General features: G+C 53.5%; 43 protein-coding genes (1 of these 43 only partly in view). 23 read left to right on the top strand and 20 right to left on the bottom strand.

From position 1 onward, the window contains the following. The first annotated feature begins 186 nt into the window (after positions 1-186). Entirely contained in the window at positions 187-504 is a 318-nt protein-coding gene (gene rplU, locus HMPREF9141_RS09090) for a 50S ribosomal protein L21 (protein WP_040554753.1), read from the top strand. A gap of 16 nt (positions 505-520) precedes the next feature. Further along, positions 521-811 (top strand): 50S ribosomal protein L27, encoded by a 291-nt coding sequence (gene rpmA / locus HMPREF9141_RS09085; protein ID WP_007368418.1) that lies wholly within the window; start codon positions 521-523, stop codon positions 809-811. A gap of 388 nt (positions 812-1,199) precedes the next feature. On the opposite strand, the gene HMPREF9141_RS09080 is transcribed toward rpmA, so the two are convergent. The 3 genes from HMPREF9141_RS09080 to HMPREF9141_RS09070 all read right to left on the bottom strand — a co-directional run bounded on the left by HMPREF9141_RS09080 (position 1,200) and on the right by HMPREF9141_RS09070 (position 4,167). Further along, a complete protein-coding gene (locus HMPREF9141_RS09080) occupies positions 1,200-2,342 on the bottom strand; it encodes a cytochrome d ubiquinol oxidase subunit II (protein ID WP_007368417.1) in 1,143 nt (380 codons plus the stop codon). Next, on the bottom strand, positions 2,339-3,874 hold the full coding sequence (locus tag HMPREF9141_RS09075) for a cytochrome ubiquinol oxidase subunit I (RefSeq protein WP_007368416.1): 1,536 nt from the start codon (positions 3,872-3,874) through the stop codon (positions 2,339-2,341). Before HMPREF9141_RS09075 ends, HMPREF9141_RS09080 begins: the two co-directional genes overlap by 4 nt. Positions 3,875-3,951: 77 nt before the next feature. Beyond that, positions 3,952-4,167 (bottom strand): DUF4492 domain-containing protein, encoded by a 216-nt coding sequence (locus HMPREF9141_RS09070; protein ID WP_007368415.1) that lies wholly within the window; start codon positions 4,165-4,167, stop codon positions 3,952-3,954. A 194-nt stretch (positions 4,168-4,361) separates the two neighbouring features. On the opposite strand from HMPREF9141_RS09070, the gene HMPREF9141_RS09065 reads away from it, so the two are divergent. The 4 genes from HMPREF9141_RS09065 (at position 4,362) to HMPREF9141_RS09050 (ending at position 9,671) form a co-directional block, all read left to right on the top strand. Next, a complete protein-coding gene (locus HMPREF9141_RS09065) occupies positions 4,362-5,867 on the top strand; it encodes a TolC family protein (protein WP_040554751.1) in 1,506 nt (501 codons plus the stop codon). Between the two features lie 78 nt (positions 5,868-5,945). After that, positions 5,946-6,929, top strand: coding sequence for an HlyD family secretion protein (locus HMPREF9141_RS09060; RefSeq protein ID WP_007368413.1), 984 nt, complete (start codon positions 5,946-5,948; stop codon positions 6,927-6,929). A 190-nt stretch (positions 6,930-7,119) separates the two neighbouring features. Continuing rightward, positions 7,120-8,301 (top strand): ABC transporter permease, encoded by a 1,182-nt coding sequence (locus HMPREF9141_RS09055; RefSeq protein ID WP_007368411.1) that lies wholly within the window; start codon positions 7,120-7,122, stop codon positions 8,299-8,301. 77 nt (positions 8,302-8,378) lie between these two features. Continuing rightward, positions 8,379-9,671: an ABC transporter permease gene (locus HMPREF9141_RS09050; RefSeq protein ID WP_007368410.1), complete on the top strand. Its 1,293-nt coding sequence runs from the start codon at positions 8,379-8,381 to the stop codon at positions 9,669-9,671. Between the two features lie 21 nt (positions 9,672-9,692). On the opposite strand, the gene HMPREF9141_RS13425 is transcribed toward HMPREF9141_RS09050, so the two are convergent. The 7 genes from HMPREF9141_RS13425 to dnaN all read right to left on the bottom strand — a co-directional run bounded on the left by HMPREF9141_RS13425 (position 9,693) and on the right by dnaN (position 18,104). After that, a complete protein-coding gene (locus HMPREF9141_RS13425) occupies positions 9,693-9,914 on the bottom strand; it encodes a hypothetical protein (protein ID WP_007368409.1) in 222 nt (73 codons plus the stop codon). 386 nt (positions 9,915-10,300) lie between these two features. Further along, a complete protein-coding gene (locus HMPREF9141_RS09045; RefSeq protein WP_040555029.1) occupies positions 10,301-11,983 on the bottom strand; it encodes a tetratricopeptide repeat protein in 1,683 nt (560 codons plus the stop codon). A gap of 28 nt (positions 11,984-12,011) precedes the next feature. Beyond that, positions 12,012-13,679: a DNA repair protein RecN gene (gene recN / locus HMPREF9141_RS09040; protein WP_007368406.1), complete on the bottom strand. Its 1,668-nt coding sequence runs from the start codon at positions 13,677-13,679 to the stop codon at positions 12,012-12,014. A gap of 56 nt (positions 13,680-13,735) precedes the next feature. Then, positions 13,736-14,662, bottom strand: coding sequence for a type IX secretion system protein PorD (porD, locus tag HMPREF9141_RS09035; RefSeq protein WP_083809445.1), 927 nt, complete (start codon positions 14,660-14,662; stop codon positions 13,736-13,738). Further along, the gene (coaBC, locus tag HMPREF9141_RS09030) at positions 14,598-15,809 is read right to left on the bottom strand and encodes a bifunctional phosphopantothenoylcysteine decarboxylase/phosphopantothenate--cysteine ligase CoaBC (RefSeq protein WP_007368404.1); all 1,212 of its coding nucleotides are present in this window, start codon (positions 15,807-15,809) and stop codon (positions 14,598-14,600) included. The genes porD and coaBC overlap by 65 nt, the downstream gene beginning before the upstream one ends. 23 nt (positions 15,810-15,832) lie before the next feature. After that, positions 15,833-16,687, bottom strand: coding sequence for a 3'-5' exonuclease (locus HMPREF9141_RS09025; RefSeq protein WP_007368403.1), 855 nt, complete (start codon positions 16,685-16,687; stop codon positions 15,833-15,835). A 292-nt stretch (positions 16,688-16,979) separates the two neighbouring features. Next, on the bottom strand, positions 16,980-18,104 hold the full coding sequence (gene dnaN / locus HMPREF9141_RS09020; RefSeq protein WP_007368402.1) for a DNA polymerase III subunit beta: 1,125 nt from the start codon (positions 18,102-18,104) through the stop codon (positions 16,980-16,982). Positions 18,105-18,316: 212 nt separating this feature from the next. Here dnaN and HMPREF9141_RS09015 point away from each other — a divergent pair, with 212 nt between their 5' ends. Both HMPREF9141_RS09015 and HMPREF9141_RS09010 read left to right on the top strand, forming a co-directional pair. Next, complete coding sequence (locus tag HMPREF9141_RS09015; RefSeq protein WP_007368401.1) at positions 18,317-18,721, top strand: DUF3127 domain-containing protein; 405 nt, start codon at positions 18,317-18,319, stop codon at positions 18,719-18,721. A gap of 1,023 nt (positions 18,722-19,744) precedes the next feature. Further along, on the top strand, positions 19,745-20,503 hold the full coding sequence (locus HMPREF9141_RS09010) for an SDR family oxidoreductase (protein ID WP_007368398.1): 759 nt from the start codon (positions 19,745-19,747) through the stop codon (positions 20,501-20,503). 860 nt (positions 20,504-21,363) lie between these two features. On the opposite strand, the gene HMPREF9141_RS08995 is transcribed toward HMPREF9141_RS09010, so the two are convergent. Together HMPREF9141_RS08995 and HMPREF9141_RS13905 are read right to left on the bottom strand one after the other, a co-directional pair. Then, positions 21,364-23,157 (bottom strand): C10 family peptidase, encoded by a 1,794-nt coding sequence (locus HMPREF9141_RS08995; protein ID WP_257009611.1) that lies wholly within the window; start codon positions 23,155-23,157, stop codon positions 21,364-21,366. After that, positions 23,057-24,541: a CARDB domain-containing protein gene (locus HMPREF9141_RS13905; protein WP_050788048.1), complete on the bottom strand. Its 1,485-nt coding sequence runs from the start codon at positions 24,539-24,541 to the stop codon at positions 23,057-23,059. Before HMPREF9141_RS13905 ends, HMPREF9141_RS08995 begins: the two co-directional genes overlap by 101 nt. A 340-nt stretch (positions 24,542-24,881) precedes the next feature. Between HMPREF9141_RS13905 and HMPREF9141_RS08990 the strand changes: the two genes are divergently transcribed. The 5 genes from HMPREF9141_RS08990 (at position 24,882) to ccsA (ending at position 32,058) form a co-directional block, all read left to right on the top strand. Then, positions 24,882-26,294 (top strand): hypothetical protein, encoded by a 1,413-nt coding sequence (locus HMPREF9141_RS08990; protein WP_007368395.1) that lies wholly within the window; start codon positions 24,882-24,884, stop codon positions 26,292-26,294. An 805-nt stretch (positions 26,295-27,099) separates the two neighbouring features. Next, positions 27,100-27,729, top strand: a complete 630-nt coding sequence (gene nrfH / locus HMPREF9141_RS08985; RefSeq protein WP_007368391.1) for a cytochrome c nitrite reductase small subunit — start codon at positions 27,100-27,102, stop codon at positions 27,727-27,729. A 197-nt stretch (positions 27,730-27,926) separates the two neighbouring features. Further along, complete coding sequence (nrfA, locus tag HMPREF9141_RS08980) at positions 27,927-29,423, top strand: ammonia-forming cytochrome c nitrite reductase (protein ID WP_007368390.1); 1,497 nt, start codon at positions 27,927-27,929, stop codon at positions 29,421-29,423. A 515-nt stretch (positions 29,424-29,938) separates the two neighbouring features. After that, a complete protein-coding gene (locus HMPREF9141_RS08975) occupies positions 29,939-31,273 on the top strand; it encodes a cytochrome c biogenesis ResB family protein (RefSeq protein WP_007368389.1) in 1,335 nt (444 codons plus the stop codon). Continuing rightward, entirely contained in the window at positions 31,270-32,058 is a 789-nt protein-coding gene (gene ccsA / locus HMPREF9141_RS08970; RefSeq protein WP_007368388.1) for a cytochrome c biogenesis protein CcsA, read from the top strand. The genes HMPREF9141_RS08975 and ccsA overlap by 4 nt, the downstream gene beginning before the upstream one ends. Positions 32,059-33,017: 959 nt before the next feature. Here the strand turns inward: ccsA and HMPREF9141_RS08960 are convergent. After that, complete coding sequence (locus tag HMPREF9141_RS08960; RefSeq protein ID WP_040555026.1) at positions 33,018-34,886, bottom strand: DNA topoisomerase 3; 1,869 nt, start codon at positions 34,884-34,886, stop codon at positions 33,018-33,020. Positions 34,887-35,142: 256 nt separating this feature from the next. Here HMPREF9141_RS08960 and HMPREF9141_RS08955 point away from each other — a divergent pair, with 256 nt between their 5' ends. From HMPREF9141_RS08955 to HMPREF9141_RS08920, 8 genes are all read left to right on the top strand, one after another. Continuing rightward, positions 35,143-35,874, top strand: coding sequence for a (Fe-S)-binding protein (locus tag HMPREF9141_RS08955; protein WP_007368385.1), 732 nt, complete (start codon positions 35,143-35,145; stop codon positions 35,872-35,874). Positions 35,875-35,912: 38 nt separating this feature from the next. Then, the gene (locus HMPREF9141_RS08950) at positions 35,913-37,301 is read left to right on the top strand and encodes a lactate utilization protein B (RefSeq protein WP_007368384.1); all 1,389 of its coding nucleotides are present in this window, start codon (positions 35,913-35,915) and stop codon (positions 37,299-37,301) included. 116 nt (positions 37,302-37,417) lie between these two features. Then, positions 37,418-37,993, top strand: coding sequence for a LutC/YkgG family protein (locus HMPREF9141_RS08945; protein ID WP_007368383.1), 576 nt, complete (start codon positions 37,418-37,420; stop codon positions 37,991-37,993). 125 nt (positions 37,994-38,118) lie between these two features. After that, entirely contained in the window at positions 38,119-39,426 is a 1,308-nt protein-coding gene (gene eno, locus HMPREF9141_RS08940; protein ID WP_007368382.1) for a phosphopyruvate hydratase, read from the top strand. An 846-nt stretch (positions 39,427-40,272) separates the two neighbouring features. Continuing rightward, the gene (locus HMPREF9141_RS08935) at positions 40,273-43,602 is read left to right on the top strand and encodes a glycosyltransferase family 117 protein (RefSeq protein ID WP_007368380.1); all 3,330 of its coding nucleotides are present in this window, start codon (positions 40,273-40,275) and stop codon (positions 43,600-43,602) included. A 169-nt stretch (positions 43,603-43,771) separates the two neighbouring features. Next, the gene (locus HMPREF9141_RS08930) at positions 43,772-44,407 is read left to right on the top strand and encodes a polysaccharide deacetylase family protein (RefSeq protein ID WP_007368379.1); all 636 of its coding nucleotides are present in this window, start codon (positions 43,772-43,774) and stop codon (positions 44,405-44,407) included. A 162-nt stretch (positions 44,408-44,569) separates the two neighbouring features. After that, on the top strand, positions 44,570-45,703 hold the full coding sequence (locus HMPREF9141_RS08925; RefSeq protein WP_007368378.1) for an epoxyqueuosine reductase: 1,134 nt from the start codon (positions 44,570-44,572) through the stop codon (positions 45,701-45,703). Between the two features lie 219 nt (positions 45,704-45,922). Beyond that, a complete protein-coding gene (locus HMPREF9141_RS08920) occupies positions 45,923-46,246 on the top strand; it encodes a cupin domain-containing protein (protein WP_007368377.1) in 324 nt (107 codons plus the stop codon). A gap of 27 nt (positions 46,247-46,273) precedes the next feature. Here HMPREF9141_RS08920 and HMPREF9141_RS08915 read toward each other — a convergent pair whose 3' ends face one another. Further along, on the bottom strand, positions 46,274-46,594 hold the full coding sequence (locus tag HMPREF9141_RS08915; protein WP_156792448.1) for a hypothetical protein: 321 nt from the start codon (positions 46,592-46,594) through the stop codon (positions 46,274-46,276). A gap of 277 nt (positions 46,595-46,871) precedes the next feature. Here HMPREF9141_RS08915 and HMPREF9141_RS08910 point away from each other — a divergent pair, with 277 nt between their 5' ends. Together HMPREF9141_RS08910 and HMPREF9141_RS08905 are read left to right on the top strand one after the other, a co-directional pair. After that, positions 46,872-47,474, top strand: coding sequence for a hypothetical protein (locus HMPREF9141_RS08910; RefSeq protein ID WP_040554744.1), 603 nt, complete (start codon positions 46,872-46,874; stop codon positions 47,472-47,474). A gap of 8 nt (positions 47,475-47,482) precedes the next feature. After that, positions 47,483-48,055: a GNAT family N-acetyltransferase gene (locus tag HMPREF9141_RS08905; protein ID WP_007368374.1), complete on the top strand. Its 573-nt coding sequence runs from the start codon at positions 47,483-47,485 to the stop codon at positions 48,053-48,055. A 277-nt stretch (positions 48,056-48,332) separates the two neighbouring features. Here HMPREF9141_RS08905 and HMPREF9141_RS08900 read toward each other — a convergent pair whose 3' ends face one another. The 6 genes from HMPREF9141_RS08900 to HMPREF9141_RS13065 all read right to left on the bottom strand — a co-directional run. Beyond that, the gene (locus HMPREF9141_RS08900) at positions 48,333-49,460 is read right to left on the bottom strand and encodes a UDP-N-acetyl glucosamine 2-epimerase (RefSeq protein WP_007368373.1); all 1,128 of its coding nucleotides are present in this window, start codon (positions 49,458-49,460) and stop codon (positions 48,333-48,335) included. Further along, positions 49,460-50,413, bottom strand: a complete 954-nt coding sequence (locus HMPREF9141_RS08895; protein ID WP_040555022.1) for an SPFH domain-containing protein — start codon at positions 50,411-50,413, stop codon at positions 49,460-49,462. The genes HMPREF9141_RS08900 and HMPREF9141_RS08895 overlap by 1 nt, the downstream gene beginning before the upstream one ends. A 94-nt stretch (positions 50,414-50,507) precedes the next feature. Further along, complete coding sequence (locus HMPREF9141_RS08890) at positions 50,508-50,957, bottom strand: NfeD family protein (protein ID WP_007368371.1); 450 nt, start codon at positions 50,955-50,957, stop codon at positions 50,508-50,510. Between the two features lie 961 nt (positions 50,958-51,918). Further along, positions 51,919-52,821, bottom strand: a complete 903-nt coding sequence (locus HMPREF9141_RS08885; protein WP_007368369.1) for a M48 family metallopeptidase — start codon at positions 52,819-52,821, stop codon at positions 51,919-51,921. 178 nt (positions 52,822-52,999) lie between these two features. Next, positions 53,000-54,313 (bottom strand): MFS transporter, encoded by a 1,314-nt coding sequence (locus HMPREF9141_RS08880; RefSeq protein ID WP_007368368.1) that lies wholly within the window; start codon positions 54,311-54,313, stop codon positions 53,000-53,002. A gap of 41 nt (positions 54,314-54,354) precedes the next feature. Further along, positions 54,355-57,671, bottom strand: partial view of a DUF4922 domain-containing protein gene (locus HMPREF9141_RS13065; protein WP_007368367.1) — the 3' portion only. 424 nt of this gene lie beyond the right edge of the window; only the last 3,317 of its 3,741 coding nucleotides appear in the window; its start codon lies off the right edge, out of view; the stop codon is at positions 54,355-54,357.

The following is a 57,671-nucleotide window of genomic DNA, read 5'->3' as shown; positions in this document are numbered from 1 at the left end:
TTCCGGCCAGGGCCTCTGCCGTAAGGTTCTAATTATTGTTAATTAAAACGGAAATACCCGTCCTGTTCATGACGTATGCCATTAATTTTTAGTACCTTTGCACCCGATTATGCCGTTATGGGCTCAGAACAAGTGCTGGAAAGATGCTCAGCCGCCCGGCGGTACAAACCCGTTTACAATAATAAAATGTACGCAATTGTAGAAATTAACGGTCAGCAGTTCAAGGCTGAAGAAGGCAAGAAGCTCTTCGTCAACCACATCAAGGATGCGGAAGAAGGCAAGGCTGTTGAGTTTGACAAGGTTCTGCTGGTCGACAACAACGGAACAGTCACTGTAGGCGCACCGACAGTTGAGGGCGCAAAGGTAGTAGCTGAGATTGTAGCTCCTCTCGTAAAGGGCGACAAGGTCATCGTCTTCAAGATGAAGCGTCGCAAGGACTACAGGAAGAAGAACGGTCACCGCACCCACTTCACTCAGGTAGAAATCAAATCAATTAACGCTTAAAAAGGAGGACTTAAGAATGGCACATAAGAAAGGTGTAGGTAGTTCTAAGAACGGTCGCGAATCAGCTTCGAAGCGTTTAGGTGTTAAGATCTGGGGTGGCCAGAAGATCGCAGCGGGCAACATCATCGTTCGCCAGCGCGGCAACAGGCATTTCCCGGGCGAGAATGTAGCACAGGGCAAAGACGACACATTGTATGCACTTGCGGACGGTGTTGTCTACTTCCACAAGGGCAAGTACAACAAGAGTACGGTCTCTGTCCTTTCGGAGGAAGTCTACGCTGCCAAGACCGTAAAGCCTGAGGCTTAAGCGAAGCAAACAAACAAAACTATTCCAAACAACATAATCCCGGTTTCCGACAAGGAGACCGGGATTTATGCGTCATGGGTAAAGCCTTTTCCTCAAACAAGGAGAACCAGATAAACCGGCTGTCCGGACAGAAGCCACCTGCCACCTGCCAGAAGACAGAAAGCATACGGTTGGAACCGTCAACCAAGGTTTAAAAAGGCGGAAAACAGCCGGCCGAAACATCAGACGACACGGCAGGCGGCTTTACAGACACACCGGGAATCGGATTCCCGGTGCTTGGGAACAGCATTCCCAAAGCCTGGGAACCGGATTCCCAACCGGTCGGGAATCCTGTTCCCAACCGATTGGACATACACAGGTCTGTAGGCAGAGCGGCTTCCGCTACCTTTCAATAGGCATGGTCGTCCTCTGCAATTTCCTTTCTGTCGATTGCTTTCTTGTCGATAGCACGCCACGCATAGACGATGTATGCCAGGACGAACGGAACAAGGAAGCTGACATAAAACATGGCCTTGAGCGTGAACTCGCTCGACGAACTGTTCCGGATCGTCAACGAACTCTGGAGGTCGGCCGTAGAAGGATAGTAAGCGGTATTGTTCCAACCTGCAATAAGAAAGAGCACGAGTACCACGAATACCACGCCGATGCCTGCAGGCCAGATGCCGCGGACATAACCGGGCTTGAGGACGGTCCTGACGATTCCGAAAAGCAGCAGTACGATGCCTGCAAGCAGGATCACAGCCAGAGGCCACATCGCCAGAAGATTATTCAGATACTTCATCGATTCCATGAAGACTACGCCCTTCTCATTGACGGCATAGCCTTCACCCAGCAAGGTGACGATGAGGAACGGCAGGAAGAAAAACAGGAACAGAATGGTATTGACGAGCAATTGCCTGCGGATACGCTTTCGGATGACTTCATCGTCTACATTATTATTGATATAGAGCGTGCCGAGGATCCGGGCGAGGAACACCACGGAGATGCCGAAGATGACAACCCACGGATTGAGCAACACGTCCAGACCGCGCGAGCCGTTTGCCCAGTGAGAGATGACCGGCTGCAGGGCATCGGTGATGTTCCCCTTCTCGACGATGAAATTGGATCCCGTAAAGAAGGTGGCAACGGCCCCGCCCAGAAGCAAGGGGCCGAGAATGCCGTTGAGGATCAGGCAGACCTGGAAAGTGCGTACCCCGAAGAGGTTGCCGGCCTTGTTCTGGAACTCATAACTGACGGCCTGGATAATGAATGTGAACAGTATCAGCAGCCACACCCAGTAGGCACTGCCGAAGCTCGTACTGTAGAACAACGGGAAAGAAGCGAAGAAAGCACCGCCGAATGTGACGAGCGTCGTGAACGTGAACTCCCACTTGCGTCCGGTGGAATTGACGAGCATCCGACGCTCCTCGGGTGTCTTGCCCAACTGAAAGATCATGGAGTTCGCTCCCTGCACGAAAAGCAGGAAAACCAGCAAAGCCCCTAACAAAGAGATGATAAACCACCAGTAATGTTGCAGAAAATCGTATGTCATAGTTCCGGTCCTTTCTTAATTTGCTTACACATGATACTTACCTCGACTGCCAGCATTGCCGTGAAGAGGAAGAGGAAGAGGAAGAAGGTGAAGGCGATGCCGCCGCTGGAGAGGTCGCTCACCGCTGCCCACGTCGGAAGCATGTCCTGGATCGTCCATGGCTGGCGGCCGAATTCAGCAACGAGCCAGCCGCTCTCACTGGCAATGTACGCCAACGGAATCAGGGCAATGCCCAGCATCTGCAGCCAGCGCGGACGTGTGATGTCCTTCCTGTAGACGACGAACAGCAGGACGGCGAACACGAGGATGAACAGTGCGCCCAGTCCCACCATGATGCGGAAAGCCCAGAAGTTCACGGGGATGAACGGAACCAGCTGGTCGGCATCCTTGATGTAACCGTAACCGAAGTACTTCATGTCACGCTCAAGGACTTTCCGGTTGGCCTCTTTGTCCTTGCCTGCACGGAAGTCCTTGAGCGCCTGAATCGCCTTACGTCCCCGTTCCTGCTTTTCTTTCAGGGAAGGTTCCTGCGTGCCGTCCGCCTTCGGATAGCCCTTGATAATGTCTCTCACACCCGGAACGAAACCGTCGGGATCGTGCGTGGCAAGGAGAGAGAGCATATTGGGTACGGCTATCCGCATGGGAGGTTCGGCATCCGTCATGTAGTCAGGCTGTCCAAACGGATTGACAAGAGCAATACCGGTAAGTCCCTGGCTGTTCCCGCCTTCGTAGAGGGCCTCCATGGCGGCCAGCTTCATGGGCTGGGTCTGTGCCACCATATAGGCAGAGTTGTCGCCCGTGAAGGCCGCCAGAAAGGAAGCCGCAAGCCCGACGATGGAACCTATCTTTATGCTTTGCGTGGCAAGTTCGGCATGCCGCCTGCGGAGCAGGTACCAGCAACCGACACCGACAGTGAACGCCGCTCCCAAGACCCAGGCCGACGTAACCGTATGCATGAACTTGTCGATCGCGAACGGACTCAGTGCCACGTCGAAGAAAGAGGTCATCTCGTTGCGCATCGTCTCCGGATTGAAAGTACAGCCGACGGGGTACTGCATCCACGCATTCGCGACGAGAATCCACCAGGCGGAAATCGTCGCTCCCAGACCCGTAAGCCACGTGGAGGCAAGATGGAAACCGGCGGAGACCTTGTTCCAGCCGAAGAACATCACGGCGACAAAGGTAGACTCCATGAAGAACGCCAGGATTCCCTCGATGGCAAGCGGTGCGCCGAAGATGTCACCGACAAACCAGGAATAGTTGCTCCAGTTCGTTCCGAACTCGAACTCGAGGATGATGCCCGTGGCGACGCCCATGGCGAAATTGATGCCGAACAGCCGCTGCCAGAAGCGTGCCGCCGTCCGCCAGAAATCCTTCCGGGTACGATAATAACAAGTCTCCATGATGCCCATGATGACTGCCAGTCCCAACGTCAATGGGACGAATAACCAGTGATAGATGGCGGTCAGCGCGAACTGCGCGCGCGACCAGTCAACGGTCCCTGGGTCAATGGTCAAAAGTAGGTTTTCCATTGTCTGTTGTTTATTAAAATGTTAAGAATTGAATGTCCTTTCTTCGGAAGAGCGTGCAGGCTTACCGCTGCCGCCGCCTATCGCTTCATCAGCTGCTGTTCCACAAATGCTCCCTCTTTTCCCGGTTCTGCTTTCTGTTTCAGAAAGTTCGGGAAGAAGAACACCTTCAGCACAAGGAAGATGACAATCAGCTTGATGATTATCACCGCCCAGAGCGTCCTGCCCAAAGTCATGTGCCGGAATCCATCATAATAGAGGTCAAAAGCACGATAAATAAACCCTTTCTTGTTCACAGTATGGAATAGTTCTCTTACTTGTACTTTATACAGACTACGTTTGCAAAGGTAAACAAATATTTCTAAAGTTGTTCTATATTTCCCTAAAAATAGACGTAATTTTGATTTTTAAAGATTATCAACGTGCTTTTAATTGATATTCCCTATAAAAAAGAGTACTTTTGCAGGAAAACTTTATCGTCATTCAGGCAATGAACAAACTATTCAACATATTGATGCTGTTCTGTCTCTCCCAAGGCGTTCAGGCACAGGAGGTATATTCCCTGCAACGGTGCAGGGAACTGGCCCTGCAGAACAACCGGCAGCTGAAAGTATCGAGAATGTCCGCCGATGTCGCCGAGAACACACGCAAGGCAGCAAAGACGAAGTACCTGCCACGGGTCGATGCGCTGGCCGGCTACCAGCATTTCTCACGTGAAATATCGCTTCTCAGCGACAAGCAGAAGCGTGCGTTCGGCCATCTCGGTACGAATACCGTGGGGCAGACAGGCAGCCAGATGGAGCAGAATCTCGCCTCCCTGGTGCAGCAGGGGATCCTCAGTCCGCAGACAGCCCAGCAGCTCGGGCAGGTTCTCGGGAACATAACAACCCCTCTCATCCAGGCGGGAAACAACATCGGGCAGCGCATTAACGATGCGTTCCGGTCGAACACGAAGAATGTCTATGGCGGAGCCATTGTCGTCAACCAGCCTATTTACATGGGAGGAGCCATCAAAGCGGCCAACGACATGGCAGCCATCGGCGAACAGGTCGTGCAGAACAACATCGAACTCAAACGGCAGCTGATTCTCTATGGAGTGGACAATGCGTACTGGCTGGCTATCTCGCTGAAAAAGAAAGAGGCACTGGCGATCCGCTACCACGATCTGGCACAGAAACTGGACGATGATGTGAAGAAGATGATCCGTGCCGGAGTGGCGACACGTGCCGACGGGCTAAAAGTGGACGTGGCTGTCAATACGGCCGACCTGCAGATCGCCCGCATCCAGAGCGGAGTCTCATTGGCGAAGATGGCTCTGTGCGAGCTGTGCGGTCTGGAGCTGGACGGCAATATCAGACTCTCGGACGAAGGAGACGCCGACATTCCGCCCGCCCCGTCTGCCCAGTATGACAGCCGGGAGAGCACGGCCTCGGCCCATGCGGACTCCATCGAGAGCCGTCCCGAACTCCGTCTGCTTCAGAATGCAATCGACCTCAGCAGGCAGAACACCAAGCTCGTCCGCTCGCTCTACCTTCCCCACATACTGCTCACGGGCGGCTATTCCCTGTCGAATCCCAATCTCTTCAACGGATTCCAGAAGCGTTTCACCGATCTCTGGAACATCGGCGTGACCGTACAGGTTCCGATATGGACGTGGGGAGAGAACAGATACAAGGTACGTGCCAGCAGGACCACCACGAGCATTGCACGGCTCGAACTGGAAGACGCCCGAAAAAAGATCGATCTGGAAATAGAGCAGAACCGTCTCCGTCTCAAGGACACCAACAAGCAGCTGGCCACGGCCCACAAGAACATGGAGGCTGCCGAAGAGAATCTCCGCTGCGCGAACATCGGCTTCAAGGAAGGAGTGATGACCGTTACCGATGTCATGACGGCGCAGACGGCCTGGCACACGGCAAAGACGGCCATCATCGATGCGGAGATAAACGTCAGACTGGCACAGACCGGATTACAGAAGGCACTCGGAAACCTCTGAGAATCAAGTTCCGGTCTTCACGCCTTGCTTTCCATGACCGGTCCGAAATACAGATCTTAAAATTCAAAACAAAGAAATATGTCAGCAAAATCACAACATAACAATATCCTGTTAGCCGTCTTAGGCTTTGTCTCCGTCGTCGTCCTCGTGGCTGTCATCGGCTACTTCACGATTGACCGTACAAAGGAAGTCATACAGGGAGAGGTCGAAGTAAGCGAATACCGCGTGGCGTGCAAGCTCCCCGGCCGAATAACGGACATCAAGGTAAAGGAGGGAGACTTCGTCCACAAGGGGGACATCGTCGCCACGCTGGCCATTCCGGAAGCGAGCGCACAGGAGAAAGTGGCAGAAGCGACCGCCGGTGCGACCGACGCACTGAGCGCACTGGCCGAAGCACCGACACGCCACGAGACCGTAGAGAGCGCCTACCAGCTCTATCAGCAGGCCATCGCCGCCAACGGCATCGCCGAGAAGACATACGGCCGCATGCAGCGGCTGTATGAAGAGGGGGTGATGACCGCACAGAAACGGGACGAGGCGATGGCCGCCTACGAAGCCACCAAGGCCGGCGTTGAAGCTGCCAAAGCGCAATGGGAACTTGCCCGGAACGGTGCGCGCCAGGAGACCAAGGAGGCTGCGAAGAAGCAGGCGCAGGCAGCCCGTTCGGCTATCGACGTGGTACGCTCCATCCTGAAAGAGACCGTACAACGGGCGACCGCCGACGGCGAAGTCGAAACGATCTACCCGAAAGTAGGCGAGCTTGTCGGCCTGGGCAGTCCGATCATGAGCATCTCCATGGTGAATGACATATGGGGTACTTTCAACGTCCGTGAGGACCAACTCAAGAACATGAAGGTGGGGACGCTCCTCAAGGTCTTCATTCCGGCTCTTGACAAAGACATAGAGATGCGCGTGACTTCGCTGAAGGACCAAGGCTCCTACGCCGTATGGAAAGCCACCAAGACCAACGGACAGTACGACCTCAAGACTTTCCAGGTGAAGGCCCGTCCGGCAGGGAAGGTTGACGGACTGAAGCCCGGGATGTCTCTGATACTGAAATAGAGGGCGGTCCCTCTCTTTTCGCCGGAGGCTCATTCCGGAACGTCTGTCAGCACCTTTATTGCAGGCTGCCACCCCATCACCCGCCACAGCTGTAACCGTCTCCCGCAGACACTCTCCGGATCCGGCCGCATTGCCGGCACACCCCCGTCGCCCATCATGGCTCAAACTGCCCCCATCACCGTCCAGCACAATGAAGAAATTACACATATACATAAGAAGGCTGTTCCATCTCTCTGCACGGGAAGTGGGGCTGATGGTCCATAACCCCATCTACATCTGCTGCATGGTCGTATTCCCACTCGTCGTCATTCTCTTCTTCACTTCCTTGATGAGCGAAGGACAGCCGGAGAAGCTGCCGTGTGGGGTCGTCGATAACGACAACACCTCGATGACACGTGCCATGATCCGCCAACTGGATGCCTTCCAGAGCACCCACGTCGCCGGGCATTACAACAGCGTCGCCGAGGCGCGCGAGGCCATACAGCGCAATGAGATCTATGCTTTCCTGTATATCCCAGAAGGGACGACCGCCCGGCTCATTTCAAAACGGCAGCCCAAAGTCTCGTTCTATTACAGCAATGTCACCCTCGTAGCAGGCAGCATGCTCTTCAAAGACCTCAAGACCGTAACCACTCTCAGCTCGGCCGCTGTGGGATCGGCCAAGCTGCAGATGCTGGGAAAGACCCCTTCGGAAATCAGAGACTTCATCCAGCCCATAGCTCTCGACGTACACATGGTAGGCAATCCGTGGATGAACTATAATGTCTATCTGAGCAGCATCATGGTACCGGGCATACTGATACTTTTCATGTTCCTCATCACCGCCTACTCCATCGGTACGGAACTGAAGTTCGGGCGGGCGCACGGGTGGATGGCAATGGCAGACGGCAACATCTTCATAGCACTCACCGGAAAGCTGCTTCCGCAGACGCTCATCTTCCTGAGCATCTTCCTGGGCTACGAGTGGTATGTCTACGGCTATCTGGACTTTCCCCACCCGGGAGGCCTGCACATGATTCTCCTCCTTGCCGCCCTTACCGTCTTCTCCTCCCAGGGATTCGGGGTGTTCGCCTTCGGGCTGATGCCTTCTCTGAGAATGTCGATGAGCGTATGTTCACTCTGGGCTGTCGTGGGCTTTTCCGCCTGCGGTGCCACCTTCCCGCTCTTCGCCATGGACGGCATGATCGAGGCTCTGGCACAGATCATCCCGCTGCGGCATTACTATATGATCTATCAGATCTGCATCTTCAACGGCTATCCGCTGATTGATGCCTGGTTGAACGTCGTCGCCCTGGTAGCATTCGCGGCTCTTCCCATTCTCGTGACACGCAACATCAAGCGTGCCATGGTGGAGTACGTGTACATCCCCTGAAGAACAGAAGCGGCTTCTCCGGAAGAGACAGGTGCAATCTCATCACAGTTCATTACTGCTTAGTATCACCACTTATCATGTCAGAAGAAAAATCCTCCCATACCCCTATAAAGAAAGCAGGCTCAGGCATCCTGGGCTTCCTCTCTTCACTATGCTATATCTGGTGGCTGGAAACAAAAAGCACCATCAAGGACGAGGGAGTTTTGATCTTCTTCATTCTCGTCCCGCTGGCGTATCCCCTGCTCTACTCATGGATATATAACAACGAGGTGGTAAGAGAGGTTCCCGTGGCGATAGTGGACCTCTCCCACTCCGCATCGTCCCGTGAGTTCATACGCGACTTCGATGCCTCTCCGGATGTCCATGCCGCCTATTATTGCAACAGCCTGCGGGAGGCACAGGGCCTGGCAGGAAAACAGGCTGTACATGGCGTACTCTATTTCCCCGAAGACTTCGACCGTACGCTGAACCGCGGAGACCAGGCGCATGTAGGTGTCTACTGCGACATGAGTCTGATGCTCACCTACAAGGCCATTTACCAGTCGGCACTCGCCGTATCGCTCAAGATGGGAGAAGAACGCCAGAAACCACGTTCGTTCTCATTCACGGAACGTGATGAGGAGCTGAACACCGAACCGCTCTCGGTCGATGCGCAGCCTATATTCAACACGACAGGCGGCTACGGCAATGCAGTTCTCCCCGGCGTGCTGATCCTTATCCTGCAGCAGACCCTCCTTCTCGGCATCGGGCTATCGGCAGGGACGGCACGCGAGAACAACCGTTTCCAGGATCTCGTCCCCATCGGAAGGCATTACGACGGCATCATGAAGATCGTACTGGGGAAATCGTCCTGCTATTTCATGGTCTATTGCGTCATGTCGGCTTACATCACCATGGCAGTCCCTTATTTCTTCAGCTTCACCATGCTTGCCCGCCCCTCCGACCTATTCTGGCTTCTCCTACCCTATCTTCTGGCGGTCATCTTCTTCGGAATGACGCTCTCCTGCATGGTACGCTATCGTGAGAATGTGATGCTGCTGGTGGTCTTCACGTCCGTCCCCTTCCTCTTCCTTACCGGTGTGTCGTGGCCGCAGAGCAACATTCCCGGCATCTGGCAGGGCTTCAGCTGGCTCATCCCATCCACATTCGGCGTACGAGGCTATCTACGCATATCATCCATGGGAGGTTCCATCGACGATATCCTTCCCGAAATCCGAGGGCTTTGGATACAAGCCGTTGTCTATTTCGTCACGACCTGCTTCGTCTACCGATACCAGATCATCAGCGCACGCAAGCATGCCATCGCCCACTACCAGATGATACAGAACAGCATCAGATCGGCACGTGAGAAAAGAGCAGACGGCAAATAACGCTGCATTTCCCTGCCGCCGTCAACTTGCCCCCTGCGTGTCTGTCCGGCAGAAAGAACACGGACAGGTTCCTGACAGCCGGGGCAGCACGCCCGTATCCCTTGCCGTCACGGTAAACTTTTCCTGTACAAGCCGGCGGTCACCCTCTGCAACAGGTATGAGCGTGACAGGTACGCCTTCCTCTTCTCGCTCCCTTCCGTTGTACGGATGCCCGCCACCCGCCGTGTTGGCGTTAGTCACCAATTGTGTTGATGCCCGTCACCAGTCGTGTCGGCTGTTCGTCACCGTTCGTGTCATCAACGGACATTGCATGCTGAGGGTCCGCACGCCTGCAATTGGTTACGGGGAATACAGCCGCATAACAGGCGAGAGAAATGCTTTCAAAACCATCGTTGGATATGACGGAGGAGGAACTGACGGAAGTGCCGCCCTCAGACTTCAAATGACAAATAGCCCTTATATGCTGACAGACAAGGTTATTTGTCAGTGTGAAAGACGGCAGATATTGGATGCTTGCGGAATGGTTTAGAACAAATCCCCAAAAGGATCGCCAACGAAAAAGCCATGGCATACTGAAATGCCATGGCTTTGACTCCCGTGAAGGAATGTCCTCAAAAAATGGAACAGCATCACTTGTATTTCTGCAGGAAGATATCAGCCTGCGCATTCCCCAGCTCTTTTGCCTTCAGGATGTTCTTGACGCCCTCGCTCTTCTGCTTCAGTTCGCACTGTGCAATACCCAGAATCAGGTAGGCATCAGGATGCGCGGCATCAAGCTGGATGGCCTGCCGGGCTGCACTCACTGCGGCATCCATTTTATTCAGCCGCAGCAGAAGACTCCCGGCCTCGGTAGGATACAGAGCCTCTTCAGGGTCGATGCGGGAGGCGATGAGAATATCTTGTAAAGCCTGCTGCCACATACGCCCCTTCACTTCACACTGTTCGCGCATATAATAGAAGTCGGCACCGAGCCGTCCCTGATTGAAATACTCATAGGTATAATAATCCTGTATGGCCTTCCGGTATTCTCCCATTTTCTCCAGCTGCTGGCCACGCATATAGAAATAAGGTGCCGAAGTAGAGACGTAAGGCGTATCACAGAGTTCTATGCTCTTGTTGAGAAGATCAAGGATCTCCTGGTCGGAAGCACCCAGATGCTGGCGGCTCTGTGCCATTTCCAGATACAGCTCCGGATTGTTGAACTTGGTCTTCGTCAGCGCTTCGAATTCTGCATAAGCTTTCGCAAAGTCGCCTTTTGCAAAGACGATCTGTGCCTGCAGATGGCGGTAGGCATCAACCGGCCGAACCTCCTGTGCCTTCCGGATTACCTCCAGAGCCTTGTCAAGTGTCCACCCGACGGACTTCGTTTTCGCCTCAAGCGAGGGGTTCAATGCGTTCTGATAAATGAGGCGTGCATAATTGTAAAATGCTTCGTCTTTGGCTGTGACTTTCCCGATGGCCGTCTGTAATGTCTTGTCGGCTTCGGCGATGTCCCCCTTTGCTATCATCCTGTTTGCCCAGGCATAATAGCCGTCATTCGCCTGCGGGAACTTCTCCATGAAGTCTTTGACGACGGCCTCATGCACGCTTTCGGGCTTCTCGGAGGACAGCATCAATGCCACAACCGCTTCCTCGGCAGTGTCCGGCAGCCCGATGCGGATGGCACTCTGCCGGAGTGTCGCATCATTCTGGGAAAGGCCTTTCAGCACAAAGCTCCTGGCATAGCCAGCATCTGTTGCACTTTGCAAAGACCCCGACAGGCTGAAAAGTCCTATGACCTGCCCTTTGGCATTACAGACCGGAGCACCGTTCAACTTATCGGTGGCAGGGGAGTTCAGGATCGTATAATGGTATTTGCCCATGAAGGTCTCGACGCTCGACGCACTTGCCTTCAGGGGACTTCCGCTTTTCGCCATGGGCGCAATCCATAGTTCCTCGCCTGCACTGACGGTTGTCGCCAACGGTGCGGCTGAAGTCTTCCCGCTCACTTTGAACTTTGCCATGTCGTAGATTTCGTCAGCACCAAGCAGGTACATGACATCGTGCTTCTGCCCTTTTGCATCTACCACGACGGCCTTTTCAGCTCCGATAAAAGGCTTCCATGGACTCACGGCGACACCATCTACACCGATACACACACCGTTGGAGGTCGCCAGAATACTGCCGTCAGCCTTGAAGGTGGTCAGGGTGAAAGCGGCATCGGCAGCCTTCTTTACGGCTCCCGGCTGTGCAAGAGCCGGTATCGCAATGCCCAGGAAGCTTACAAGGGTGAAGACGATTCTTTTTACATTCAAGTTCATTCTTTTTCTCATTGTGTTCAATGTCATAAGGCTTAGTATGTTATTTCCTGCCGAGACCCAGCAGATCCCGCGCATTCTGCAGGGCTGCATCGGAGATGTCTGCACCGGAAAGCATCTGGGCAATCTCCGCCACCCGCTGTTCTTCGGTGAGCTCACGCATCCGGCTCCGGGTACCCTCCGGTGTCTCTTCTTTCTCGACTTTGTAATGTGAACTGCCCAAGGCAGCTATCTGCGGCAGATGGGTGATTGAAATGACCTGACGGTTGTTATTGCCCATCTCCTGCATGATAAGTGCCATTTTCTGGGCGATCTTACCGCTGACCCCCGTGTCAATTTCGTCAAAGATGATGGTCGGCAGTTTTACGGCCCCGCTGACCATTGCCTTTAATGACAACATGACACGGGCTATCTCTCCGCCTGAAGCGACCTGCGCGACAGATTCCATCCTTGTACTGGTGTTGGCAGAGAAGAGGAATTGCACCTTATCCGCACCGTCCGTCGACAAGGGCTTGGCCGTCAGCTCCACCTTGAATCTGACATTGGGGATACCGAGCGGAACGAGGCGGCTGCTCATCTGGGCTTCTACCGTTTTGATGGCTTTCCGTCTTGAGGTCGTCAGCTTCCCCGCCAGTTTCTCACATTCGTCCAGCCGCTTCTTCACCTCCTGTTCAAGTGTTTCGAGTTCTTCGTCGCTGTGTTCGATGTTCTTCAGCTGTTTTTCCATCTCGTCCCGGATGCCGATCAGTTCTCTCTCCGTGGATACATGGAACTTCTGCTCAAGGGCGTTCAGCTGGTCGAGCTGCTGGTTGATGCTGTCCAGCCGGGAGGGGTCAAAGTCGATCAGTCCGCTCTCGCCGCTTATTTCTTCTGCAATGTCTTTCAGTTCAATATGTACAGAAGAAAGCCGCTGCACCAGTTCCTGCGCTTTGGGATAAACGTTCTCAATGTTACCGAGACTCTCAAGACTTCTCCCCAGCCTGCTGAGAATTCCATTGTCATCCTCGTTCAAAAGACTGTCAGCCTCATAGAACGACGTTTTGATGTCCTCGGCATGAGAGAGGGTCTCGCTTTCCTGTTCCAGCTCCTCCTGTCTGCCCTCCGTCAGTCCGGCACTGTCCAGTTCGCCGAACTGGAAGCGCATGAACTCCTCGTTTTCCTGTGCACGGGCAATCTGTTCTTTCAGTTCAGAAAGCTGTTTCTCCGCATTTTTGTAGCATTGGAAAGCTGTCTGATAAGCCGCAAGTTCCGTGCTGTCCTGTGCGATAATATCCACGACGTTCAACTGGAAATCATCTTTTTGCAGGAGCAGGTTCTGATGCTGCGAGTGAATGTCTATGAGCTGTTCGCCCAGCGTACGCATCATCTGCAACGACACAGGGGTGTCATTGATGAAAGCTCTTGATTTTCCGGTGGCAGTCAGTTCGCGGCGGATAATCGTGTCCTCCGGTTCAAAATCGATGTCGTGGGCTTCAAAGAAAGCTTCGAAGCCATAGTTGGAAAGGTCGAAATGCGCTTCAATGGTACACTTCTTCTCTCCCTGTTTTATCAGTTTGCTGTCTGCCCTGTTGCCCAGCAGCAGACCGATAGCCCCCAGGATAATGCTCTTCCCGGCTCCCGTTTCACCGGTAATTACCGAGAAACCGGGACGGAACTCGATGTCCAGCTGGTCAATCAAGGTGAAATTCTTTATATATAGATGTTTCAGCATAGATGTGCGAATTATAATTGTCGGTGTGGAAAGGTGCGGACAAGGTCGTGCCGCGACTATTGCTTGATCTTTTCCCAGGTGATGTTCTGACTGGCATTGATGCTGAAGAGGATGTCGTAGACCTGTTCCTTCTCTTTCTGCGTCCCTTTCCCCTTGTATATATTAGCCAGTTCGTCTTTCTTGTAGTCGGTCCATATCTGCGGCAGCAGACTCATCGGCCGGTTCTCATGTGCTTTCTTCAGTCCGTTTCCCAAGGCCGTAGTGATGTTCGTCCGGCCTCTCTCGGCATTATTCACCATTTCGTCCAGCCCGGTTCTGTAATAGTCATATTGCAGCTGGCGGAATGGTTTCAAGGCACCGTCGAGGTAATCATTGATGATGGCGAAGCGGTTGCGTGGATTGTCAAAGGCTTTCCATCCGGTGAAGCTGAGGTTCTGCGCATTGTTCGTCAGGTTCATGCATTGCTGCAGAATATCCTCCCCTCCCATCGGTGAGAACGAGTCAAGGTCCATGCCGATGATGAGGTAGGCATAATAAGCTATCAGAGCCGTCAGTTGGTTGTCTATGTTCTGTTCATGAAATTCAATCTGGTCGTATTGGGCGAATGTGAAATTGAAGTCCCCGTCCTGGCTGTTATAGAGAATGGACGTATAGGCCGCATTGTAGACAGGGCGGTTCGCCTGTATCAGCGCCGAACAGGTAAACATATTACTGCCCGGGTCATATTTGCTTACGGTGATGTTGAAGCTGCAGACGATCCGTTCGTTTTTCTGGAAGTGGTAGTGGGTCCACTGTCTTGTGTTGATGAACTGTTCCAGTGTCTGCTGAAGATTATCAAAGACCGATGCATCCGTCCCCTGTATCTGGCTGTGGTTTACGGTCACCTTTGCATTCAGTTCCTGTGCAGACAGGCTTTCTTCAGAGAATAGAAGCAAGCTCGTCAATAATATCACGAGCCACCTCCGTCTTCGGTTTCTTGCCATAACTCTTCTTTCCTTCTTTATTGATGATCACGACCTGATTGTCGTCAGACCGGAATGTCGTCCCGGGAATCCTCGTCGAATTCAATACGATGAAGTCAGCATGCTTCTTCTCGAGTTTCTTGCGGGCGTTGAGTTCTTCTTCCTGGGTCTCCAATGCGAAAGCGACGATGCGTTGGCGGCCTTCCTTCATATTGCCTATGGCGGCAGCAATATCCTGTGTCGGTCTTAATCTTAACGACAGTCCGTCCCCTTCCCGCTTGATTTTCTGCATGGCAATCGTCTCCGGACGAAAGTCGGCTACGGCGGCACAGAGTATGGCCGCATCGCACTTAGGGAATGCTTCGGTCGCAGCACCATACATCTCACGGCAGCTTTCGACATCGACACGCCGGATACCTGCCGAGCAGGTAAGGCTGACAGGACCTGCAACAAGAATGACTTTCGCACCGCGCCGGTGACACTCTTCTGCCAGCGCAAACCCCATCTTCCCTGAAGAGTAGTTGCCGATGAAACGCACAGGATCGATCTTTTCATAGGTGGGGCCGGCAGTGACGAGAATCGTCTTGCCCTCCAGATCGCCTGTCACAGCCGTTTCTCCCGTTGAGGCGGAGAAATATTCCTCCAGTGTCTTTACGATTTCCTCCGGTTCTTCCATCCGGCCTTTCCCTTCCAGTCCGCTGGCAAGGAAGCCGCTCCCCGGCTCGATAATGTGATTGCCATAACCCCGAAGCATCTCAAGACTCCTCTGTGTCGATGGATGTCTGTACATATCCAGATCCATCGCGGGGGCGATGAAGACAGGGGCTTTCATGGAAAGATAGGTCGTAATAAGCATGTTGTCAGCCACCCCGTTCGCCATCTTTCCCAGAGTGGCGGCCGTGCAGGGGGCTATGAGCATGGCATCCGCCCATAGCCCAAGATCGACGTGGGAGTTCCATGTCCCGTCCTTCTGGGAGAAGAACTCGCTGACCACAGGCTTATGTGTCAGTGCTGACAGAGTGACCGGCGTGATAAATTCCTTGCCGGAAGGCGTGATGACCACCTGCACCTCGGCACCCCGCCTGACCAGTTCCCGGATGACAAGGCAGCTCTTGTAAGCTGCAATCGAACCGGTTATGCCCAGGACGATTTTCTTTCCTTCAAGCATCACCTTATTTATTATTGGATCCTCTATTTATTATTGAATTCCCTCAGCCGGATACGGGTCAGCACCTGCTTCGTATTGTATGTGAAGTCGCTTGCCAGCATCCAGCTGTAATATCCCGGATCCCGATGCAGTACGTCAGCCACGTTCCACCCCCTGTATTTTCCGAAGTTGAACACTTCATGCCGGCGTGGTTTCCCGGTTGCATCAAGCAGCAGGTTTCCGTCCTTGTCGGTCGTCTCCTTCCATACCATCCGACCGGCAAAGTCTACAAAGTCGTTCATGCGTGAGAACTCGGCAAGCTCATCCATGTCGTTGTTCAGCACACGTTCGGGCTCCTCCTGTCTGCCGGGAGCATACATATCAAGTTCTCCTTGCAGCACACGCCACGTGGCTTCCGTGTCCTGATCGGCCCGGTGTGCCTCAAAGTCCTCCTCCATTTTCCTGCCGCAATAGAACTTATAGGCGGCGGCGAGATTCCGGCGTTCCATCTTGTGATAGATATTCTGTGCATCTATCAGGCGGCTCTTCGTAAAATCGAAGTCGACCCCTGCACGCAGGAACTCCTCCGCCAGCATGGGAACGTCAAAGCGGTTTGAATTGAAACCAGCGAAATCACATCCGGAGAACTTGTCGGCCAGCTCCTTTGCTTTCTGCTTGAAAGTGGGTGCTTCGGCGACATCCTCATCCGAAATCCCCGTCAGCTGTGTCACTTCTGACGGAATCGGCTTGCCGGGATTGATAAAGATGTTCTCTCTCTCTTCCTTTCCGTCAGGATAAGCCTTGATGAAAGAAATCTGAATGATCCGGTCGTTTACAAGGTCAAGTCCTGTCGCCTCCAGATCGAAGATCACCAGGGGCTTTGTCAAATTCAGTTTCATACGTTCGTGTATTCCCTATATGTCCAAGGGAGAACGGCGATTGGCAGGGGATAAAAGAATCCACGTCGACATGCTGTCCCCACGGGGTCTGCCAGCTCTTCGCATCCATGCGCTTTCATGCGGCATCTCCGGCCTTCCCCTTCTTCCGCACGGTCTGTCATGCCCTTTCGATGAGGAAAGCAGAAACCGTCCGTCTGAAAGACGGCAATCCTTCAGAGGGTGACTTCCGGAATGCTTCTATGTCAGCTGCACGGCCTTCTCCCAGAACAGAATCTATTTCTTTTGTGTCTTGTCAGTCATTCAGCAGCATCGGCATGATCAGCATGAGGATGTCTTCACTCTCAGGCTGCATGGCCGGTACGATTACCCCTGCACGTGAAGGGTCGGCCAGCTGGATGACCACGTCGTCACTTTCAAGGTTGTTCAGAATGTCGAGCATGCTGGATCCCTTGAACCCGATGCTCATCGGATTGCCTCCATATTCGCAGGTCACGCTTTCCTTCGCACTTGTGGCAAAGTCAATGTCCTCTGCATTCAGTTCCAGCAGACCGGATGACACGTAAAAGCGGATCAGCTGTGAAGAGTCGCTTGCAAAAGGCAGCACGCGGCGCAGCGCGCCTATCAGGGACTTACGGTCTATGGTCACCAGATTGGGGTTGTCCAACGGAATCACACTGTTGTAGTTCGGATACTTCCCCTCGATCAGGCGGCAGGCAAGATTGCCCTCTGCAAAGGACACTTCGGCAGACCGGTCGTCGAAGCGGATGATCACATCACCACCATCCTTGGACAGCACGTTTTTCAACAGGGTCGCCGGCTTCTTGGGAAGCACGAACGATGCCGGTGTCTCGCTCTTGACGGTGAAGATCTTGTTCCTGACCAGTTTGTGGCCGTCGCTGGCGACAACGGCAAGGCCGTCCTCTTTCAGGTCGAAATAAACGCCGTTCATCACCGGGCGAAGCTCATCCTGCGCAGTCGCGAAGAGCGAACGGGTCAGGCTGTCCGAGAGCTTTGCGGCTCCGATGGTGACAGTCGTGGCAGATTCCGACATCGGCTGGACCCTGGGATATTCCTCCGCACTCATGATCGGGAAGTTGTACGAACCGTTCTGATAGGTGACGTAAATCTTCATCTCCTCCATGTTCACAGCCAGTGCAAGAGGCTGCTCGGGAAGTTCTTTCACAGCATCGAGAATCGTATGATTGTTCACTGCAAAGTCGCCCTCGCCTTCACAATCCTCAAGGTTCAAGGTGCCACGCATGACATTCTCACTGTCTGATGCCGTAATCGTAAGCTGTCTGTTGTGAATCTCGAACAGGAAACAGTCCAGAATCGGGAGAGAATTTTTGCTGTTAATTACTCGAGAGAGAGTCAACAACCGGCTGCTCAAAGCAGTGCTTGAAAGGTTAAATCTCATTAGTATCTATTTTAGTTAATATTTCCAATTTACGTTGTTTCCGGCAGACCGGCGGGAACGATCCCTCCCGCCGCCGATCGACTTCAACGTACAAAAATACGAAAAAGGGACGTGAAAAACAAAAATTAGGTATAAAAGTTTCGGTTTTTAGAACTATTTTAGTAATTTCGCAGACAGATTATAGTCACAAAATAACCAAAACAAGTAGATAAATGGATTTACAAGGAAAAGTCATCGCAGTCCTCCCTGCACGTGAGGGAACTTCTGCCCGCGGACCATGGAAGTCACAAGAGTATGTCATCGAAACACATGATCAGTATCCGAAGAAGATGGTTTTCAACATCTTCGGTGCAGACCGAATCGAACAGTTCGCCATCAAGGCCGGCGAGGAAATCAATGTCAGCTTTGACATTGACGCACATGAATATAACGGCCGTTGGTTCAACAATGTCCGCGCATGGAACATACAGCGCGTAGATGCCACGGCCGCGCAGGCCGGCGGAGCACCTATGGCGGCTCCGGTTCAGCAGGCTGCCGCAACCACGGCAACGACCCAGGCAGCCCCCTTCCCTCCGGCACAGACGGAAGAAGACTCTACCGACGACCTCCCCTTCTAACGGGGTCAGGTTCCCGTCCCGGCTGACTTCCATCATCTGTCTTCCCGTCCGGCTGACCGGGAACATCCGTTCCGGGGCAGCCCGGCAGTCTGTGAGGATCGAGGAGCACCGATATGCAGACGGACGGAGAACCAGTCAGAGAAATCGTCAGACAAAAGGATACGGACATCCCGAATATCCAACCGCAGGGACGGGCATCCTCGTCTTTCCGACAAAGCCTCATCGGCAGGCGGAAGAGGATGCCTGTTCTGCCGTCTGTATCAGCCGACGGACAAGCCTTCTCTTATCCCGACATTCACGCTGCCGGCGGACAGACCGACAGAAAAAAACACAGCGCATCGATCTTTACCAGTCTAATTCAAGACAGTTCCCATAAGACTTCTTTGACGGTTCCTCCCCCTTTCAGGTGAGCAGATTCCCCCTTCTTTTCTGAAAGAGGGCAGCAGACCATGCGACTGGAAGAGAACCGCGAAGATGATGCACAATTGCGCAGAAGGGCACAAAGAGCCGGCAGGGACAGACCGTGCCCGACAGGACGATGCGGGATGTCAAAACATTGCCCCGCTACATGAGAGGAGGGCGGATACAATGAAGAGACAAGGCTGTATCTGCGTCTTATTCTGCGGTCGCCAGATCAATAATCCTGTCTGATGGGGGCGGTCGCCGCCTCCATTTCCCGCCAGGTTTCCCTCCTTTCCGCCTTTGGGGACGGTTATGTCGACGGAACACCTCGTTCTCTGCCGAAGTACTGATGCCTGACACCAGTCGTGCTGACGCCCGTCACCAGCCGTTCCGTCAATGGCCGTCATGTGTGCTGAAGGCCTTACGCTCATGATATGCCGTCGGAAGGGAAGCCACCCGGCGAAAGAGGGCTGCACCCGGCAGCATCTGTCAGATCGGCGGGGTTACTTTTTCTTCAAAAGCAATGTGGAGTCGTCTGTTGAAAGGGAACATGCAGGAGGAAACACGCTATTATGTCTTCGGACAGCAACAACATCAAATAAACGGATTTTTTTTCATCGTATGAAGAAAACAGTATTAATCACAGGGGCTACCAGTGGCATTGGAGAAGCCTGCGCACGAAAGTTCGCACAAGGGGGCTACAACGTTATCATCACGGGCCGCAGGGTACAGCGTCTTGCCGATCTGAAGGAAGAGCTTGAGGCAGACGGCGTACGTGTGCTGGCCGTTGCTTTCGACGTGCAGAACCGCAAAGCGGCGACAGCCGCCGTCAACAGTCTGCCGCCCGACTGGCAGCAGATAGATGTGCTGATCAACAATGCGGGACTGGCACTCGGACTTGAGCCGGAGTACGAAGGAAGTTTTGAGGACTGGGAGACAATGATCGACACCAATGTCAAAGGTCTTCTGACAATGACACGGCTCATTGCCCCAAGGATGGTGAAACGAAACAGTGGACACATTATCAATATCGGGTCTGTGGCAGGCGATGCGGCCTATGCAGGTGGAAATGTCTATTGTGCGACGAAGGCCGCCGTGAAAACCCTCAGCGACGGACTGCGCATCGACCTTGCCCATACGGCTGTGCGTGTGACTACCGTGAAGCCCGGCCTGGTGGAGACGCATTTCTCCAACGTCCGTTTCCACGGTGATGATGCACGTGCCGAGAAAGTCTATCAGGGCATCAGGCCTCTCACCGGAACGGATATTGCCGATGTGGCCTTCTATGCCGCTTCGGCCCCAGCCCATGTCCAGATCGCCGAGGTACTGGTCCTTGCCACCCATCAGGCAAGCGGCAGCGTGATGTACCGTGAACCGTGAAAAAACACGGACAGTCCGAGGCTTTTCCTGCCACCGCCTTCTCTCCAGCCGCATGGGAATCTCCCTTGCTTTTCAAGGGGAGGCGAGGCCGCCCGCTGAAAAGAAAAGAGGCCATCCACGAGGATTCCTCAGGACCGCCAGCAGTAAAAAAGGTTCTTCCGTTAAATGTGTGAATGCTTTTCGCATGGCTTTAACGGAAGAGCCGAAGTTCATTAAACAAAAACATAGCCTGGACCGTCAACCGTCCATTCTGTCATCCTCCTTCGATACAAAGACCTTTTCAATTTAATACGTTGAAAACACAGATAAGATTTTGAAAAACCATTACATAAATTCCAAATAACCCAGCTGCAAATATAAAACAAACGTGCAAAAAGCAGGTTTGCAACCAGCAGTAAACCAATTGGTTATCAAGCTGCCCAAAAAAGGTGCTTGATTGGACTTCAAAAGGGCGTTGGTAACACGCTGAAAGGGCATCTGTTGCAAGTCAGTCAGGCCTCTTTTAGAAGCCAGAAGGGCATGTGTTGCTTTGCGTTGCATGAAAACAGTTTACAAACAGCGATGGTATGGGAAGTTGTTGTCTGTAGAAGGCGGAAAGACAGGCTGATGGACAGGCTTCGTATCCATTCGCCTTTACTGCATCTTACTTTGCAGTTTAGCCTCCTTTGAAGCCCCTCTGATTTCGGACAGTCATACCCTGCAAGTGCATAAGCCTTTACTCTTCCAATCTACGCATTTAACGGAAGGCCGTAGAAAGTGGCTGCCTGAGATACAGAAAGGAGCGGAAGTCTCCCGTCTGTCCGCAACAAGTCCTTGTTGAAACCGTCAGATGGGATACTCCCGCCCCTTTAAGGTATGTTCTACTTCCTTGCTTCCTTTTTTTCTTTTCTCAATACGATGCCGTGATAGTTTTCCGGACACCGCGTGCCGTTAAGCGTATAGCCGGCTCCGCCGTCCTGTACACCGGTCTGCACAGTATCGATTCCTGCTGACGGTGTAACGAGAAGCCAGCCATCCACATATTCAACGCCTTCCTCGGTAATCGTACCGGGCAGACAACGGATCACGTACTTCCCCGCAGGACTGTCTTTTGCGGCATCACACTTCAGTTCTGCTTTCCCTTTCACGTAATCGCCGATGACCTGATAGGAGAACTCCGGGTTGTCCTGCCCGATCTCACGTGTCGCATTGCGTGCCTTTATGGTTGTCCCGAACTCGACGTAGGAGGAAGAGGACAGTTCTTTCCATTGTCCGGCAGCAGTGTATCGGGACTTGCTTCCTCTCGGGACATATATCTTCAGCGTATGGGTGTCAATTCCTGTAAACACTCCGGGGCCGTCAAGTACAGGCACCGTCTTGGAATAAAGTTTCGTCATATTCAGGCTCATGCAGCTGTTGAAGGCTTCACGCCCAATGTGCTGTAAGGTGGAGGGGAGCTTCACGCTCTTGATGTGGTAGCATCCGGCAAGCGCATAATCGTGCAGGCGGAACATCCCCTTGGGAAGACTCAGGTTGCCCATGGCATTGGGCAGTACGCTTATCACCTCATCCTTTTTCCTGTTGTATACAATGCCATTCTCGATGATGAAATCCTGATGGTCACCGGTATGTATCTTGACCGAATCCAGTCCATTGCACATCGCCAGTACACCGTCTCCAAATGTCTTGATGCCATCGGGCAAGGTAATGGAGAGGAAGGAACATCCGTAGAACATCCTCTCCGGAAGCTCGTCGTCAGATACCTTATAGTCTTTCCCGTCCGCATGGAGATAAGGTTCGCCTCCGCTTACAATCACGGCGTCTTCCAGATCCAGGACATGCAGGCGGCCGTCCGTGAACTGTCCGTCCCTTCCCCGTCCGGCCATCTCACGTATCAGGCCGATATCAGTTCCGCTTATCGATCCTGACACCTTGAGCGTATCGTAACCATACTTCTTGTCCATATCGATCTGCGAGGCCAGTGTGCCGGCTTCTGCAGGCAGGACTCTGGCAGACAGCCTCTTCGTTGCCGCTTCCGGCTTTATATTGATAATCATGTCCTGGGCAGAGTTGAACTGATAGGATTTCCCGTTGTGGTAGGGGTCGAGGTCGGCAATCACGAAATAGCCGTTATCCTCTCCATACCATCCCCAGTTCACGTGTACTTTCCCCTCCTTGTCATACCCGTCGAGTACGAAGCTGTACCCGCCGGCAGTCGCATCGAGACCTCCATACACGACAGGCTGGCCGTCATTGAGCTGCCGGTAGATAATATCCATCCATGCCTGTTCGGTATAGGCCTTACGGTCGACCTTCTTCACGTTGTTCAGTCCGAAGTAGTTCTGCAGTCCGGTTGCGGCAGAGCCATGGTTGGTGCCACTTGCCTCTTCACCATAATTCATGTCTACCGCCACGCCAAGGTCGCGCATCAGCTGTGCGACGGCATACTGCTGCTGTCCCGTACCCGACGCCATGCCTTTTGCGGCATCCTTCGAAGAGCCGCAGGTAGGCAGCATGTTGTCCCAGTCAAAGACTTCCTTGCTGAAATCCACGAAGACCGGAGTGCCGTTTGTGTCATACTGGGGGTAGTATATCGTCCGCATCCCATATCCCGTTTTGGGGTCGTGCTGGAAATACAGCACCCGTGCGATACTTGTCGCCACGCAGCCTGTCAGGCACCGGGCTGTACCGCTTGACACAGGACAGAGGTTGTTGTAAGGTGCCATCTGCCCCCATTGCGTCTTCAAGAGGGGCTTGATGCTTTCTTTGTATTTCGCCGGGCCCGGGGGTGTCACCTTCAGTGGCGAGTTCCTGGCCGCCGCAGTGCGTACAGTGCGGTCCATCTGTTCCAACCACCATCTGAAGTGAGGATTGGCAGCCGTAAGTGCCGCTAACGGTCTTCGCCCAGAACTTCACGGTCTGTTTCCTTCCTGACAGTCCGGGAGATATGAGCCAGTCGTCATTCGCCCCCTGGCTTGAAGAGAAGGAGGCAAGGTACTGGCTGCCACTGTGCGGATCAAGGTTATTGCCTTTGTCACCGACAGCAGAAGGATTGAAGACAATGCAGGAGAAAGGAGTTCTCTGCTTAGGGAATTGGTTGCCAAAGCCGAAGGTAGAGTTCTTGTCCCCATCAACAAGCGTCCATGAACCGATATTGTCTGTTGACCAAGCCGCATACCGTTCAAAATTATCGGTTACAACATACTCCTTGCCGGCTGTCGAACTCCAGTGGAGCACCACACCCTCCGGCTGCTTAGAAGCTTTCAGATCGTTGATGGCAGGGAACGAAGGAGCGTAGACGGGTTCTGTCAGCACATCTGATTCGTCGTTGTTCTCGTCCATGTCGAAGTCATGGGCAACCTTTGCCTTAACGTCCATTGAATTGTCCGCTGTCGCAGGCACGTCGTAGTCAAATCCGACGATTCTCTCTGCATTGGCGGCAAGTGCCTCCGTCATCGCCTTGCTTTCGACAATGTTGTCGTTGACATATAGACTGACCCTGTAATCGCTCATCGGCTTCATGCCTTCATTCCGGACGATGACATTATAGTGGGTCTTTGCCCCTGACGTGACATTCGAGGGTCCCGTGATATGCGCACTTAAATCGTAGTCATAGACATCCCTTACACGGAAGTTGTCAAGCAGTACAAGGGCTTTCGGGTTGCCGATGGTAGCCCTGAAGCTGACCGTAACGTATTTCTCGCCCTTGTATTCAGACAGATCCGGCATCACGTTTTGCCATCCTTCTTCGGCTCCTGCTTCCTTTACCTTCTCGTAATCAATCGTCTTTATCGTCTCGTCAATACCGTGCGCGGTATTTATGCTGACGACAATCTTGTGTGTACCATTGTTGACAAAATAGTAATTGAACGAAAGGCGCGGGTTGGCCGAACCGACAAGCGAGATCTTGCCGGAGGAAAGAACGGCGCAGTCACCGGACTTCGCCTCCGTCGAACCATAATAGGCACAGCCCTTATCATTGTCGGAAGACAATTGATTGAACCATTTGAAATAGTGCTTTCCTACGACCGCATTGGTCGCCCAGAAATACTTCTGCATACCGTTTGCCCAGGACTGACCGCTTAGGGTGGCGGTTCTTCTTCCATTGCCAACAACGTCAGAGCAGAACCCTCAGACTGCATTCGTCCTCAGGCAGCCTATGACGCCGGTTCCTGTGATGTGAGATTACGATAGCTGAAACCGTGTAGAAACGTTGCAAAGGTATCTGATTTCCTACGGTGAGGGACTGAAATCGAGTGTACAAATGATGTACAAAAGTGCATAAACAGTGGAAAAAGGAGGATTTATTCAAAAACAATATAATATTTTTTGATGGTAAACCAATTATTCATAACTTTGCATAAGTGAGTAAAGTGTGGATAGGACGAAACAGAATCTGATGAAACATCCTCTTTTTTTCTGTCTGTTACTGCTCGGCTGCCTCATTTCATGCGGTCAAGGGCAGACAAGGAAAGACAGCACCTGTCCTGATTACCTGAGAAGTCTCTATATACAGGGATGTGCCGCAAAGGACAGCGGCCAGGCCGTCCTTGCACGTGACTGTTTCATGAAGATCATCGATGCCCCGGCTGCCGATACTCCCGACACAGCCATCACAACACTCAAGGCGAAGGCTTACAAGCAGCTTGGCAACGCCTTCATCTACCAGTATATGGCAAAGGAAGCGGCGCAGATGTACAGCAAGGCGTATGCACTCTATGAATCGAACAACGACACGACAGGGATGCTGTACTGTTACCGCAATCTGGGAAATGCCTTCTACAGCATGAACAGACCCGACTCCTGCCTGTTTTACTGCGGTCTTGCAATGAAGCTGGTCGAAACGGCACCATCCAGATACAGGTACGAGAGAACCGAACTGAACTGCCTGATGCTGACAAGCCTGGTAGACCAAAAGAAGTGGAGCGAAGCAGGAAAATACTATCATGCCATTGCAGCAGACACCTTGAACGCCAATACGCCGGCCGTCCTCATGACAACCGCCCAGTACTACTACGGCATACACGACTACCGGGACTGTGAGTTGACGAGCCTTAAAATCCTGAAGAACGGCAACCTTTTCGACAGGCAGCGTGCCGCACGCTTCCTGACCAATATCTATATAAGGAATCAGGAAATAAAGAAAGCTTCCCGGTATATGGAGGCTTTCATCCGGTTCACGGACTCCGTAAGCCTGTACCGGCGTACAGAGACCCTCCTCCGTATGGATGCACTTTACAACTACGGCAAGAAAGAACAGGAAAACATCAAACTGAATGCTGATGCGAAGGTCTACCGCCTGCTGCTTGTCATCGCCCTGGTCTCCATGGCCGCAGTCGTCGCGGTCTTTGTCTTTGCCATGCGCTACAACCGCCAGCAGAAAGCGTTGATGCGCCTCAAGATAGACCATTACAAAAGTCTTCGAAAGAACCAAAAGAACAGAGATGCGGATTCCGAACAAAGAAAAACGGCAATGATAAGGAACTCCGACATCTACAAGCACATCATCCGGCATCTTGATACAGGGGACGGTCTGTTCATTCTTCACAATGATGACTGGCGGCAGCTGTCTCTTGTGGTCGAACAGGCCTATCCGGACTTTAACGGACATCTTCACGATATCTGCAAGATGAATAATTACGAATACCGTGTCTCGCTGCTCATAAAGACCGGCTTTCAGCCGAGCGTCATAGCCGGCCTCACAGCACACAGCCGCGAATCGGTATCAGCCACACGCCGCCGGCTTTTTGAAAAGGCATTCAACAAAAAGGGAACTCCCAAGGACTGGGATGATTTCATCCTGTCACTGTAATACGCCGTGGAATGCCTGCTGGTGGGGAAAGCCGCCCGGCGGAAGGATGGGCTTCCCTGTACAACGGAACTTGTTGAAAGGACATGGGCAAATTGCAGTCCGGCAAGACATAAAGCACACAGATTCATGAATCGTTCCCTTGAGGGTGTGTCAAAATGCAAATACCATTTTGACAATCTCAAAGTTTGAAACAATTCATTAAAAATGACCATTTTTTTACTCGATTTTGAGTAAAGAAATGGTCTTTTCTTTGCTTTTAGAGAAAACCTGCTTATAGTTTGAAAGTTGTCAAGTTATTAATTTGCATTTTGACACACCCTCATGAAAAGCCTTCCCTTCCCATCCGACAAGTCACGTCAGCTTACGGCAGCACAACGCTTCTCCACGACAATACATCCCGCCAACCGACTGCAATACGATCCCACACCACGCATAATATCCATTGCCGGTACGCCGGGTGACGGACATCAACACGGCTAGTGACAGGCATCAGCACGGCTGGTGACAGGCATCAGCACAATGCATGAGACGGAAAGGCTCGCTCGTTTCTGTCACTATCTACACACCTTATTAAATATAAGGGACGGATGACCGGCTGGTATGGGAAACATTTACCGGGACAGCAAAGCCTTTATACCACATTCAATTGTCCGGTCTCTGATGTAAAATCACTTTCACGGAAAATGACAGAGGGGAAAGACAAGGGAATATGTTAAAATCCTAACAAATGATGATTATTTCTTCAAAATTTACATCTTGTTAAAAAAAATTAGGTATATTTGCAAACGAACAAGGTTTAATTCCTATGAAACTAAAAGCCATATTTTCAAAATTGAAAGGAATGCTGGATAATTTCCTGGCATCCATTTCATACAGGCAGAAGGTCGCACTGTCTCTGCTGTGCGGTGTCATAGTAGGACTGACGGGACTGTTCCTCTATCTGCTCCGTATGCACACATATATAGTAGGTGATGACCCTGCGGCATGTATCAACTGCCACATCATGTCGCCCTATTATGCAACGTGGTCACACTCGGCGCACGCACGCAACACCACCTGCAACGACTGTCATGTACCGAACAACAACATGGCCGCCCATTATGCCTTCAAGGGAATGGACGGGATGAAACACGTGGCTTATTTCGTCACACGCAGCGAGTCGCAGTCCATCGAGGCTGAAGACGCATCCGCAGAGGTTATCATGGACAACTGCATCCGCTGCCACAAGCAGCTCAACCAGGAATTTGTCAAGACCGGACGCATCGACTACATGGAAGCGAAGCGCGGTGAGGGCAAGGCATGCTGGGACTGCCACCGTGACGTGGCCCACATGAAAAAGAACTCCCTTTCAAGTACGCCGGGGGCGGAATTCGTAGAACCCATGCCCCCCTCTCCTGTACCCCATTGGCTGCAGAAGATATTGGGAAGAGAATAAGCCCACCTGCCGGCGATTCTCCACAGATAGCCATCATCCTCTATCGGCTATCACCGCTTATATCACCCATAAACACTTATCATCGCTTTTCACCGCATATCATTAATATATCACCGCTTATATCACCCATAAACACTTATCATCGCTTATCACTGCATATCATTAATCATTGAACAAAATATTAAAAACCTATAATTATGGCAAAAACATTAAAGAAATGGCAAGGCTGGTTGCTCTTCGGCGGAGCAATGGTCATCGTGTTCGTGCTCGGACTGCTATGTTCTTCCATGCTTGAGAGAAGAGCGGAAGTAGCAAGCATCTTCAACAACCGACGGACACAGATGACGGATTCCATCGTTTCCCAGAACGAGAAATTCGCAGAGGACTTCCCCCGCGAATACGAGACATGGGCAATGACGGAAGACACGAGTTTCGTAAGTAAATACAACTCCTCGCAGGAGGTGGATGTACTGGCACAACGTCCGGAAATGGTCGTCCTATGGGCAGGATACGCCTTCTCGAGGGAATACAACACACCGCGCGGGCACCGGCACGCCATAGAAGACCTGCGCAAGATCCTGCGTACAGGAAGCCCCGGTGTCGACGGACAGGAAGACATACAACCCGGTACATGCTGGACCTGTAAGGGTCCGGATATTCCACGCCTTATGCGTGAAAAAGGTACTGACAAGTTCTATGCTGCCAAGTGGAGCGACTGGGGACCAGAGGCCATGAACACCATCGGTTGCTCTGACTGCCACGATGCACGGACGATGGATCTCCGTCCCGCTCGTCCTGCACTCTATGAGGCGTGGGCACGCGTCGGCAAAGACGTGAAGAAAGCCACGCACCAGGAGATGCGTAGCCTGGTCTGCGCACAGTGCCACACAGAATACTATTTCGAAAAGGAAAACGGAAACTATCTCCACTTCCCGCAGGAAAAGGGTCTGACATGTGAGGCGGCAGAAGAATACTACGACAGTATCGGCTTCTACGATTACATCAATCCGCTTTCTAAGGCGAAGATCCTCAAGGCCCAGCACCCGGGTTATGAACTTTACATGCAGGGAATCCACGGACAGCGGGGCGTCTCCTGTGCTGACTGCCACATGCCGTACATCTCCGAGGGCGGCGTGAAATACACGGACCACCACGTGATGAGTCCTCTGGCACACATCGACCGCACCTGCCAGACCTGTCACCGTCAGGATGCCGAGACACTCCGCCAGAATGTTTACGAACGTCAGCAGAAGATCTATGACTTCCGTACACACGTAGAGAAGGAACTTGCCGCAGCGCACATCGAAGCCAAGTTCGCCTGGGAAAAGGGTGCGACGGAAGCCGAGATGAAGACTGCCCTGTCCGACATCCGCAAGGGTCAGTGGCGTTGGGACTATGCTGTTGCCAGCCACGGTGCAGCGTTCCATGCCCCGCAGGAGATCATGCGTCTCCTCGCCAGTGCGATGGAGTATGCCAAGGATGCACGCCTGCAGATCGCCCGTGTGGTAGCCCGCCACGGATTCACAGGTCAGATTCCGCTTCCTGATCTCTCCACCAAGGCAAAGGCTCAGTCGTACATCGGACTGGATATGCCGAAGCTCAACAAGCAGAAGAAGCAGTTCCTGGATACGGTCGTACCAAAGTGGATTGAGACTGCAAAGAAGAACAAGCGATTCATAACAAAACCTATGTAGTCGGTTGAAAGTCAACAGTCGGATAGTTGACGGCTGGCGGTCCTCCTGCCAGCTGTCAACTATCAGCTGATTAATACGGATCCTATATAGCAAGAGGAGACACGGCCGCAGCCGGAGAAGCAAGGGACTGCAAGCAGACCCTGCCGGTTCAGAATGCCTCTCAACGGACAGAGCTGCGGTTTCTCATCAAGCGGTTAAAAGCAGCACAACGATTACTATCCGTGCTCATACAAAGGAAGTACCATGGGTCATAAGACCGACTGTACCCTCGGCCGGGCATGACGGGAGAACAGGCTTCTAATACTGGAAATCAGCAGGATAACCCATACCTGACAGAACCGACCGACTGGTGAGGTGCAGGCAGCAGGACAGGCAGCAGAGGCTGATTCCATCATACAGCATGCCTTACCCCCACCCTGTCTTCAGGAAAAGCAATCCGTGGGAAAATCCTCTATGACCGTCAGGGTCCCCCGCTTCAACCCTCAACATTCAACTCCCAACATTCAACAACACTTATGTGGAATAAACCTTATACGCTGAAGGAAGGAACAGCAATAGTCATCGGACTGTTAGTCACCGGCGGACTGTTACAAGCTACGATGGGTCCCTTGGAATGGGGCATCTTCATCTGGCCCGCCAACATCATCATACTCATTCTATTCATACTGGCACTTGTCGCCGTCTTCATGCGTCGCAGACATTCCTATCTGTGTCGGTTCATGACCACCATGCAGGCGGCAATACCGGCCATTGCCGCAGCCGCCATACTGACGTTACTCATGGGAGTAACCAGACAGGCAGCGGAAGGCAAAAGCCCCTTTGACCCTGTCGGCCTGACAAAGATGCTGAACTTCTGGCCATTCATCCTTGTGTATCTGTGGATGACGGCAATTGTAGGGGAGGTGACCTTAAATCAGATCGCCCATTTCTCATGGAGACGTCTGCCCACACTGACAAGTCATGCAGGACTGTTCATCGTACTGACGTGCGGCACGCTCGGCAGCGCCGACATGCTGCGTGTAAAGATGTATTGCGAGACGGGGCAGCCGGAATGGCGCGGCCTGGATGCTTTCGGGAGTGTCCATCATCTCCCCGTAGCCATCCAGCTGGAGAAATTCACCATTGATGAATACCCCCCCAAGCTCATGCTCATCGACAAGAAAGGCCTTCCGCTTCCACAGGGGAAACCGGAAAACCTCCTTGTGGAAAAGAACATGACGACCGGGCAGCTGCTCGACTGCAGGATCGAGATTCTCAAACGCATTGACAATGCCATCCCCGTCACATTGAACCAGATGGTCGGCAAAGTGCCGGAAGGGATGATGGCGAATATCCGTATGGACTCTCTGGGACAGGCGCAGAACAAAAAAGGTTACATGGCGACAGATGCCCGGGGGTCGGCCTGTGCTTTACTCGTAAAGGTGACGACCGGCGCACGTGCGGGTGACGGCAAATCCCCATCAGGGAAAGGACAACCACGCACGGCAACCGGCTGGATCACCAGCGGCAGTTATCTCTTCCCCTATCAGGCGTTACAGCTTCCTGACGGCAGAAAACTGGCGATGCCCGACCGTGAGCCACGCCGTTTTGCTTCCGTTGTCGACATCTATACCCAGAGCGGGCAGAATATTCAGACGGAGATCGAAGTCAACAAGCCGTTCAACATTGAGGGCTGGAAGATCTATCAGCTCAGCTACAATGAGCAGATGGGCAAATGGAGCAATCTCAGCGTCTTTGAACTGGTGACGGATCCCTGGCTGCCAGTCGTTTATATAGGTATTTTCTTGTTGTTGTTTGGTGCTGTCGGTATGTTCTTGACGGCAAGTCGTAAGAAGGAGGTAGAAGCATGATCTGGAGTTACTTTATTGTATTTGCATTGCTGGCCGTAGCCCTGTGGGCTGTAGGAGCATGGGCTGCGTGGGGCAACCGCCGTACACTGGCGTTTACGACGACAGGACTGGGACTTGCCGTCTTCTTTGCCTACATCCTCATCATGTGGATCACCCTGGAACGGCCGCCGCTCCGTACAATGGGCGAGACGCGCCTATGGTACAGCTTCTTCCTTCCCCTGTCAGGCATCATCGTTTACAGCCGCTGGCGGTACAAGTGGATCTTGAGTTTCTCTACACTCCTTGCGGCCGTCTTCGTAGGCATCAACCTCCTCAGACCGGAGATCCATTCCAAGACCCTTATGCCCGCACTGCAGAGCCCGTGGTTTGCGCCTCACGTCATCGTCTACATGATGGCGTATGCACTTCTGGGGGCCGCAGCGGTCATGTCCGTGTACCTGCTCTACTTCAAGAAAGGAGAAGACCTTGACAAGGAAATGGAGATAACGGACAACCTCACCTATGTCGGCCTTTCGTTCATGACGCTCGGCATGCTCATGGGTGCCGTCTGGGCAAAGGAAGCCTGGGGACATTACTGGTCGTGGGATCCCAAAGAGACGTGGGCGGCCATTACATGGCTGGCGTATCTCGTCTATGTCCACTACCGCCAGTACCATCCCCGCACCGTCCGGCCCTCACTCTGGATACTGATCATTTCTTTCTGTCTCCTGCAAATGTGCTGGTGGGGAATCAACTACCTGCCTTCGGCACAGGGCATGAGCGTTCACACCTACAACCTGAACTGAAGCCGGCAAAAGAGAAAGGCCATGCCTGTCACTACCCGTGCTTCCGCAATGTATAGCCATTGCGGAAACACGGGTCTTTTCGTTTAAACCGATATGAGCAGAACAGACTTGGCTTATTTCCGGGACACTATCCGCCCTGCCAAGAGCGCCGGAGGACTGAAGCTTTGACGGACTGCAAGCGATCAGATCATGAAAAAACAGGGGCTTCAGGAATTTGGAGTGATGAGGTCTGTCTCGTGAGTTGATGACTTTGATGGAATATCACACAGAGACAGGGAATGAACGGAGGCAAGAACCCTATAACGGAGACACCGTCGGTGCGTGGAGCGGAGGTTATTTGAGCGTTTTATCAGAGCATTTGTCTGTGAGAATCATGAATAGCGTTTATCCAGAAAATAAAAGAAACCCCGTACGTCACATCCCTGTCGCTCTTGTGTGCCACCGGCATCTCCGTGATAGTCCCCCCTCCGTGTGCCTTATTATGCAGCAGGCTTACTTCATCACTCCCTATTTCGGAAGGACAAAAAACATTCAGACAGAACAACCTCCAAGTTCGCAGCAAGAAACTGAAACAGGGTATAAGCCCCCCTTGGAGAACAAGGTTGACCCATTTCCTTTACTGCCAAAAGGAAGGACCGGCCCGCAGGATAGGAAAACTTCAGAATGAATGGGCTGCAGACGGCAAGGGACTTCCCAGCCGGGACTGCTGTTCCCAACCGGTCGGGAATCCTGTTCCCAGCCGTCGGGAATCCTGCTCCCAGCCGCCGGGAATCCGATTCCCGGCCCTCTGCCCAGAACAGCCGGTGCAGTTGAGCGATCGGGATGATGCAGTCCACTGACTGGGGTTGACGCTCTCTCCCTTTGCTTCCCAACCTGACAGACAGGTTTAAAAACCTATCCCATTTGCTGCTGACGGCAGGTGACAGGGTGTCCCTGCCTTTTATACGGTTGTCTTTCTCCTATTGTTTGCCTGCATTGTTTTCTATCTGTCCTATCTTCCGGTTGGAGTTGTCGGCCAGGACATCATTGACAATGTCATTGATCTGCCGCTTCAATTCGTTGACGAACTGTGCCGCATCATACTTATTCGCCTCAATGTCACGGAGTTTCTTCTCCCATATACCTGTCAGTTCTGCGGATGTAAGGAGTTTCTCGTGGATGGTGTCAATCAGGGCGATGCCTGTCTCGGTCGCCTCAATGTTCTTCCTTTTCCGCCGGATATAATGCCGCTTGAAGAGCGTTTCGATGATTCCCGCACGTGAGGACGGCCGGCCGATTCCGTTTTCTTTCATTGCAGCCCGGAGAGTCTCATCTTCGACAAGTTTGCCTGCCGTCTCCATAGCACGAAGCAGCGAGGCTTCTGTATAATGCTTGGGGGGGACGGTCTGTTTCTCCGTCAGCGTGGGGGTGTGCGGCCCTGATTCTCCCTTGGTGAAGGCAGGGAGCAGCGACTCGTTCCGGGCAGTTCCTCCCTGTCCCTCTTCAGAGGCGGCGCACTGGGAAGGACCGCTGTCTGTGCAGACTCTCCATCCCGGATCCAGTATCTCCTTTCCCGACACCTTGAACTCTACCTCGTCCACCTTTCCCAATACGGTCGTTGTAGCGAACTTGCAGTCAGGATAGAACGCTGCGATGAAACGGCGGGCAATGAGGTCGTAGACTTTGCGCTCCGCATCGGTCAGCCCCTGCGGCGGGACCCCAGTGGGGATAATGGCATGGTGATCCGTCACTTTCGAGGAGTCGAACACACGCCTGCTCTCCGGCAGCGGCTTCCCGCCCAATGTCTTCACGAGACCGGCATAGAGACGCTGGCCGGCAAAGGCCGTCTGATAAAGGCCGTTCATGATCTGCGGGCACTTCGGATAGATGTCGTCGGAAAGGAACTGTGTATCCACACGGGGGTAAGTCGTCAGTTTTCTCTCGTACAGTGTCTGGATGGTATTGAGCGTCATCTCGGCGGAGAAGCCGAACTTCCGGTTGCAGTCCACCTGCAGCGAGGTGAGGTCGTAGAGCTGCCTGGGCTGTTCCGCACCTTTTTTCTTCGTCACACTGGTGATGGTAAACGGTTTTCCCTCAATGGTGGAGAACGCCCGCTCCCCTTCTTCCCTGGAGCTGAACCTGCCCCTTGTGGCCGTAAACTGCGTGTCACGGTAGACGGTCGCCAGCACCCAATAAGGTTCCGGCTTGAAATGGTCTATCTCCTTCTGCCGCTGCACGATAAGAGCAAGGGTAGGTGTCTGGACACGTCCTATGGACAACACCTGTCCCCGTCCGTAGCTGTTGTTTCCATACTTCAATGTGTACAGACGCGTGGCGTTCATCCCGAGCAGCCAGTCGCCGACGGCACGGGACAATCCTGCGAGATAGAGCGACTGGTACTGTCCCTGCTCTTTCAGGTTGGCGAATCCCTCCCGGATGGCTTCGTCTGTCATGGAAGAAATCCACAGGCGTTTCACGGGGCATTTCACGCCCGCTTTCTGCATGACCCACCGCTGGATCAGTTCTCCCTCCTGTCCGGCATCCCCGCAGTTGATGATCAGCTCTGCCGAATGATACAGCTTCTCGATGACGGCAAACTGCCTCTTCACGCCCTCGTCCTCGATGAGCTTGATGCCGAACCGGGGCGGAATCATGGGCAGAGCCGCCAGGCTCCAGTGCTTCCAGTTCGGGAAATAATCATCGGGTTCCTTCAGTTCACAAAGGTGTCCGAAGGTCCATGTGACCTGGTAATTGTTCCCCTCCATGTAGCCGCTACAAGGTCTGTCGGCACCAAGGATCCGTGCAATGTCTTTGGCTACGCTGGGTTTCTCTGCTATGCAAACGATCATATCTTTCTCTGAAAAGTAAACATGGAAGCCGGAGAGGCCTGGGACAGAAAGGCCAGCCCTCCTCCGGGAATCCGCCTCCCGGGCGTAGTCTTCTTCCCGGACGGTACGGCCTTCCACACGTGCAAAGGTAAGAAAAAATATCACACAGTGGAATTTTCCTCCGCCGCTTTGCCGTTTTCCACTCAATTCTTTTTCTATATGACTTTTTTTCTCTACTTTTGTAGCACACAAACGAACAAGAGAATACATACAATCTATGAGAGTCGGACTCTTCATTCCCTGCTATGTCGATGCCCTGTATCCGCAGGTCGGCGTAGCCACCTACAGGCTTCTGCGGAAACTGAAACTGAATGTAGTCTACCCCGAGAGACAGACCTGCTGCGGACAGCCTATGGCAAACGGAGGGTTTGAACGTATGTCAGAGCATCTGGCCGAACGCTTCGAGGACAAGTTCCGCGACTTCGACTATGTCGTCACTCCCAGCGTCTCCTGTGCAGCCTTTGTACGGGTCAACTACCCGCAGATACTCGACCATGCGTGCCAGACCCCTGAAAAGACCATGGAACTGGTGGAGTTCCTGCACGACATCCTGAAGGTAAGGGAGCTTCCGGGTAGTTTCCCCCATGTCGTCTCCGTTCACAACTCATGCCACGGCGTACGGGAGCTCGGGCTGAGTTCACCGTCGGAACTGCAGATAAAACCGTTCAACAAGATCGTGGATCTGCTGCGACTCAAGGACGGCATAACGGTCAAAGAGCCCGACCGGAAAGACGAGTGCTGCGGCTTCGGCGGGATGTTTGCGGTAGAGGAGCCTTATGTCAGCAGCCGGATGGGCAATGACAAGGTGAAGGCGCACATGGCGACCGGAGCAGAGATCGTCACAGGTTCGGACTGTTCCTGCCTGATGCACATGCAGGGCGTGGCTGCCCGGCAGAAGTACCCGGTAAAGTTCATGCACGTAGCCGAGATACTGGCAGCCGGGCTGTGACACACATACTATAATAAAGAAGAAGCGTAAATACAAGTATGTCAACCTATCATTCAAAAAGAGCCAAGGAGTTCCTGAAGAATCCCGAAGAGAAAATATCCAGACACGACCAGACCTTCTGGTCAGTCAGGCAGAAGCGTGATGCAGCGGCAGCCCAGCTTCCCGAATGGGAGAACCTGCGCGAACAGGCCAGCCGGATCAAGGCGCACACCGTCACCCATCTGGCAGACTATCTGGAGCAGTTCACGACAAACTTGGAGAAGAACGGGGTCATCGTACACTTTGCCAAGGATGCACAGGAGTTCAACGAGATCGCTTACGGCATTCTTGAAACACACAAGGTCAGGAAACTGGTCAAGTCGAAGTCCATGCTGACGGAGGAGTGCGGGTTAAATCCTTATCTGATGGAAAGAGGGATTGACGTCGTCGAGTCCGACCTGGGCGAACGCATCCTCCAGCTGATGCATCTGAAACCCGCCCACATCGTGATGCCGGCTATCCACCTGACACGCGACGAGGTCGGGGAGATGTTTGAGGAGAAAGGAATCTCAAAGGAAATCGGCAACCACGACCCGACGTACCTTACTTACTGCGCGCGTCAGAATCTCCGCAAGGACTTCATGGATGCCGATGCCGGCATGACGGGCTGCAACTTCGGCGTGGCGGCCACCGGCGACTGCGTCGTCTGCACCAATGAGGGGAATGCGGACATGTCCACTTCCGTCCCTAAGCTGCATATCGTAGCCATGGGACTGGAGAAGGTCATCCCGGACTACGCCTCTCTCGCCGTCTTTCACAGGCTCCTGAGCCGCAGCGGGACAGGGCAGCCCGCCACTTCCTTCACGTCTCATTTCCGCAGAGCGCGGCCGGGAGCAGAGATGCACGTCATCCTTGTTGACAACGGACGAAGCGACATAACAGCCAATACGGCACACTGGGAGACCCTGAAGTGCATCCGGTGCGGTGCCTGCATGAACACCTGTCCTGTCTACCGCCGTTCGGGGGGCTACTCCTACAGCTACTTCATTCCGGGACCCATCGGTGTCAATCTCAGCATGCTGAAGGATCCCAAGAAGCACAGCGGCAACGTGTCGGCCTGTTCGCTGTGCCTGAGCTGCGACTGTGTCTGCCCCGCCAAGGTGACTCCGGGCAGCCAGATATACCGGTGGCGGCAGAGCCTGGAGACTTACGGGACAGAGAACAAGGAGAAGAAAGTCATGGCGGAAGGCATGAAAGCCGTCTACGAGAACTACCCCGTCTACGATGCGCTCCTGCGGAACTCCTCCGTGGCCAATTACATTCCGGAGGCATGGGCGGACACCAGTCTCAATCCATGGAGCATCGGCCACACCATGCCCCGTTTTGCAAGAAAACCTTTCCATGCGCTATTCAAACAGGCCATGGAGGAACTGAAGAACGGGAAATAAGACACTGCCGGCCAGAAGACACCCTTCCGCTCCCCCACCCTGCTTCCTGCCGTCAGACTTTCATTTTCCATCCTTCCCACCCCACTTCACCATCAACCAACATTCATCACGCATCAATGAAAAAAGAAGACTTACTCCGCAGATTGCGCCGACATACCATCCAGCAGTTTGATATGCCCGAGACAGCCGTCAAAGGCATCACCTATCCCGATGTTGCCAGACAGTTCATCGAAACAAGCAAAAACGTTGGCTGCAAGGTCATTGAGGCCAAAGAGACCGACGACCTGAACGCAATCATCCGGCAGGCCTACCCCGATGCCCAGGTATTCGCATCAAACGTCAAGGGTATACAGGCCGACCGCAACCCCGATACAGTTGCGGAGGCACAGGAACTCAACGGCACGGATGTGGGCATCGTCGAAGGACAGGTCGCCGTGGCCGAGAACGGCTGCGTATGGGTTCCGCAGACCATGAAGGAGAGGGTCGTCTGCTTCGTATCAGAACAGCTCGTCATCCTTGTCCGCCGCCGCCGGATCGTCAACAACATGCACGAAGCCTACAGCCGCATCCAGATGACGGATTACGGCTATGGCTGCTTTATTTCCGGACCGAGCAAGACCGCCGATATTGAACAGGCTCTCGTCATGGGCGCACAGGCCGCAAGAGGCGTCACGGTCATCCTCATCGGATAAACGTTAATTTTGTCAAAAACAGAAATATAACGTCCTGACAGAATGCGGTTACAAGTTTTTTTTATTAACTTTGCAAGGCGAAAGGAAAGAAGAAATATAACTGATTTTTAACAAACACATAAGTTATGAAGATTGAAAAAGTACATGCTCGCGAGATTCTTGACTCACGTGGCAATCCTACAGTTGAAGTAGAGGTAACACTCGAAAACGGTGTAATGGGTCGTGCAAGTGTTCCGTCCGGTGCGTCTACCGGTGAGAACGAGGCACTGGAGCTTCGTGATGGCGACAAGAAGCGTTTCTTGGGCAAGGGTGTCCTCAAGGCTGTCGAGAATGTCAACAACCTCATCGCTCCGGCATTGAAGGGCGACTGTGTGCTGAACCAGCGTGCAATCGACTACAAGATGCTCGAACTCGACGGCACTCCTACAAAGAGCAAGCTCGGTGCTAACGCTATCCTCGGTGTTTCTCTGGCCGTAGCACACACTGCTGCCAAGGCGCTGAATATTCCTTTGTACCGCTACATCGGCGGTGCCAACACTTACGTACTTCCTGTTCCGATGATGAACATCATCAACGGCGGCGCACACTCTGATGCTCCTATCGCATTCCAGGAGTTCATGATCCGTCCGGTAGGCGCGCCGACTGAGAAAGAAGGCATCCGCATGGGTGCTGAGGTGTTCCACGCTCTTGCCAAGCTGCTGAAGAAGCGCGGTCTCTCAACCGCCGTAGGCGATGAGGGCGGCTTCGCTCCTAAGTTCGACGGCATCGAGGATGCACTCGACTCAATCATCCAGGCCATCAAGGATGCAGGCTACGAGCCGGGCAAGGACGTGAAGATCGCAATGGACTGCGCAGCATCCGAGTTCGCCGTATGCGAGGGCGGCAAGTGGTTCTACGACTATCGCCAGCTCAAGAACGGCATGCCGAAGGATCCTAACGGCAAGAAGCTCACCGCTGACGAGCAGATTGCTTACCTCGAGCACCTTATCACCAAATATCCTATCGACTCCATCGAGGACGGTCTCGATGAGAACGACTGGGAGAACTGGGTCAAGCTGACAGCTGCCATCGGCGACCGTTGCCAGCTCGTCGGTGACGACCTGTTCGTAACCAACGTCAAGTTCCTCGAAAAGGGCATCAAGATGGGTGCGGCCAACTCCATCCTGATCAAGGTCAACCAGATCGGTTCCCTCACAGAGACACTGGAGGCTATCGAGATGGCACACCGCCACGGCTATACGACTGTTACCTCTCACCGTTCAGGCGAAACAGAGGATACAACCATCGCCGACATTGCTGTTGCCACCAACTCCGGCCAGATCAAGACGGGTTCTATGTCTCGTACAGACCGTATGGCCAAGTACAACCAGCTCATCCGCATTGAGGAAGAACTCGGCGCCTGTGCAAAGTACGGCTATGCCAAGTTGAAGTAAATACAGCTCCTGCCCTGCGGCAGGACACGAAGCCTGATAAGGGATTGTCTCATGGCAGACAGTCCCTTTTTCCGTTTCTTCCGGACGGTCTTTCGACATGGCAAGGACGCATAACCTGTGGAAATGCACCCGGCTGTTCCCGGCCTTTCCTGATTCTGGAAAGTTACGGTCAGGGCACGCCCGGGAAGGCCGGAGGACGTCAGGGGGAATTGCCTTACACAGAATCATGGAAGCAAAACGACCTCCGATGCGGGAAGAAAGGGAGCACGGGAAGAGAGAGGAGATACCGGGTGCTCCGCGTTTCCCGTCAGGGTTGTCCAGTAAACATATTCAGTATTGATTGCCGTCCCGTCCGTCATTTTCCCTATAAGCCGGTCAATTCCTCTTAACGGTATGTATCATGGTGACAGGAGCGAACCCGACCTCCTGCCGATATGCCGATGCCCGACACCAGCCGTACCGTCGGTCAACACCAGACGTGTTGCATCCCTGCACCTTTGCGCTTTATCGCCGGACAGCAAGCGATCGGTAGGGAAAGAAGCGTCGTACAGCCGGAAACCGGTGTAAGTCACAGGATGGGAAGGGGAACTTGCGACTCACGGGAAATTGGCAAACTGCCTGTTGGGCGGAGTTTACGCATAGAAGACGAAGACAGCCAGGTTCTACCGGACGGCAGCCATCCGCTGTCGGCGTATTCAACGGCGACAGCCTGTTTTAATATATTTTCATCCTTGTCATTGTGCTGTCTTAATTAATATTATTACCTTTGCACAGGTTATTTCGAAATAAAATCTTCCTGCCTGCGTCGGATACGGATCGGGCAGCATGTAAACTCTAATCGCATAAATGAAACAATTCAGACTGGTGGACAACATCGTCGGATGGGTTGCATTCTTGGTTGCAGCTTTCGTCTATTGCTCCACTATCGAGCCGACAGCCAGTTTCTGGGACTGTCCCGAATTTATTACAACAGGCTATAAACTGGAAATCGGGCATCCTCCCGGGGCACCGTTCTTCATGCTCACGGCGAATCTCTTCTCACATTTCGCAAGCGATCCGACGCAGGTGGCACGCATGGTCAACACCATGAGTGCGTTGCTTTCGGCAACGTGCATCATGTTCCTTTTCTGGACAATCACCCATCTCTCACGCCGTCTGATCGTCCGTGACGGGGAAGCCCCGTCACTTGCCAAGCTTATTGCCATTGAGGGAGCAGGGCTCGTCGGCGCACTGATTTACACGTTCAGCGACACGTTCTGGTTCTCCGCTGTCGAGGGAGAGGTATATGCCTACTCGTCTGCCTTCACGGCCGTCGTGTTCTGGCTGATTCTGAAGTGGGAAGACAACGCAGACAAGCCGCATTCCGACCGCTGGCTGGTGCTGATCACCTACATGACAGGCCTGTCCATCGGCGTACACCTGCTCAATCTCCTCTGCATCCCCGCCATCGTATTGGTCTACTATTACAAGAAGGTACCGGATGCCGACCTGAAAGGCTCGCTCTTCGCACTCGGTCTCTCGGTAGTGCTCGTGGCAGCCGTGCTTTACGGCGTAGTCCCCGGCATCATCACGGTAGGCGGATGGTTTGAGCTGTTCTTTACGAATACGCTGGGCATGCCGTTCAACACGGGCACCATCGTATATATTGTCCTGCTCATCGCCGCCTTCGTCTGGGGCATCTATGAGACCTACCGGGACAACAGCAGCCGGCGTCAGAATCTTGCCTTCCTTTCGGCACTGGCACTGATCGGTATTCCGTTCTACGGCTATGGCTGGACGGCCTTCATCACCGGCATCCTCCTCCTCGTTGTTGTCTACATCCTCCTGCAATGGCAGCGTCCTGTCAGCAACAACGGCAAGAGGCAGCGGGTCGCACTTGTCTCTTCGCGGGTGAAGAACACGGCACTGCTCTGCATGCTGATGCTGATCATCGGCTATTCATCATATACGCTGATCGTGATCCGGTCGACAGCCAATCCGCCAATGGACCAGAACTCTCCGGAGGACATCTTCACACTGGGCAGCTATCTGAGCCGCGACCAGTATGGCGACCGGCCGCTGCTGTACGGACAGGCTTATTCGAGCCAGCCGGCCGTGGCCGAAGACGGCATGCACTACAAGTTCGACGAGGGAGCACCCGTCTATGAGCGCAAGGAGAAAGCATCGAAGGATGAAAAAGACTCCTATTTCCTCGTCCGCCACAAGTCGACACAGGTGTTTGAACAGAATATGTTCTTCCCGCGTATGTACGACCAGGGGCACGCTGCACAGTACGAACAGTGGATGGGCGGCATCACCGGCCACGACGTAGACGGCGTGAAGATGCCTACACAGCTGGAGAACATCAGGTTCTTCCTCTCCTATCAGTGCAATTTCATGTACTGGCGTTACTTCATGTGGAACTTTGCCGGACGGCAGAATGACCTTCAGGGCAACGGCGAGCCCGAACACGGCAACTGGATCACCGGTATCTCCTTCATCGACAACGCACTCTACGGCGACCAGAGCAAGATGCCGGACGAGCTGAAAGCCAACAAGGGTCACAACGTGTTCTACTGTCTGCCATTGCTGCTCGGTCTGATCGGACTCTTCTGGCAGGCATGGCGCGGCAAGCGGGGCATACAGCAGTTCTGGGTCGTTTTCTTCCTGTTCTTCATGACAGGACTTGCCATCGTCATCTACCTGAACCAGACCCCGAGCCAGCCTCGTGAGCGTGACTACGCTTATGCCGGTTCGTTCTATGCATACGCCATCTGGTGCGGACTGGGCGTGCTGGCACTCTACGACTGGGCGCGCAAACTGAAGATCGCACCGGTACTCTCCGCATCCGTCATCTCCCTTGCCTGCCTGCTCGTGCCCATCCAGATGGCATCGCAGACATGGGACGATCATGACCGGTCAGGCCGATACACCTGCCGTGACTTTGGACAGAACTATCTTAACTCGTTGCAGAAGAAAGGGAATCCGATTATCTTCACCAACGGCGACAACGATACCTTCCCGCTCTGGTACAACCAGGAAGTAGAAGGAGTACGCACCGACACACGTGTCTGCAACCTCTCCTATCTGCAGACCGACTGGTACATCGACCAGATGCGCCGTCCGGCTTACAACTCTCCGAGCGTGCCTATCTCATGGCCACGACTGGATTATGTAAGCGGAACCAACGAGTATGTACAGATAGCGCCGGAGTTCAAACAGCAGATCCTCGACTTCTACAAACAGGATCCGGCAGCGGCAAAAGCACAGTTCGGTGACGATCCGTTCGAGCTGAAGAATGTCCTCAGGTATTGGGTCCGTTCCAAAGATCCGCGGAACCATGTCATCCCAACGGATACGCTCTACATGACTATCGACAAGGAAGCGGTACGCCGCAGCGGCATGATGCGGCCGGGAGACTCCATCCCCGACCGTATGGTCATCTCGCTGGCGGGCAGGCAGGCTCTCTACAAAGGTGACCTGATGATGCTTGAGATGATCGCCAACTGCAACTGGACACGTCCGCTCTATGTAGCCATCACCGTCGGTTCAGAGAACTTCATGAACCTCGGCGACAACTTCATCCAGGAGGGACTTGCAAACCGCATCACGCCTTTCAATACCCAGAGCGTACAGGATGAAAACGGCATCAATCTGCGGAACTTCGACACGGAGAAGACCTACGACGTGATGATGCACCGCTTCAGATGGGGCGGCCTCAGCAAGCCGGGGCTCTACATCGACGAGACCGTGGCACGAATGTGCTACACACACCGCCGGGAAATGGCCGACCTTGCCCTCCACCTCATCGCCAAGGGAGAGAGAGGCAAGGCACTGAAGGTGCTGCAGAAGGCAGAGAAGGAGATCCCTTATTACAATGTACCTGTCAGCTACATGAGTGGTTCCAGTGATATGGCACGTGCCTATTCATTGCTGGGCCAGAAGGCAAAGGCACGCCAGCTCTATGATGCTTTGTGGAAGATCTCTTTGCAGTATGCCAACTACTACATGAGCCTGTCGCCCCGCTATTTTGACATGTCACAGGGATCTTGCAAAATGCACTTCCAGATCATGATGAATCTTGTCAACGAGAACGACCGCTTCGACCGCACATGGGCGAACAGCCATGCAGCCCAGCTGACGAATCTCTTCAAGCGGTTCCAGAGCCTGGGCGGCTCGCTGCAGCAGGAATCCTGAGATTCCTTATCAGGATAAAAGACAGAAAAGCCGGAGTCTAGCCGTCCTCAACAGGCAGCCGTACTCTGGCTTATCGCTGATATTCAGCACTGTCCCGTACCGCTCAACGGCCGACATTCAGCAGTCCATCATCCTCCAACATTCATCATTCTTCCCCCCGACCATCATCATGATTATCGAACGACCCGCCCGCTGGCTTCGCCTCTTCTATCCACACGCCCTGTGGCGCATGGACAGACAGGACCATTCTGTCTACCTCACATTCGACGACGGGCCGATACCCGAAGCCACCCCGTTTATCCTCGACGTTCTCGACAGATTCGGAGCCAAGGCCATGTTCTTCATGGTTGCCGACAATGTGAGGAAATATCCGGAACTGTACGAAGAGGTGCTCCGCCGAGGTCACAAAGCGGGCAATCACACCTATCATCACCTGGGTTCTTTCAGACACTGGGCGCTGACCTACGCCGTCGATGTCACCAAAGCCGATGCGCTGCTCCAAAGCCCTTACTTCCGCCCGCCACACGGCTGGCTGCGCCATACCGTCTACTGGTGGGTGAAACAGAACTACCGTGTAGTGATGTGGGACCTCGTCACCCGAGATTACTCCAAATGGCTGACGGCTGATGATGTGGTAAACAACGTGAAGCGTTATGCCCGCAACGGTTCCATCATCACCTTCCACGACTCTCTCAAGAGCATCGACAAGCTCCAGACAGCCTTGCCTGAATCGCTGCAATGGCTTAAAGACCAAGGCTACGAGTTCAAATTGTTCCCAGACGATCCGGCAGAAACCCATTTCTGACAATCTGCTTTATCGACCGGAACAGACAGTATCCTTTATCCCCTCCTTCCCTTTTTTCATTCCCCTTCCCCCCTATCATCATTTCTCATTCCCCGGTCTCCGGCCGTCATCGATTATAGCCTCTTTCCCCCGGAGAGTCCCTGCAGCGCTCCTTCACTCCCCATGACAGCAAAAACGTATCCCGCTTCACTCCCCGGCAAAGCAGACCACATCCCGGTACTCCGTGCTGTCTCCATCAAGTCCCTGGCCCGTTCCTTCGGCTTTTCTGCCTGCGGAATCGCCAAGGCCGATGCTGTCGAAGAATCAATTGCCCGGCGGTATCGCAGGTGGCTGGAGAACGGTGAGGAGGCCTCCATGTCCTACATGGCGAACTATCTCGAGAAGCGGCTCGACCCGCGGCTTCTGGTTCCGGGAGTGCGCAGTATCGTCTCGCTCGCCCTCAACTACGCTCCCTCACAGCTTCTTCCGAAAGGGGAATACCAGTTTGCAGCATACGCACTTGGCAAAGACTATCACGACCTGATGAAAGAAAGAATGAGGCAATTAGCCGGGAAAATCAAAGAACTACACCCCCTTTTGCCGTTCCTCCCTCGAAAAGAAGCGCATGCAACCTTCCCCCCCTCACAACAAGGGATTCTGCCCATAAGGCGGCAAGCCATGCCGGCCTCGTCAGCAGAAGACCCGTCTCAGACCAGCAGACCCTGTACCGCCTCATCGCCTCCCGCACCCCAGAGAGAACCCGGATGGGGCTGTTTCTGCGATACGGCTCCCGTCCTCGAACGCTACTGGGCACAGAAGGCCGGATTGGGCTGGGTGGGCCGCAACCACCAGCTGATCATCCCTCATGCAGGATCGATGTTCTTTTTAGGCGAGATCTTCTTACCCTTCGAGGTAGATGTATATGATGAGTCCATGCCCGACCGATGCGGGAAATGCCACCGTTGTGTAGATGCCTGTCCGACACGTGCCATCGTCCCGGGCGAAGACTTCCATGCCAGCCGATGCCTTTCCTACCAGCTGATTGAGAACCGAGGCGAACTGTCAGAAGAAGCCAAAGCGGCCATGGGAGACACCATCTATGGCTGCGACCGCTGTCAGACGGCCTGCCCCTGGAACCGGTTTGCAACCCCCAGCACCGAGCCGGAACTCCAGCCGAAGCCGGAGCTCCTCAGCATGAGCAAGGAGAAATGGCACCGTCTCACCGTCGAGGACTATCGCCGTCTGTTCAAGGGTTCGGCCGTCAAACGCGCGAAGTTCGATGGCCTGAAACGCAACATTCAGGCAAAGGAGCAATAGGAGAAATGAGAATTTCAGCGGCGCCCTCCATCGGAACCGTCTATAAGGGAACGCAGAGACAGGCTTCTCTCGCCAAATATCCGACGGAAACCGCCCGGCCTCAGGATGGCATGCACACGGAACAGTAACAATTGTTTCCACCTTTCTACATGGCATCATGTTTGTACTGCAACCGACAGGAAGATCAACATTACAAACTAAATACAGGAGATTAAGATCATGGCTAAATTAGAGAAAGGAATCGTTTTCAACGCCGGGAAAGTCATCGAATATGCTGAAGACGGCGTGGTAAGCAAAGAACTTGTACACAGCAATGCCGGCAGCGTCACCCTTTTCAGCTTTGATGCGGGACAAGGTCTGTCGGAACATACCGCACCGTTCGATGCACTCATCCAAGTCATTGACGGAAGCATGGAGCTGACGGTCGAGGATGTCAAGTACGTAATCAACACGGGAGAGAGTTTTGTCATCCCGAATGGAGCACGCCATTCCGTGAATGCAGCAGAGCGTTTCAAAATGATAATCACAATGATACGCGGCTGATCCGGTCCGAACTGCATAGGCAATGCGTCAGACATTGCCGATGAGAGAAGCAAAGGCTTCTCCTGCCGTAAAGGCGGCAGCCTGCCGGACAGACGGAGTGCTCCGATCCTGCCGGACAACCGAGGCATCCCACGGACAGCCCAACAAGAATTTTCCGTCTCTCATATCATTGAGGTCCCAGAGTCTCTTTCTCATCAACAGACCTTTCACCTTCCTGAACTTTTCGAGGTGACAAGGATGATGTGGAAGAGACTCGCCCGTATGTAAGAACACACTCTGGAATCCATGTCCCCATACCGGTACGGTGAACATCGTCTGCTTTATGCCGGTTCTCCACTTATGCGGCATCTTCCGCTTTCCTTTTTCAGCTCGGCCGCAGAGTCTGCAATGCTTCTTCGAGAAGAAAGCTGCCGACACGCACCTGAAAGACCGGAATCCATAACGGAACTGTTCAGACCCGGCCTGTCCGGAACTTTGCGCCTGCCGCATGGGAGACAGACCGAGAGGGAGGTGAAAGCACTGTTTTCCTGTTCCAACCGTTAAACTTTTCTAACAGAACATGAAAACAAGCGGAATTATACCTATCTTTGGCGGCAAAGAACAAAACCCAACAAAACGTACGATTATGAGAAAAGCATTTATCATGGCACTGGCCGTAGCAGCAATGACCTTTGCAGGTTGCAAAGATGGAAAGACAACCACATCCGGAGCTTCAACAGACTCTGCAATGACGGATTCCACGATGACCGACTCTGCCGCGACAGGCCTCAAGAAAACAGATGTATCGGCTGATGCCGACAAGCTGATCGAACAGCTCAACGAGAAACTCAAGGGCAAGGACGGGAAAGGAGTCGCCACACTGCTTGCATCTGCCCAGTCCAAGATGAGCGAAATGAGCAGGAAGAATCCGAAAGAAGCACAGAAATATATATCCTCTCTCCAGCAGTGGATGCTTGACAACGGAGACGAACTCATGTCCACCCTGAAGGCTTCCGGCGATGCTCCGGAGATCCAGGCCATCACCCAGTCTATCGGTGCAGCATCGGAATCTGACCGGAAAGCAATAGCAGACGGACTGGACAAAGCCAAAGACAAGATCAAAGAAGCGGCCAAGTCCGCTACTCCGGAGCAGATGAAGGCTGCCAGGAAAGCCATCAAGGACGCTACCGGCAAAATGCCCAAAGAGACCCGTGAGGCGGCTCAGAAGGCTATGAAAGACATGCTGTAAGCCTCACCATGATCAAGATCGAGCAGGCAAGAAAAGAACAGGCAGAGACGATAGCACGGCTGATAATGGAGGCCATGAATCATGCCTGTTGCCAATGGTTTGCCGGTCCCGGCCATACTCTGCAGGAGTTTCACCGACTGATGACACGTCTCGTGAGGCATGAGGCTTCGCAGTACTCATACCGCAACACGCTGGTCGCGGTGGCAGACAACGGCGAGGTCATAGCTGCCTGCGTCAGTTACGACGGCGCATTGCTCCACCGGCTGCGACTGCCTTTTATCGAGGGATGCCTGTCGGCTTTCAACCGGGACTATTCGGATATGGCAGACGAAACGGCCGCCGGAGAACTATACGTCGACTCGCTCTGTGTAGACCGGTCCTTCCGGGGAAGAGGCATTGCAAGCCGACTGCTCCATGCGACTGCGGAGAAAGGAAAGGCGATGAACCTCCCGACGGGGCTGCTTGTAGATACAGGGAACCCCAAGGCTGAAAGTCTCTATCGCAGGGAGGGATTCGTCTATCTGAACGACAGTGAATGGGGAAGTCACCGGATGCACCACCTGCAGAAGCCGCTCGCCTGACGGCGCACAGCCACAGGCAGGTCGGCTTTCTCTATGAGCGATGACTGGACAACGGCAGGGTTATGCAGCAAAGGAGGATGCCTTGGACTTTCCCAATTAGAACAGGCAATAGCCGGACGAACTGAATCGTCCGGCTATTGCCTGTTTTTCTGTTCCCTCTCCATCCGCACCGCCCGCTGCTTTCCTCAAAGAGAAAGCATGCTGAAGTGACCGGCGGCATGGGATCTGACAGTTCCGTACATCCTTCTCCGTGAATGCTGATGGTGCTGTACCGGAATCAGAGCTCCAACAGAATCTGCACGATCCGTTCTGCCGAGCGTCCGTCCCAGCGGTCAGGAATCCCGCACTTCTTCCAAGAACCGGACACCATGTCGCCGAGCGCAGAACGCAGAAGGTCGGCATCTTCACCGACGAGCACGTTGCTTCCCACCTTTACCGTCTCGATATGTTCCGTATAACTGTTCAACGTTATACAGGGGACATTGTTGAAAGTCGCTTCCTCGGCGACATTCCCCGAATCGGTGATGATTCCCCGTGCATGTGCCGTAAGATAAGCAAATTCAAGATACCCGAGCGGTTTGACAATGTGAAGATTGTGCAGGTTAATGTTCTTTTTCAAGGCAAGTGCCATGATGACCTGTACTGCCGAGTCACGCAAAGGAGCGATTACCGGCACGTCCCCTGCCGTCTCACTCAGCACGCGGAGCATCTTCTCGAGATTGTCCCGGTCGGACAGCAGCACCTTGCGGTTCAATGTGAAGACGAGATAGTCCCCCTCGCTCAACGGCAGTCCGGCCAAGGCGTCAATATCCGTCAGCCGCATCTTCTCAATGCGCTCGCGGTTATAGCGGATATTGTCAATGAGAATATTCCCCACCATGTAGACCTTGGAAAGCTCCGCCCCCTCCTTGTTGGCAATGCTGTTGTTGCTGAATCCGGCTGTGAAAAGGATGTCGGAAAGGCCGTCTATGACAAGCCGGTTGATTTCCTTCGGCATAGTGATGTCGAACGACCGTGTTCCCGCAGCGATATGTGCCAGCGTGATGGCCTGCTTCTTTGTCACGATGGCGGCGGCCATCGTCGAAGCCAGATCATCCACGACAATCACCACATCCGTCGGTGTCGCCTGCAGATACTGCTCGAACTTGGACATAACCTGTCCCGTCAGTTCGTTCAGGTTTTCACATTCGACACCTAAGAAAACATCTGGACACCGGATGGCAAGGCTGTCAAAAAGTCCGTCTTCCAGTGTCGGGTCGTCTGCGCTCCCCGCATAGACAAGCGAATAGCCGACCTCCCTGGGGCTGCTCCCTCCGGACAGCCTGTTGAGTACTCTGATGATGGGTGCCACCTTGATAAAGTTAGGGCGGGCACCGCAAAAGATACAAAGATTGATTCTTTTCATTATGATCCTTTAAACATATCCTTGATTCCACCGATGGATCCCAGAAGGCCGGTCGCCTCAAACGGCAGGTAGACTGTCTTCTGGTTGTTGCTCCTGGCGAGCTCAGAAAGCATCTGAATATATTTCTGTGCAATCAGGTAGCTGGCGGGGTTCGTGCTCTTTCCTACCGCATCCGTGATTCTCTGAATGGCAATCGCCTCTGCCTCCGCTTTGCGGATTCGTGCCTGCGCCTGACCTTCCGCTATGAGGATCTGCTGCTGTTTGTCAGCCTCGGCACGGTTGATGGCAGCCTGCTTCTCGCCTTCCGACTGCAGAATAGCCGACTGCTTCTGTCCTTCACTGGTCAGGATGGTGGCACGCTTGTTCCGTTCCGCCTGCATCTGCTTCTCCATTGCCTGTGAGACACTTGCAGGCGGCGTGATGTCCTGGAGTTCGACGCGGTTCACCTTGATTCCCCATTTGTTCGTGGCATCATCCAGCACAGAGCGCAGTTTGGTGTTGATCGTATCGCGCGAGGTCAGCGTCTGGTCGAGTTCCATCTCGCCGATGATGTTACGCAAGGTGGTCTGTGTCAGCTTCTCAATGGCATTCGGGAGGTTGTTGATTTCGTAGACGGCCTTGAACGGGTCGATGATCTGGAAGTAGAGCAGCGCATTGATCTGCATCTGGATATTATCCTTGGTGATCACATTCTGGCGGTCGAAATCATACACCTGCTCACGCAGGTCAATGGAATTGGTATAGGTATAACGGCCGGCACGCAAGGCCACAATATCCTTTGCATGATCAATGAAAGGGATGATGATGTTGATACCGGGCTGGAGTGTCGCATGATATTTACCCAGCCGTTCAATGATTCTCGTCTCACTCTGAGAGATGATGACGATCGACATCCTGGCAAAGACGATCGCCAGGACAATGACTGCTATCAGCACATAAGTTAGTATATCCATAAACATTTGTTTTTTGTCTTCCCTTCCCCTGTCAGAAGGGGGAAGAGCAGATGGTCATTAAATTTGTTTCCATTTTGTTGTCATGTGAACTCTGTCAACAGCGTTCAACCGTCGCTATAATCGATTCGAGACGGAGGACACGGACGACCAGCCCACGCCTGATTTCCATACCGTCGACAGACTTTGCTTTCCAGGAGTCGCCATCGATCTTCACTCTGCCGTATCCGCCGGCCTCGATGGTATCGGTCACCTCCCCTTCACGCCCGATCAGCGCATCAGCATTACTCGGCCTGCTGTCCGCACCTTGGTGAAGGTATTTCAGGGCTATCGGACGTACGGAGAAGATGCTCAGCACTGTAAAGGCTGCAAACACGATGACGTGAACGACAATGCTGTCCGTAAAGACCGTGGAGATCGAAGAACAGAATCCGCCGATCGCAAAGCACATGATAAAGAAATCGCCGTTCATCAGTTCCAGTATCAGACATACGATACCTACCAGCAGCCATGCCAGCCATAGGTTTTGTATCAGATAATCTATCATAGTTTTAAAGATTTGATTTCGTCTGTAAAGATAATAATAAAAGCTGGTTCTGTCAAATCTTCATTGAGAAAAAGCACAAGGGCATGATAAAAAACAATGGACACAGCCCGATGCCCCTCCGTCAGAAAACATTGCGGACACCATGGAAACAGGAGATTCCGCCTTCCCGATAAAAGCCGGAAGCCAATATGCCTGCGCCGGAGACTGCACACACGCACACAACCTCTTCAGAAAACAGACGGTGACAAACGTCAGAAGGAATGGAAAGAATTTTACAATCCTTATCCTTGCAACGCCCTCTTCACTTACCACAGGCGACCACAGAAAAGACAGTGCGCCAACCCCCGGATTCCAATCTGCCGTCACCTGCGATGCAAGTAACGCCCGATTGCAGTCCAAGGGGTGCTTACTTGAAATCCAATCAACGCCTACTTGCAAGGCAATCAGACACCTGTTCCCACACAATGATATATCCATCTGATTTCAAATTACTTACAAGACCACCCCGACCTTGCCGAAGAACCTCTGCAACCCGACCCGACCTGCGGTATGACCTGTGGCTGTTACCGGACGGATAAACGCCATAAAGGATGAAGAAAAAGACAAAAACATGGAAAAACATTTTACAAAAAAGGATTGTCCGTGCAGTCGCAAACAGCAGGACATGAATCCATGTATAAAATAAAAAACGGCTATCCGTCTTCCCGGAGATGAGAAGACGGATAGCCGCGAGGCCTATTCTTTAAAAGGCAACGGCAGCATGCCGGTTGCGCTGAGACCGGCGGCTTCCTGTAAATTTCCTGTTTTCACGCAGTCTCTTCAACCGCCCCCTTCAGTCGCCATGCCCCCGCCGTGCTCTCTCTGGAGCGAGACGGAGGCGTCCGTCTGAAAGGCGAAGAATCAGCAGGGACGACTTCCGGGCGGCCTTGAAAAAAGTTCCGAAGAAAAGGCCGCTGCCGTTTCAACGACGTCTTCCGGAACGCTTTGAACTTGAAGAGCCGCCGATATGAATGGTCTTTGTCGTCTGTATCGTTCCGGCAGCAGATACACGGCCGGCAGTACTGCCATGATAATACTTCTCGGCTTCCGGCAGCCACCGCTTGATATTCTCAATACGGCGGGCATCGGAAGGGTGGTCGCTCAGCACCTCGGCTCGGTTGCTGCTGCTCCCCGAAGCCATACGCTGCCAGAATGTAACCGCATTGGCAGGATCGTACCCGGCCATGGCGGCGAATATCAGCCCCATATAGTCGGCTTCGCTTTCATTGTCACGGCTGTATTTCAGATTGCGGAAAGAGAAGTATCCGCCAGCCACCTGCGAGGCGATGTCGCCTACTCCGCTGCCGACCGTTGAGTTCAGCACCGTCCCCAGGATGTTCGTTCCCATCTGCTGGTTCATCTGTTTTGTCAGCTGCTCCGCACTGTGCTTGGCGACAGCATGTGCGATTTCATGTCCCAGGACGATAGCCAGACTTGCCTCGTTCTGCGTATAAGGGAGCAGCCCCTCATAGACAACTATCTTTCCGCCGGGCATGCAGAACGCATTGGCCTGCTTGTCCTGGACAAGGTTGAACTCCCATTTGAAGTTGTTTATCTCACTGGCATAGCCGTTGTTGCGAAGATAGGTCTCTACCGCATTGGCAAGATTACGCCCTACCCGCTGGACCATCGCCGTATTCTTTGCATCCGTCGAACGCTTGGCAGAAGCCATGAACTTGGTGTATTCCTGATTGCTGAGACTGAGAAGCTGGGCGTCAGACACACTGATGCGGTGTGTCCGGCCTGTCAAAGGAACTTTTGAGGCCGTTCCGCAGGCTGTCATCAAAGCGACGACAGCTGCCATTAACAAATACTTGATCTTCATCCGAATTACTGTTTTTTTATAACTTTCAGTATGCGAAAGTACAACATTTTTTGTAAGATACAAACAAATCCACAGCTTTTTTGAAAAGCTTAACGCCTGGAAATGAAACCTGCGGACAGTACGGCCCCATCCTGCCGGGCCGCTTAAAGGAAACCTTGATGCAGCCTCGTACGGACCATCAAGAAGCCTCCACCTTCTTCCCCGCCTCATCCGTAACAGGGACGAAACCGGCCGCCACAAAGCTGACCACGCCCAGACAGGCCACCAGAAGGAAGAAACGGCGATAACCTACATATTCCTGGAGAAAACCTGTAAACCATCCTGACATGACCACGGAAAAGGCCGTAATGGCCGTTCCCAGGGAATAAGTAAACGTGGAATGTGCTCCCCTCGTACAATAGGCGAGCCAGACAAAATAAGCCGTCAGCCCGATTCCTGTCCCGAACTGCTCGGCCAGCATGCAGAAATTGATGATCGAAAGCGTGGAAACAAAGTAATAACTGAGGTAGACGAAAAGGAACTTAGGCAGGGTCAAGGCAATGACAAACAGCCAGAGCCATCTCCGCAGGCCGTCTCTTCGTACCAGTCTCGTTCCGACGGCACAGCCCGCAATCAACGAAAAAGTGCCGACCGTCCCCAGCACCAGACCCAGTTCCTGAGGGGAGAGCGCCAGTCCGCCATTGCTTCCGGGGTCTATCAGAAAGAGTGGTACGATCCTGAAAAACATTCCTTCGGGTATCAGGAAGCAGAAAAGGAAGCAGAGATTGGCCACATAATGCGGGCGACGGACAAAGGCCGCCTTGACATCATGCCACCACTGGCGCGTCACGCCGCTCCATATCGGGAGGTCGGCACGGAGGATATCCTTCGGGAGGACAACGGCATGGAACACCATCAGCACCGACAGCAGGGCTGACAGCATCCAGAAGACGGCCTGCCAGGAAGGGTGTATGGTCCTGTTGATGACCTCCAGATTGCCCGCCACCGTAACGGGGACGGCCATCCCTACGAGGATGGCGAGCAGATAGAAAGCGGCCCGGGCATCAAAGAACACCTCCTGATGGCGCAAGGCCGCCTCCCGTTTATAGAGTCTCTCGACCGCCACATCATGCAGTGCGCCGGCAGTCGCCATGGTCAGCAGGAAGAGCACCGACCATTCAAACCAATGGACCGACGGACCGGTCACCGCCAGTCCGGCGAGACTCAATGCCAGGACGAGTTCCGTCAGAACAATCCAGAAACGCTTGCTCCCGTACCCTACAACCAGCCTGCCCAGCAGGGGTCGGAGGATGAACGGAAGCAGGAACCAGGAAGTAGTCAGCGTGATGGATCCGTTCGACAGTCCTGCCCTGTTGAAATAGACCATTGAGGTCATGAACAGGATCACATAAGGAAGTCCGCGTGTCAGATAGAGCGTAGGAAGCCAGACCCGATGGCTGCGCCACCGGCTCTCTATGGGTATTCCGTTGATGATATTCTGCTCCTCGAGCATCTGATTACACCTTTATATATAATATGCCGGGACGGGATCCTCTACTTATATCGTGTCTCAAGGGTCGCCGTCTGATAATAGTGGCGCAGTATCTCGTCATACTTATACCCTTTCTCTCCCATCACGGCAGCACCGATCTGGCAAAGCCCGACACCATGTCCCCATCCTGCACCGGCAAGATGGAACTTCCGGGGGATGCCGTCCGCCACATCACACCTGTCCACGACGAATGCCGAGCTGTACAGATGGCTTTCACTCAACACACGTCTTATCTCCAGTTCTTTTCCGATGATGCGGGTAAGTTTCGTTCCAACGATCTTCAGACGGCTGATGCGGCCGCTCTTCCCCCGCTCCAAAGGCTGGAGGTCGACGATCTCTCCGAAGTCAAGACCGCTCTTGCGCCGGACAAGGCAGGCAAGTTCTTCCTGCGTATAATCCACGGTCCAGCGATAAAAGTCCTGTGTCTCCTGGTCATAGCTGTTCAGAACCTGCCGCAAGACGGCCGCATCGTCCGTATGACAGAATGCCGCCGGAGAAGAGCATATCCATTCCCTGGCGGTCTTCTCGTCCGTCAGATCAACCGCAGGGGCTGCCCCTAAAGGCGTGTTGTCAGCTACCGAACGCAGGTAAGGCTTGCGGATATTGTCCCAGCAATACTGATACTCCTCCGTGACACCACCGCAGCACTTGCTGAAACGGGCATCGCTGACCTCGCCGCCGTCCGTCAGCAGCTGCCCGCGCGTGGCCTTGACGGCCTCTTCCACATTCGGACTTGTCGCCTTCGTGATGCCCTGATAACGCTGGCAATGGTCATCCGCACAGACATCAAACAGCTTGTGAGAATCACGGTCATACCATACGATGCCTTCTTCCGCCGCCTCACCACAGGGTGCGGAGGCATCCACAAGCCCCATCCCGGCGGCTCTCCGCCTCCTCATCTGTACCAGCAGCCAGCTTCTGGATATAACGGCATGCGCCTTCAGGAACTCCAGTGACGACGTGGCACGCATCTCGCTGGAAATGACACTTGCCAGATAATGCTCCACAGGCAGCTCATTGACAGCCCAGATTCTGTCTCCGTCCATGACGATCCGCAGGCTGCCGAGGAAGGTCTGTGCCTCTTTACGCTCCCAATGGAAGTCCACTCCGATTGTCACGTCTTCCAAGGTAAAGGAGCAGTCGTCGTTTTCAGGAGTGAAGCAAAGTTCCTGATAAACTCCGGCTCTCCACTGGATTTTCCCGGCATACAGCTTCACGGTATGTTCGCCGTGCAGCTTCATATTCCCTAAGGTATAAGTCCCGTTCAGATGGAAGCGTATTTCCTCGCCGCTTACCACACCGACCGACACCACTGGCTCTCTTCTCCAAAAACCGAAGGAGGCGTCAACGGCCGTGTTGCGGATCCTTCCTACGACTTCCGCCATCGCTTCCTCCGACAGCGCCACCTCTCGAAGGACGGCCTCTGCATGCGCTTCCGTCATCCGTTCAAAGTCACGCTGCCGGGGCAGGATCAGCAGGCCTGCCATGTCCAGGCTGCCCGGGCTGACCAGACACTGCGCCTCCCCCGTGGCAGAATAGCATCCGGGCCGGTGCTTCTCCCGCGGGAATACGACTGCGATAAACGCATTGTCCTTCCGCCAGGCCACGATGTTCATCATCGGTTCGGTCTCCGCACCTTTTAAAGGCAATGCGTCATATACATAGTGGAACAGCTCAGCATCATGCGCCTCGGTATGGCTCACGATGGCAAGGGCAGGACAGGGATACTCCTTGATTTCGTAAATCCCTTCCCTGTTGTTCAGCTTCAAAAGCGGAACGGAAGTCCTGTGAAGCCGCTCCCAGGCACGCTGCAGCGGCAGGACACCGCTTGTCCCGGCCTGGAAATGCAGATGGTCGGGGGCACTGGCTCCGCACTTCGGCCCGTTATAGAATACCATCAGCTGCGGATAAGCCCTCAGCAGACGGTGTATCTGTACGTAATTACCGGCAATCGCCTGCTGCTGGTGCCTGCGGGCAGCGATGGTGAAGTGGGCCGGGAGTATCGGGAAGGGGTTGACGAGAATGTCAAAATCATCCCCGAAAGGCAGTACGGTCTGTTCCTCCGGGCGGTTCTTCGCACAGAGGAAGCAAGGGCGCGCCGCCAGTGTGTCCCTGTCGATCTTCGCTCCCGTACTCACCATACGGGCCGGGTTGTACTGTATCCGTATCGGTCCGGCCTCCCGGATCTGCACCTGCTTCAGTTCCTCATAACGCCGGGACACGTCTTTCCACCGGCTCAACTGGTCATGAAAGAAGTCCGTCAGCCCTTTTTCCCGCTGTCGGTTCTGCTTCTGACGTGCCAGAATCTCAATCGTCCGCAGCTGATCCTTATAGCGGTTGTTGGCATTCACCTTATCAACACTCAACGCCGCATCGCTGTTTCCTCCCCAACGGCGGCAGAGATAAAGTTCATCATAGATTCTCCCGACACGGAAACGGCGGCTGAAGGCCAGCCCCATGGCATAGTCTTCCCCGTAACTGGTGTTGGGGAACCGGAGCTGGCGGGCCAAGGGAGTGAAAAAGGCGCGCGGCGCACCGAGTCCGTTGATACGCAGAGCATTGTTGCAACCATTGTCCGCTGTCCACTCACTGTGACTGATCAGCCCCGGAGGAAGCGTGTTGAGGTCGAAGTCGCACATACGGTAAGAGCCCACGATCATCGCCGCCTTCTGTTCATGGAAGGCATCGACAATGACCTGTAAGGTTTGCTCTGAAGAATAGAGGTCGTCACTGTCCAGCTGCACGGCGAAGCGTCCACAGCGTGCGTCATGGAGAGCGTAGTCCCAGCATCCGCCTATCCCGAGGTCGGTACGTTCGGGGATGAGATGGATCAGCCGTTCATCCCTTTTAAATGATTCCAGTATCTCCGTTGTCCCGTCCGTCGAATGATTGTCGACGACGATTACATTGAAAGAGAAGTCGGTTTTCTGTGAGAGAGCTGACACAACGGCCTCATGCACCGTCTTTTCACGGTTAAAGACAGGTATGATGACCGATGCCCTGACCGGGAACTGCTCTTCGTAGAAGTCGGGCTGCTCGTAATGCGCCGTGTCTATCAAAGCTCCGATGGCTGAAAGATGTTCGGTCGCAACACGTTCCATCTCTATCTGCACTGCACGGTTACGAGGGTTCACGTAGTCGAACTGCCTCACACCGCTGGCACGCAGGTCGTCTTCCACTTCGGTGTAGAGGTATTCATTCAGATGAAAGAGCTTCCCTTTCCGGCTCAGGAAGAGACGGAGTTCATACCATCCGGCATACTGATAGTCTTCCGTTGATTCTCTCGACGCATATTCTTTCAGGTATTCGGTCTTCAGAA

Origin of the sequence: Prevotella multiformis DSM 16608 (genome assembly GCF_000191065.1) — a bacterium.
In the GTDB taxonomy this organism is placed as follows: Bacteria; Bacteroidota; Bacteroidia; order Bacteroidales; family Bacteroidaceae; genus Prevotella; species Prevotella multiformis.
The sequence above is the reverse complement of the archived record's forward strand: the minus strand, read 5'-3'. Positions and strand labels throughout refer to the sequence as shown.

Bases quoted from the DNA above. Each gene is read 5' to 3' on its own strand.
- HMPREF9141_RS08920 (WP_007368377.1), top strand. From the start codon at position 45,923: ATGGCTAAATTAGAGAAAGGAATCGTTTTCAACGCCGGGAAAGTCATC.
- HMPREF9141_RS08960 (WP_040555026.1), bottom strand. From the start codon at position 34,886: ATGATCGTTTGCATAGCAGAGAAACCCAGCGTAGCCAAAGACATTGCA.
- HMPREF9141_RS09050 (WP_007368410.1), top strand. From the start codon at position 8,379: ATGTCAGAAGAAAAATCCTCCCATACCCCTATAAAGAAAGCAGGCTCA.
- nrfA (WP_007368390.1), top strand. From the start codon at position 27,927: ATGGCAAAAACATTAAAGAAATGGCAAGGCTGGTTGCTCTTCGGCGGA.
- HMPREF9141_RS08895 (WP_040555022.1), bottom strand. From the start codon at position 50,413: ATGGATATACTAACTTATGTGCTGATAGCAGTCATTGTCCTGGCGATC.
- HMPREF9141_RS08910 (WP_040554744.1), top strand. From the start codon at position 46,872: ATGAGAAAAGCATTTATCATGGCACTGGCCGTAGCAGCAATGACCTTT.
- dnaN (WP_007368402.1), bottom strand. From the start codon at position 18,104: ATGAGATTTAACCTTTCAAGCACTGCTTTGAGCAGCCGGTTGTTGACT.
- HMPREF9141_RS13905 (WP_050788048.1), bottom strand. From the start codon at position 24,541: ATGCAGAAGTATTTCTGGGCGACCAATGCGGTCGTAGGAAAGCACTAT.
- HMPREF9141_RS08900 (WP_007368373.1), bottom strand. From the start codon at position 49,460: ATGAAAAGAATCAATCTTTGTATCTTTTGCGGTGCCCGCCCTAACTTT.
- recN (WP_007368406.1), bottom strand. From the start codon at position 13,679: ATGCTGAAACATCTATATATAAAGAATTTCACCTTGATTGACCAGCTG.
- HMPREF9141_RS09015 (WP_007368401.1), top strand. From the start codon at position 18,317: ATGGATTTACAAGGAAAAGTCATCGCAGTCCTCCCTGCACGTGAGGGA.
- HMPREF9141_RS09045 (WP_040555029.1), bottom strand. From the start codon at position 11,983: ATGAGAAAAAGAATGAACTTGAATGTAAAAAGAATCGTCTTCACCCTT.
- HMPREF9141_RS09055 (WP_007368411.1), top strand. From the start codon at position 7,120: ATGAAGAAATTACACATATACATAAGAAGGCTGTTCCATCTCTCTGCA.
- porD (WP_083809445.1), bottom strand. From the start codon at position 14,662: ATGGCAAGAAACCGAAGACGGAGGTGGCTCGTGATATTATTGACGAGC.
- nrfH (WP_007368391.1), top strand. From the start codon at position 27,100: ATGAAACTAAAAGCCATATTTTCAAAATTGAAAGGAATGCTGGATAAT.
- HMPREF9141_RS09075 (WP_007368416.1), bottom strand. From the start codon at position 3,874: ATGGAAAACCTACTTTTGACCATTGACCCAGGGACCGTTGACTGGTCG.
- rplU (WP_040554753.1), top strand. From the start codon at position 187: ATGTACGCAATTGTAGAAATTAACGGTCAGCAGTTCAAGGCTGAAGAA.
- HMPREF9141_RS08945 (WP_007368383.1), top strand. From the start codon at position 37,418: ATGAAAAAAGAAGACTTACTCCGCAGATTGCGCCGACATACCATCCAG.
- HMPREF9141_RS08905 (WP_007368374.1), top strand. From the start codon at position 47,483: ATGATCAAGATCGAGCAGGCAAGAAAAGAACAGGCAGAGACGATAGCA.
- eno (WP_007368382.1), top strand. From the start codon at position 38,119: ATGAAGATTGAAAAAGTACATGCTCGCGAGATTCTTGACTCACGTGGC.
- HMPREF9141_RS08975 (WP_007368389.1), top strand. From the start codon at position 29,939: ATGTGGAATAAACCTTATACGCTGAAGGAAGGAACAGCAATAGTCATC.
- HMPREF9141_RS09080 (WP_007368417.1), bottom strand. From the start codon at position 2,342: ATGACATACGATTTTCTGCAACATTACTGGTGGTTTATCATCTCTTTG.
- HMPREF9141_RS09025 (WP_007368403.1), bottom strand. From the start codon at position 16,687: ATGAAACTGAATTTGACAAAGCCCCTGGTGATCTTCGATCTGGAGGCG.
- HMPREF9141_RS08880 (WP_007368368.1), bottom strand. From the start codon at position 54,313: ATGCTCGAGGAGCAGAATATCATCAACGGAATACCCATAGAGAGCCGG.
- HMPREF9141_RS08955 (WP_007368385.1), top strand. From the start codon at position 35,143: ATGAGAGTCGGACTCTTCATTCCCTGCTATGTCGATGCCCTGTATCCG.
- ccsA (WP_007368388.1), top strand. From the start codon at position 31,270: ATGATCTGGAGTTACTTTATTGTATTTGCATTGCTGGCCGTAGCCCTG.
- HMPREF9141_RS09010 (WP_007368398.1), top strand. From the start codon at position 19,745: ATGAAGAAAACAGTATTAATCACAGGGGCTACCAGTGGCATTGGAGAA.
- HMPREF9141_RS09060 (WP_007368413.1), top strand. From the start codon at position 5,946: ATGTCAGCAAAATCACAACATAACAATATCCTGTTAGCCGTCTTAGGC.
- HMPREF9141_RS09065 (WP_040554751.1), top strand. From the start codon at position 4,362: ATGAACAAACTATTCAACATATTGATGCTGTTCTGTCTCTCCCAAGGC.
- HMPREF9141_RS08935 (WP_007368380.1), top strand. From the start codon at position 40,273: ATGAAACAATTCAGACTGGTGGACAACATCGTCGGATGGGTTGCATTC.
- HMPREF9141_RS08930 (WP_007368379.1), top strand. From the start codon at position 43,772: ATGATTATCGAACGACCCGCCCGCTGGCTTCGCCTCTTCTATCCACAC.
- rpmA (WP_007368418.1), top strand. From the start codon at position 521: ATGGCACATAAGAAAGGTGTAGGTAGTTCTAAGAACGGTCGCGAATCA.
- coaBC (WP_007368404.1), bottom strand. From the start codon at position 15,809: ATGCTTGAAGGAAAGAAAATCGTCCTGGGCATAACCGGTTCGATTGCA.
- HMPREF9141_RS08950 (WP_007368384.1), top strand. From the start codon at position 35,913: ATGTCAACCTATCATTCAAAAAGAGCCAAGGAGTTCCTGAAGAATCCC.
- HMPREF9141_RS08925 (WP_007368378.1), top strand. From the start codon at position 44,570: ATGACAGCAAAAACGTATCCCGCTTCACTCCCCGGCAAAGCAGACCAC.
- HMPREF9141_RS08885 (WP_007368369.1), bottom strand. From the start codon at position 52,821: ATGAAGATCAAGTATTTGTTAATGGCAGCTGTCGTCGCTTTGATGACA.
- HMPREF9141_RS08915 (WP_156792448.1), bottom strand. From the start codon at position 46,594: ATGCCGCATAAGTGGAGAACCGGCATAAAGCAGACGATGTTCACCGTA.
- HMPREF9141_RS08890 (WP_007368371.1), bottom strand. From the start codon at position 50,957: ATGATAGATTATCTGATACAAAACCTATGGCTGGCATGGCTGCTGGTA.
- HMPREF9141_RS08990 (WP_007368395.1), top strand. From the start codon at position 24,882: ATGAAACATCCTCTTTTTTTCTGTCTGTTACTGCTCGGCTGCCTCATT.